This is a genomic window from Streptomyces sp. NBC_01497 (assembly GCF_036250695.1).
Lineage (GTDB): Bacteria > Actinomycetota > Actinomycetes > Streptomycetales > Streptomycetaceae > Streptomyces.
On sequence record NZ_CP109427.1, the window covers coordinates 6,677,303 to 6,733,671 of the forward strand.

At 72.9% G+C, this 56,369-nt stretch carries 52 protein-coding genes (2 of these 52 running past the window's edge); 39 read left to right on the forward strand and 13 right to left on the reverse strand.

Features of this window, described 5'->3' with window-relative positions; genetic code table 11:
- The 10 genes from OG310_RS28215 to OG310_RS28260 form a co-directional block, all read left to right on the forward strand.
- Positions 1–311 carry the 3' end of an FKBP-type peptidyl-prolyl cis-trans isomerase gene (locus OG310_RS28215; RefSeq protein ID WP_329458666.1) on the forward strand. Its footprint begins 703 nt before the window's first position, so 311 of the gene's 1,014 nt are visible here — the last part of the coding sequence; its start codon lies off the left edge, out of view; the stop codon is at positions 309–311.
- 51 nt (positions 312–362) lie between these two features.
- On the forward strand, positions 363–734 hold the full coding sequence (locus tag OG310_RS28220) for an FKBP-type peptidyl-prolyl cis-trans isomerase (protein ID WP_329458667.1): 372 nt from the start codon (positions 363–365) through the stop codon (positions 732–734).
- Positions 735–846: 112 nt separating this feature from the next.
- The gene (locus OG310_RS28225) at positions 847–1,803 is read left to right on the forward strand and encodes a helix-turn-helix transcriptional regulator (RefSeq protein ID WP_329458668.1); all 957 of its coding nucleotides are present in this window, start codon (positions 847–849) and stop codon (positions 1,801–1,803) included.
- Positions 1,804–1,816: 13 nt separating this feature from the next.
- Entirely contained in the window at positions 1,817–2,884 is a 1,068-nt protein-coding gene (locus OG310_RS28230) for a helix-turn-helix transcriptional regulator (RefSeq protein WP_329458669.1), read from the forward strand.
- A 43-nt stretch (positions 2,885–2,927) separates the two neighbouring features.
- Complete coding sequence (locus OG310_RS28235) at positions 2,928–3,248, forward strand: hypothetical protein (protein WP_329460430.1); 321 nt, start codon at positions 2,928–2,930, stop codon at positions 3,246–3,248.
- Positions 3,249–3,270: 22 nt separating this feature from the next.
- The gene (locus OG310_RS28240) at positions 3,271–3,468 is read left to right on the forward strand and encodes a hypothetical protein (protein WP_329458670.1); all 198 of its coding nucleotides are present in this window, start codon (positions 3,271–3,273) and stop codon (positions 3,466–3,468) included.
- A gap of 279 nt (positions 3,469–3,747) precedes the next feature.
- The gene (gene tatA / locus OG310_RS28245) at positions 3,748–4,026 is read left to right on the forward strand and encodes a Sec-independent protein translocase subunit TatA (RefSeq protein ID WP_329458671.1); all 279 of its coding nucleotides are present in this window, start codon (positions 3,748–3,750) and stop codon (positions 4,024–4,026) included.
- A gap of 72 nt (positions 4,027–4,098) precedes the next feature.
- Positions 4,099–5,043 (forward strand): twin-arginine translocase subunit TatC, encoded by a 945-nt coding sequence (gene tatC / locus OG310_RS28250; RefSeq protein ID WP_329458672.1) that lies wholly within the window; start codon positions 4,099–4,101, stop codon positions 5,041–5,043.
- Between the two features lie 314 nt (positions 5,044–5,357).
- Positions 5,358–6,275 carry a diacylglycerol kinase gene (locus tag OG310_RS28255; protein WP_329458673.1) on the forward strand — a complete coding sequence of 306 codons (918 nt, stop codon included), beginning with the start codon at positions 5,358–5,360 and terminating at the stop codon, positions 6,273–6,275.
- 126 nt (positions 6,276–6,401) lie between these two features.
- Positions 6,402–9,239, forward strand: a complete 2,838-nt coding sequence (locus OG310_RS28260; protein WP_329460431.1) for a DEAD/DEAH box helicase — start codon at positions 6,402–6,404, stop codon at positions 9,237–9,239.
- 328 nt (positions 9,240–9,567) lie between these two features.
- Here OG310_RS28260 and OG310_RS28265 read toward each other — a convergent pair whose 3' ends face one another.
- Complete coding sequence (locus OG310_RS28265; RefSeq protein ID WP_329458674.1) at positions 9,568–10,023, reverse strand: ArsI/CadI family heavy metal resistance metalloenzyme; 456 nt, start codon at positions 10,021–10,023, stop codon at positions 9,568–9,570.
- A gap of 79 nt (positions 10,024–10,102) precedes the next feature.
- On the opposite strand from OG310_RS28265, the gene OG310_RS28270 reads away from it, so the two are divergent.
- Genes OG310_RS28270 through OG310_RS28280 form a run of 3 tightly spaced genes read left to right on the forward strand, consistent with a single transcriptional unit; the run spans position 10,103 to position 12,013 of the window.
- On the forward strand, positions 10,103–10,513 hold the full coding sequence (locus tag OG310_RS28270) for an ArsR/SmtB family transcription factor (protein ID WP_329458675.1): 411 nt from the start codon (positions 10,103–10,105) through the stop codon (positions 10,511–10,513).
- Positions 10,510–11,607: an ACR3 family arsenite efflux transporter gene (gene arsB / locus OG310_RS28275; RefSeq protein ID WP_329458676.1), complete on the forward strand. Its 1,098-nt coding sequence runs from the start codon at positions 10,510–10,512 to the stop codon at positions 11,605–11,607. The genes OG310_RS28270 and arsB overlap by 4 nt, the downstream gene beginning before the upstream one ends.
- The gene (locus OG310_RS28280; protein ID WP_329458677.1) at positions 11,600–12,013 is read left to right on the forward strand and encodes an arsenate reductase ArsC; all 414 of its coding nucleotides are present in this window, start codon (positions 11,600–11,602) and stop codon (positions 12,011–12,013) included. Before arsB ends, OG310_RS28280 begins: the two co-directional genes overlap by 8 nt.
- Before the next feature lie 207 nt (positions 12,014–12,220).
- On the opposite strand, the gene OG310_RS28285 is transcribed toward OG310_RS28280, so the two are convergent.
- Positions 12,221–13,168, reverse strand: a complete 948-nt coding sequence (locus OG310_RS28285; protein ID WP_329458678.1) for an ADP-ribosylglycohydrolase family protein — start codon at positions 13,166–13,168, stop codon at positions 12,221–12,223.
- Between the two features lie 136 nt (positions 13,169–13,304).
- Positions 13,305–14,672 carry a cryptochrome/photolyase family protein gene (locus OG310_RS28290; RefSeq protein ID WP_329460432.1) on the reverse strand — a complete coding sequence of 456 codons (1,368 nt, stop codon included), beginning with the start codon at positions 14,670–14,672 and terminating at the stop codon, positions 13,305–13,307.
- 254 nt (positions 14,673–14,926) lie between these two features.
- Here OG310_RS28290 and OG310_RS28295 point away from each other — a divergent pair, with 254 nt between their 5' ends.
- From OG310_RS28295 to OG310_RS28305, 3 genes are all read left to right on the forward strand, one after another.
- On the forward strand, positions 14,927–15,655 hold the full coding sequence (locus OG310_RS28295) for a PadR family transcriptional regulator (RefSeq protein ID WP_329458679.1): 729 nt from the start codon (positions 14,927–14,929) through the stop codon (positions 15,653–15,655).
- Positions 15,656–16,021: 366 nt separating this feature from the next.
- Positions 16,022–17,095: an ATP-binding cassette domain-containing protein gene (locus OG310_RS28300; RefSeq protein WP_329458680.1), complete on the forward strand. Its 1,074-nt coding sequence runs from the start codon at positions 16,022–16,024 to the stop codon at positions 17,093–17,095.
- Complete coding sequence (locus tag OG310_RS28305; protein ID WP_329458681.1) at positions 17,092–17,871, forward strand: ABC transporter permease; 780 nt, start codon at positions 17,092–17,094, stop codon at positions 17,869–17,871. Before OG310_RS28300 ends, OG310_RS28305 begins: the two co-directional genes overlap by 4 nt.
- A 174-nt stretch (positions 17,872–18,045) precedes the next feature.
- Here OG310_RS28305 and OG310_RS28310 read toward each other — a convergent pair whose 3' ends face one another.
- Positions 18,046–18,894, reverse strand: coding sequence for a siderophore-interacting protein (locus tag OG310_RS28310; protein WP_329458682.1), 849 nt, complete (start codon positions 18,892–18,894; stop codon positions 18,046–18,048).
- A 49-nt stretch (positions 18,895–18,943) separates the two neighbouring features.
- Positions 18,944–19,849, reverse strand: a complete 906-nt coding sequence (locus OG310_RS28315; protein ID WP_329460433.1) for a 5'-3' exonuclease — start codon at positions 19,847–19,849, stop codon at positions 18,944–18,946.
- 311 nt (positions 19,850–20,160) lie between these two features.
- Here OG310_RS28315 and OG310_RS28320 point away from each other — a divergent pair, with 311 nt between their 5' ends.
- The 4 genes from OG310_RS28320 to OG310_RS28335 all read left to right on the forward strand — a co-directional run bounded on the left by OG310_RS28320 (position 20,161) and on the right by OG310_RS28335 (position 25,567).
- Positions 20,161–21,315, forward strand: coding sequence for a quaternary amine ABC transporter ATP-binding protein (locus tag OG310_RS28320; RefSeq protein WP_329458683.1), 1,155 nt, complete (start codon positions 20,161–20,163; stop codon positions 21,313–21,315).
- Positions 21,308–23,956 carry an ABC transporter permease/substrate binding protein gene (locus OG310_RS28325; protein ID WP_329458684.1) on the forward strand — a complete coding sequence of 883 codons (2,649 nt, stop codon included), beginning with the start codon at positions 21,308–21,310 and terminating at the stop codon, positions 23,954–23,956. The genes OG310_RS28320 and OG310_RS28325 overlap by 8 nt, the downstream gene beginning before the upstream one ends.
- A 269-nt stretch (positions 23,957–24,225) precedes the next feature.
- On the forward strand, positions 24,226–24,786 hold the full coding sequence (locus OG310_RS28330) for a helix-turn-helix domain-containing protein (protein ID WP_329458685.1): 561 nt from the start codon (positions 24,226–24,228) through the stop codon (positions 24,784–24,786).
- A 13-nt stretch (positions 24,787–24,799) separates the two neighbouring features.
- Positions 24,800–25,567 (forward strand): helical backbone metal receptor, encoded by a 768-nt coding sequence (locus OG310_RS28335; protein ID WP_329458686.1) that lies wholly within the window; start codon positions 24,800–24,802, stop codon positions 25,565–25,567.
- Between the two features lie 158 nt (positions 25,568–25,725).
- Here OG310_RS28335 and OG310_RS28340 read toward each other — a convergent pair whose 3' ends face one another.
- Together OG310_RS28340 and OG310_RS28345 are read right to left on the reverse strand one after the other, a co-directional pair.
- Complete coding sequence (locus OG310_RS28340) at positions 25,726–26,430, reverse strand: gamma-glutamyl-gamma-aminobutyrate hydrolase family protein (RefSeq protein ID WP_329458687.1); 705 nt, start codon at positions 26,428–26,430, stop codon at positions 25,726–25,728.
- A gap of 43 nt (positions 26,431–26,473) precedes the next feature.
- On the reverse strand, positions 26,474–27,229 hold the full coding sequence (locus OG310_RS28345; RefSeq protein ID WP_329460434.1) for a FadR/GntR family transcriptional regulator: 756 nt from the start codon (positions 27,227–27,229) through the stop codon (positions 26,474–26,476).
- Between the two features lie 253 nt (positions 27,230–27,482).
- Here OG310_RS28345 and OG310_RS28350 point away from each other — a divergent pair, with 253 nt between their 5' ends.
- The 3 genes from OG310_RS28350 (at position 27,483) to OG310_RS28360 (ending at position 31,148) form a co-directional block, all read left to right on the forward strand.
- Positions 27,483–28,847, forward strand: a complete 1,365-nt coding sequence (locus OG310_RS28350; RefSeq protein ID WP_329458688.1) for a glutamine synthetase family protein — start codon at positions 27,483–27,485, stop codon at positions 28,845–28,847.
- Positions 28,848–28,929: 82 nt separating this feature from the next.
- Positions 28,930–30,327: an aldehyde dehydrogenase family protein gene (locus OG310_RS28355; protein WP_329458689.1), complete on the forward strand. Its 1,398-nt coding sequence runs from the start codon at positions 28,930–28,932 to the stop codon at positions 30,325–30,327.
- A gap of 5 nt (positions 30,328–30,332) precedes the next feature.
- Positions 30,333–31,148: a 3-oxoacyl-ACP reductase gene (locus OG310_RS28360; protein ID WP_329458690.1), complete on the forward strand. Its 816-nt coding sequence runs from the start codon at positions 30,333–30,335 to the stop codon at positions 31,146–31,148.
- A gap of 73 nt (positions 31,149–31,221) precedes the next feature.
- Here the strand turns inward: OG310_RS28360 and OG310_RS28365 are convergent, their stop codons facing one another.
- Together OG310_RS28365 and OG310_RS28370 are read right to left on the reverse strand one after the other, a co-directional pair.
- Positions 31,222–32,010, reverse strand: a complete 789-nt coding sequence (locus OG310_RS28365; RefSeq protein ID WP_329458691.1) for an SAM-dependent methyltransferase — start codon at positions 32,008–32,010, stop codon at positions 31,222–31,224.
- Positions 32,011–32,190: 180 nt separating this feature from the next.
- The gene (locus OG310_RS28370) at positions 32,191–33,393 is read right to left on the reverse strand and encodes an amino acid deaminase/aldolase (RefSeq protein WP_329458692.1); all 1,203 of its coding nucleotides are present in this window, start codon (positions 33,391–33,393) and stop codon (positions 32,191–32,193) included.
- 376 nt (positions 33,394–33,769) lie between these two features.
- Here OG310_RS28370 and OG310_RS28375 point away from each other — a divergent pair, with 376 nt between their 5' ends.
- The 3 genes from OG310_RS28375 (at position 33,770) to OG310_RS28385 (ending at position 36,765) form a co-directional block, all read left to right on the forward strand.
- Entirely contained in the window at positions 33,770–34,690 is a 921-nt protein-coding gene (locus OG310_RS28375; protein ID WP_329458693.1) for a hypothetical protein, read from the forward strand.
- Positions 34,687–35,907, forward strand: coding sequence for a type VII secretion-associated serine protease mycosin (mycP, locus tag OG310_RS28380; RefSeq protein WP_329458694.1), 1,221 nt, complete (start codon positions 34,687–34,689; stop codon positions 35,905–35,907). Before OG310_RS28375 ends, mycP begins: the two co-directional genes overlap by 4 nt.
- Before the next feature lie 99 nt (positions 35,908–36,006).
- Entirely contained in the window at positions 36,007–36,765 is a 759-nt protein-coding gene (locus OG310_RS28385; RefSeq protein WP_329458695.1) for an SseB family protein, read from the forward strand.
- An 83-nt stretch (positions 36,766–36,848) separates the two neighbouring features.
- Here the strand turns inward: OG310_RS28385 and OG310_RS28390 are convergent, their stop codons facing one another.
- A complete protein-coding gene (locus OG310_RS28390; protein ID WP_329458696.1) occupies positions 36,849–37,226 on the reverse strand; it encodes a DUF1844 domain-containing protein in 378 nt (125 codons plus the stop codon).
- 325 nt (positions 37,227–37,551) lie between these two features.
- On the opposite strand from OG310_RS28390, the gene infC reads away from it, so the two are divergent.
- The 11 genes from infC to OG310_RS28445 all read left to right on the forward strand — a co-directional run bounded on the left by infC (position 37,552) and on the right by OG310_RS28445 (position 50,859).
- Positions 37,552–38,268: a translation initiation factor IF-3 gene (infC, locus tag OG310_RS28395; protein ID WP_329460435.1), complete on the forward strand. Its 717-nt coding sequence runs from the start codon at positions 37,552–37,554 to the stop codon at positions 38,266–38,268.
- A 128-nt stretch (positions 38,269–38,396) separates the two neighbouring features.
- Positions 38,397–38,591: a 50S ribosomal protein L35 gene (rpmI, locus tag OG310_RS28400; RefSeq protein WP_235798238.1), complete on the forward strand. Its 195-nt coding sequence runs from the start codon at positions 38,397–38,399 to the stop codon at positions 38,589–38,591.
- A 101-nt stretch (positions 38,592–38,692) separates the two neighbouring features.
- A complete protein-coding gene (gene rplT / locus OG310_RS28405; protein WP_329458697.1) occupies positions 38,693–39,079 on the forward strand; it encodes a 50S ribosomal protein L20 in 387 nt (128 codons plus the stop codon).
- Positions 39,080–39,206: 127 nt separating this feature from the next.
- Positions 39,207–40,037: a TrmH family RNA methyltransferase gene (locus OG310_RS28410; protein WP_329458698.1), complete on the forward strand. Its 831-nt coding sequence runs from the start codon at positions 39,207–39,209 to the stop codon at positions 40,035–40,037.
- Positions 40,038–40,353: 316 nt separating this feature from the next.
- Positions 40,354–41,478 carry a sensor histidine kinase gene (locus OG310_RS28415; protein WP_329458699.1) on the forward strand — a complete coding sequence of 375 codons (1,125 nt, stop codon included), beginning with the start codon at positions 40,354–40,356 and terminating at the stop codon, positions 41,476–41,478.
- A gap of 146 nt (positions 41,479–41,624) precedes the next feature.
- The gene (gene pheS, locus OG310_RS28420) at positions 41,625–42,773 is read left to right on the forward strand and encodes a phenylalanine--tRNA ligase subunit alpha (protein WP_329458700.1); all 1,149 of its coding nucleotides are present in this window, start codon (positions 41,625–41,627) and stop codon (positions 42,771–42,773) included.
- A complete protein-coding gene (gene pheT / locus OG310_RS28425; RefSeq protein ID WP_329458701.1) occupies positions 42,773–45,301 on the forward strand; it encodes a phenylalanine--tRNA ligase subunit beta in 2,529 nt (842 codons plus the stop codon). The genes pheS and pheT overlap by 1 nt, the downstream gene beginning before the upstream one ends.
- Before the next feature lie 354 nt (positions 45,302–45,655).
- Positions 45,656–46,999 carry a transcriptional regulator gene (locus OG310_RS28430; RefSeq protein ID WP_329458702.1) on the forward strand — a complete coding sequence of 448 codons (1,344 nt, stop codon included), beginning with the start codon at positions 45,656–45,658 and terminating at the stop codon, positions 46,997–46,999.
- Positions 47,000–47,066: 67 nt separating this feature from the next.
- Entirely contained in the window at positions 47,067–47,597 is a 531-nt protein-coding gene (locus tag OG310_RS28435) for an NUDIX hydrolase (RefSeq protein WP_329458703.1), read from the forward strand.
- A gap of 244 nt (positions 47,598–47,841) precedes the next feature.
- Positions 47,842–49,512 (forward strand): AbgT family transporter, encoded by a 1,671-nt coding sequence (locus OG310_RS28440; protein ID WP_329458704.1) that lies wholly within the window; start codon positions 47,842–47,844, stop codon positions 49,510–49,512.
- A 42-nt stretch (positions 49,513–49,554) separates the two neighbouring features.
- Positions 49,555–50,859: an amidohydrolase gene (locus OG310_RS28445; protein WP_329458705.1), complete on the forward strand. Its 1,305-nt coding sequence runs from the start codon at positions 49,555–49,557 to the stop codon at positions 50,857–50,859.
- A 111-nt stretch (positions 50,860–50,970) separates the two neighbouring features.
- On the opposite strand, the gene OG310_RS28450 is transcribed toward OG310_RS28445, so the two are convergent.
- Positions 50,971–51,669, reverse strand: coding sequence for a TetR/AcrR family transcriptional regulator (locus OG310_RS28450; protein ID WP_329458706.1), 699 nt, complete (start codon positions 51,667–51,669; stop codon positions 50,971–50,973).
- Between the two features lie 100 nt (positions 51,670–51,769).
- Between OG310_RS28450 and OG310_RS28455 the strand changes: the two genes are divergently transcribed.
- A complete protein-coding gene (locus OG310_RS28455) occupies positions 51,770–52,945 on the forward strand; it encodes an FAD-dependent oxidoreductase (RefSeq protein WP_443078748.1) in 1,176 nt (391 codons plus the stop codon).
- Positions 52,946–53,066: 121 nt separating this feature from the next.
- Here OG310_RS28455 and OG310_RS28460 read toward each other — a convergent pair whose 3' ends face one another.
- Entirely contained in the window at positions 53,067–53,939 is an 873-nt protein-coding gene (locus OG310_RS28460) for a 3-hydroxybutyryl-CoA dehydrogenase (protein ID WP_329458708.1), read from the reverse strand.
- Positions 53,940–54,074: 135 nt separating this feature from the next.
- Entirely contained in the window at positions 54,075–54,971 is an 897-nt protein-coding gene (locus OG310_RS28465; protein ID WP_329458709.1) for a DMT family transporter, read from the reverse strand.
- Here OG310_RS28465 and OG310_RS28470 point away from each other — a divergent pair.
- Positions 54,970–56,369, forward strand: partial view of an aminotransferase-like domain-containing protein gene (locus OG310_RS28470; protein ID WP_329458710.1) — the 5' portion only. 67 nt of this gene lie beyond the right edge of the window; 1,400 of the gene's 1,467 nt are visible here — the first part of the coding sequence; its start codon is at positions 54,970–54,972; its stop codon lies off the right edge, out of view. The genes OG310_RS28465 and OG310_RS28470 overlap by 2 nt on opposite strands.

Genomic DNA, 56,369 nt, shown 5'->3' on the forward strand with positions numbered 1-56,369 from the left:
AGGGCGCCACCATCAAGAGCGGCCAGACCGTCGTGATGCAGTACACCGGCGTGGCGTGGAAGCCCAATGAGGGCAAGTCGCCGGCGAAGGCCTTCGACAGCTCCTGGAACACCGGCGTCCCGCTCACCACGGCCATCGGCACCGGCGCCGTCATCAAGGGCTGGGACCAGGGCATCGTGGGCCAGAAGGTCGGCAGCCGCGTCATGCTCGTCATCCCGCCGAGCCTCGGCTACGGGAGCCAGTCGCCGAGCGCGGACCTGCCCGCCAACTCGACGCTGGTCTTCGTCGTCGACATCCTGGGCGCAATGTAAGACTTGGCCGGTTCAGCAGAGCAACACGTACAACGTGCGAGGAGCAGTTTCGTGAAGAACGAGAAGCCCGAGGTCGACTTCCCGGGTGGCGAGCCGCCCGCCGACCTGGAGATCAAGGACCTCTGGGAGGGCGACGGTGCCGAGGCGAAGGCGGGGGACACCGTCTCCGTCCACTACGTGGGCGTGGCGTTCTCCACCGGCGAGGAGTTCGACTCCTCCTGGAACCGCGGCACCCCGCTGAAGTTCCAGCTCGGCGTCGGCCAGGTCATCTCCGGCTGGGACAAGGGCGTGCAGGGCATGAAGGTCGGCGGACGCCGCCAGCTGGTCATCCCGGCGCACCTGGCCTACGGCGACCAGGGCGCGGGCGGCCGCATCGGCCCCGGCGAGACGCTGATCTTCGTCTGCGATCTGGTCGCGGTCTGATCATTTCCGAAGCCGGGAGGGCCCATGCCGGTCGGCATGGGCCCTCAGCTTTTCCCGGTCCGCCCGGTGGCGGTACCGTCGAGGCGCACAGGCACCACACGAAAGGGCGTCGATGGCCATTGCCAAGGCAGAGCGGCTGATGAACCTGGCGCTGTGTCTGCTCGGGACCCGACGCCCTCTCAGCAAGCGCGAGCTGCGCGGCTCGATCGAGGCGTACCTGGAAGCCGGTTCCGACGACAGCTTCAACCGCATGTTCGAACGGGACAAGGACGACCTGCGCGAACTCGGCCTGGTCATCGAGACGGTGGAGGGCCTCGAAGGCGACACCGGCTACCTGGCGCGCCGGGACAGCAACCGGCTCCCCGCGATCACCCTGGACGCCGAGGAGGCGGCCGCGCTCGGCGTCGCCGCCCGCGTCTGGCAGCAGGCCCGCCTCGCGGGCGCCGCGAACGGCGCCCTGCAAAAGCTCCGTGCCGCGGGCATGCCCGAGGCGGAGGACAGCTACGAGGCACACCACAGTGCGCTCGAACCGCGCATCCCCGTGCACGAGGCGGCCTTCGAGCCGCTGATGCTCGCCTGCCGGGACCGCCGTCCCGTCGTCTTCGACTACCGCAAGGCCAGCGCGGCCCGCCCGGAGCAGCGCCAGGTCGAGCCGTGGACGCTGGAGTGCTGGCGCGGCCACTGGTATCTGGCCGGGCACGACCGGGACCGGGGCGCCGAGCGCGTGTTCCGGCTCTCCCGCATCAGCGGCCGGGTGCGTTCCCGGTCCGGGTCGTTCACCGCGCCCGTGCCCGATGTCTCCACGGTCCGCGAGACCGTCGAGACCTGGGCCGGCGAGACCGCGACCCGGTCCGCGCTGATCCGGCTGCGGACCGGCTCCGGCTACCCGCTGCGCGCTAAGGCGCTCTCGTCGCGCGAGCTCGGCGACGGCTGGGACGAGCTGGAGATCCCGTACGGGCACGGCCTCGACGCGTGGCTCGTCGAGTTCGGGCCCGACGTGGTCGTACGGGAACCCGCCGATCTGAGGGCGGACGTCGTGGACCGGCTGCGCGCCGTGGCCAAGGGCTGAGGAGACGCGTCACATGGCAGGTACCAACGGCAACGCCATCGACCGCACCAGACGGATGCTGTCACTCGTCACCTACCTGCGCGAGCGTCCCGGCGCCCATGTGTCGGACGTCGCGAGGGCCTTCGGGATCACCGAGGACGAACTGATCGCGGACCTCGACGTGCTGCCGATGTGCGGCACCAGCTTCCGCGGCGGGGACCTCCTCGACATCGACACCGACGGCGACCGCATCTGGTGGCACAATCCCGACGACGTCGCCGAGCCGCTGCGCCTCGCGGCGGACGAGGCCACCGCGCTGCTTGTCGCGGCGCGCGCCGTGGCCACCCTGCCGGGGCTGCGGGAGGGCGACCGGAAGGCGCTGGTGCGCGCCACGGCCAAGCTGGAGGCCGCCGCGGGCGAGGTGGCCGGCGCCAGCTCCCGCCTCTCCGTGACCTTCGAGTCCGAGGGCGGTGTCTTCGCCGACGTCGACCGGGCCATCTCGGAGCGCCGCCGGCTGTGGCTGCGCTACTACTCACCCGCGCGGGACGAACTGACCGAGCGGGAGGTCGACCCGATCCGGCTGTTCGCCGTGGGCCACACCTACCTGGAGGGGTGGTGCCACCTCTCCGAGGCGCGCCGCACCTTCCGCCTCGACCGGGTCGCCGAGATCAAGCTCCTCGACGAGCCGGCCGCACCGCCCGAGATCGAACTCCGCGACCTGTCCGAAGGGCTCGTCCAGCCGTCCGCGGACGACCCCGAAGTAATGGTCGAGGTCGGCCCCGGCGGCCGCTGGGTCGCCGAGTACTACCCGCACGACAGCGCCGAGGAACTGCCCGACGGCGGACTGCGCATCACCCTGCGGACCCCGGCGCCGGCCTCGCTGCGCCGTCTCGCGCTGCGGCTCGGCGGCGAGGGCCGCATCGTCTCGCCGCCCGAGCTCGCGGACAGCGCCCGGCAGGCCGCGCGTGACGCGCTCGCGGCGTACGACGACCCTGACGCCTTCGCGATGCCCGCCGCCCCCCACGCGCAGGGCTCCGACGGCCGTACCGCCGCCGGCAGCGACGGCTCCGGCGCCCGCCCCGGCTTCGACGGCCGAGAGTAGAAGGAGACCGGGAACCATGCCCCCCACGCCCGACTCGTCCGACATGACCGGTCCGTCCGACGACGCGTCGGTGTACGGGCTCACCGCCGTGGCCCCCGTACGCTTCAAGGCCGCCTGCCCCGAGTGCCGCGCGCACTTCGAACTGCCCGCCGACGCGTTCCTGCTGGCGATCGGCGCGAGCCGGCGCACGACGACGTACTCCTTCGCCTGTCCCGCGTGCGAGACCTCCGTGCGCAAGCCGGCGGGGGAGCGGATCGTGGAACTGCTCGTCCAGGGCGGCGTCAGGACGCTGCGGCTGCACTCGGTCGGCGGCGGCGCGTCGGCCGCCGCATCCGCGCCGGGCTCCGCCGGCGCGGGCGGCTGACGCGAGGCACTAGGCTCTGCCCATGCTCTGGCCCATGCTCGCGATCGCCCTGGGGTTCTGCGGGATCGCCGTACTCGGCGTGCTCGCCGTGCGCGTCTTCCTCGAAACCCAGCGCCTCGGCCGCCAGGTGGCCCACACCACGGACCGCATCAGCCGGGCCGCCGAGGACCTCGAACGGGCTGCGGGGCGGCTGGCCTCCTCGGGCGAGGCCCTCCGCTAGCGGGCGGGCGCCGCCCACCACCGGCCCGGGGCCGTCAAGGGGGCCGCGGGGGAGAAGGGGCACATCCCCTCCGCCCCCTCCTGGAATGCACGTTCGGCGGGTACTCTGACGGACGTGGCCCAGCGAGCGAGGCATTGGGCCGCACGTGGAAGTACGCACAGGGATTGCCCGGGGTTCATCCACGGGCGTTACGATCCTTGCGTAGGACACCGGTCGGGCACCCGTCCGCCCTGTGTGACGCAGGCCCCCCATGCCGCCTCGGTGAGAAGGTAGACAGTTATGTTCGGAAGGCTCGGCGCCCCCGAGATCATTCTCATCCTCGTCGTGATCGTCCTGCTGTTCGGTGCGAAGAAGCTCCCGGACATGGCGCGTTCGCTCGGCAAGTCCGCGCGCATCCTCAAGAGCGAGGCCAAGGCGATGAAGTCGGACACGGGCACGACCGCGCCCGCCGACCCGCCGAACGACGTCCAGGACGTGCAGCGCACCATCAAGGCCGCGCCCGGTGACGTGACCACCGCCCGCCCGGTGACCGAGCCGACGGACTCCACCCAGCGCTGAGTCAAGCAGCACCAGGGCCCGGAGCGGCCGCGCCTGCCGGCGTGTGACCGCCGCACGAGATGAGGAACTGGGTTGGCCAGCTCTGCCTCCAAGCAGTTGAAGGATCCCGAGGGGCGGATGCCGCTCGTCGAGCATCTGCGAGAGCTGCGCAACAGGTTGGCGAAGGGCATCCTGGCGATCATCGTCGTCGCGTGCGTCGCCGGGTTCTTCTACAACGACATCATCAACTTCTTCACCCACCCGGTCCTCCAGTCGGTGGGCTGCAAGGGTGACTTCACGTCGCTGGCCCGCCAGAAGGGCGACCAGTGCGCGAACATCACGATGAACGGCCTGCTCGGCCCGTTCTCGCTCGCCCTGAAGGTCACCCTGATGGCCGGCGTCGTGTGTTCCTCGCCGATCTGGCTGTACCAGCTGTGGGCCTTCATCGCGCCCGGTCTGCACCGGCACGAGAAGAAGTACGCCGTCATCTTCGTCGCCAGCGGCGTGCCGCTGTTCTTCTTCGGCGCCTTCTTCGCCTACGAGGTGCTGCCGACCACGGCGAAGGTGCTCCTCGACTTCACGCCGGACGGCATCGCCAACCTGCTGCCCCTCGACGACCTGCTCGACCTCGTGACGCGTATGGTCCTCGTCTTCGGCCTCTCCTTCGAGATGCCGCTGCTGCTGGTGATGCTGAACTTCGTCGGCATCCTCACCGGCAAGCGCATGCTCGGCTGGTGGCGTCTGATGATCATGGGCATCACGGTGTTCGCCGCCGTCGCGACGCCCAGCACCGACCCGCTGTCGATGCTCGCGCTGGCCGCGCCGATCTGGATCCTGTACTTCGCCGCCTGCTTCGTCGCCTACATGAACGACCGGCGCAAGCGGCTGCGCGAAGAGGGCGGCCCGGCCGACGACGAGGCGTCCGATCTGGACCTCGCCCCGGAACACGTGGACGACGTGGAACCGGTGAGCGCGACGCCCGCGCTGCCCGAGCAGTCGAGCCCGCAGCGGGTCAACGGCTACGACGACGTGACCTGACGCGGCCCGGCCGCTCCCGGCCGGTGCGCTGCCCGGCCGTCGCCGGACGGCGCGGGAAGCGCCCGCGGGGCGCCGCGCACCTTTTCCGACGGCCGGGGCTCATCGAGCCCCGGCCGTCGCGCGTGCCCGGATGCCCGCGCGGCCCGGGTGCCGTGCGCGCGTGCCCCAGAGTGGTCCTTTCCTGTCCTTTCGCCCGGTCCCGTGCGTGCGGGCCCCGCGGCCGGCGGGGCGTACCTGCCCGGCAGGAGACGAACCGGCGAGGACGCTGCTCCCGGGGGCTCCTCGCGCGCCCCGAACGCCGCTATGGTCCGCTGGTGACCAGTGAGATCACGGCCGGGTCCAGCAGCGAGGTCACCCTGGTCGTCAACCCCACCGCCGGGCGCGGACGTGGCGCGCGGGCCGCCGCACCGGCCGCCGCCGCACTGCGCGAAGCGGGTTTCCTCGTCCGCGGGGTCGTCGGCTCCGACGCACCCGACGCGCTGCGCCGGACCAGGGAAGCCGTGGCCGGCGGCACCGGGGCGGTGGTGGCCGTCGGCGGCGACGGGATGGTCTCGCTCGCGCTCCAGGCCGTCGCGGGGACCGCGACCCCGCTGGGTGTCGTAGCCGCGGGCAGCGGAAACGACTACGCCCGGGCCCTCGGCCTGCCGCTCGGCGCCCCGGCCGCCGGGGCCCGGCTGGTGGCGGACGTCCTCAAGGGCCCGGGCCCCCGTCCCGTCGACCTCGGGCGGGTCGGCGGGAGGTGGTTCGCCACCGTCCTCGCGTCCGGTTTCGACTCGAAGGTCAACGATCGCGGCAACCGCATGCGGCGGACCATCGGTAGGTTCCGGTACGAGATCGCGATGCTCGCGGAGCTGGCCGCGCTCGCGCCCGTGCCCTACCGGCTGACGCTGGACGACGGCGTCGAGCGGGAGATCGAGGCGACGCTCGTGGCCGTCGGCAACACCTCGTCGTACGGCGGCGGTCTGCGGATCTGTCCCGGTGCCGGCTGCGAGGACGGGCTGTTCGATGTGACTGTCGTCGGCGCCTGCTCCCGCGCCACGCTGCTGCGTGTGTTCCCGCGTGTGTACCGGGGCACCCATGTCGGCCACCGGGTCGTCACCGTGCACCGGGCCTCCCGGGTCACCCTGGCGGCCGGCGCCACCGCCTACGCGGACGGCGAACCGCTCGGCGCGCTGCCGCTGACCGCACGGTGCGTGCCGGGCGCCCTGCGCCTGCTGGCGCCGGCGCCCTGAGCCGGCCCCGGCGTCGCGGGCAGTGCGGGGCCCCGGCTCGCCGGGGCGGGGCAGGGGCGGGCGGGCCCGGGGTCCGCCAAAAGATCGCGGTGAGTGTCGGAGGTGGCGGGTAGGCTCGTGAGCGAGATGACAGAGGACCTTTCTCCCGCAGAGCGCTATGCGGCCGCACGCATCCGCAACGCAGTGCGGGCCACCGCGCTCGGCCCCTTCCGTGAGATGTACGAGTTCGGCCTCGACCGCTTCCAGATCGAGGCGTGCGAGGCCCTGGAGGCCGGAAAGGGGGTGCTGGTCGCGGCGCCCACCGGCTCCGGAAAGACCATCGTCGGTGAGTTCGCGGTGCACCTGGCTCTTCGCGAGGGCCGCAAATGCTTCTACACCACACCCATCAAGGCACTGTCGAACCAGAAGTACGCGGATCTCGCGAAGCGGTACGGCGCCGACAAGGTGGGCCTGCTGACCGGTGACAACAGCGTCAACGCGGATGCCCCGGTCGTGGTCATGACCACCGAGGTCCTGCGCAACATGCTGTACGCGGGCTCCCAGGCGCTCGTCGGCCTCGGCTACGTGGTCATGGACGAGGTGCACTACCTCTCCGACCGGTTCCGGGGCGCCGTCTGGGAAGAGGTGATCATCCACCTTCCCGAGTCGGTGACGCTGGTCTCACTGTCGGCGACGGTCTCGAACGCCGAGGAGTTCGGCGACTGGCTGGACACCGTGCGCGGCGACACCGCCGTCATCGTCTCCGAGCACCGGCCCGTCCCGCTGTGGCAGCACGTCCTCGCCGGGCGGCGGATGTACGACCTCTTCGAGGAGGAGAGCGACCACGGCGGCCGGGGCGCCGGCAAGCGCGAGGTCAATCCCGACCTGGTCCGCATGGCCCGGATGGAGAACCAGCGCACGTACAACCCGCGCGAACGGCGGCGCGGCAAGATGGTGCGGGAGGCCGACCGCGAGCGCGAGCGAAGACAGCGCAGCCGGATCTGGACGCCGTCCCGCCCCGAGGTCATCGAGCGCCTCGGCGCCGAGGGGCTGCTGCCCGCGATCACGTTCATCTTCAGCAGGGCCGGCTGCGAGGCCGCCGTGCAGCAGTGCATGTACGCGGGGCTCCGGCTCAACGACGACGCGGCGCGGGCGACGGTCCGCCAGATCGTCGAGGAGCGCACGTCGTCGATCCCGACGGAGGACCTGCACGTCCTCGGGTACTACGAGTGGCTGGAAGGCCTGGAGCGCGGCGTCGCGGCCCACCACGCGGGCATGCTGCCGACGTTCAAGGAGGTCGTGGAGGAGCTGTTCGTCCGCGGCCTGGTCAAGGCGGTCTTCGCCACGGAGACCCTGGCGCTCGGCATCAACATGCCCGCGCGCACGGTGATCCTGGAGAAGCTCGTCAAGTGGAACGGCGAGCAGCACGCGGACATCACGCCGGGCGAGTACACGCAGCTCACCGGGCGTGCCGGACGGCGTGGCATCGATGTCGAGGGCCACGCGGTGGTGCTGTGGCAGCGCGGCATGGACCCGGGCGCCCTCGCCGGACTCGCCGGCACCCGTACGTACCCCTTGCGATCGAGCTTCCGTCCCTCCTACAACATGGCCGTGAACCTGGTGCAGCAGTTCGGCCGGCACCGCTCGCGCGAACTGCTGGAGACGTCGTTCGCTCAGTTCCAGGCCGACCGGTCGGTCGTCGGGATCTCACGGCAGGTCCAGCGCAACGAGGAGGGCCTCGACGGCTACCGCGAGGGCATGACCTGCCACCTCGGCGATTTCGAGGAGTACGCACGCCTGCGCCGCGAACTCAAGGACCGGGAGAACGAGCTGGCCAAGCAGGGCGCCACCCAGCGCCGGGCGGCCGCCGCGGCGTCGCTGGAGAAGCTCAAGCCGGGCGACGTGATCCACGTGCCGACGGGGAAGTTCGCGGGCCTCGCCCTGGTGCTGGACCCGGGGGTGCCCGCGGGCCGTTCGAACGGTCACCGCGGACACGCGGGCGTGGAGTACCACGAGGGGCCCCGGCCCCTGGTGCTCACCGCGGAGCGGCAGGTCAAGCGGCTCGGGGCGATCGACTTCCCGGTGCCCGTGGAGGCGCTGGAGCGGATGCGGATCCCCAAGACGTTCAACGCGCGCTCGCCGCAGTCCCGGCGTGACCTGGCGTCGGCGCTGCGCAGCAAGGCGGGGCACATCGCGCCCGAGCGGCACCACAAGCAGCGGGCCGCGGCGGCGGACGACCGGGAGATCGCCCGGCTCCGCACCGAGCTGCGGGCACACCCGTGCCACGGGTGCAGCGAGCGCGAGGACCATGCCCGCTGGGCCGAGCGCTACCACCGGCTCACCCGCGACACCCACCAGCTGGAGCGTCGCATCGAGGGGCGTACGAACACGATCGCGCGGACCTTCGACCGGATCGTCGCGCTCCTGACCGAGCTGGACTACCTGCGCGCCGACGAGGTGACCGAGCACGGCAAGCGCCTCGCCCGGCTCTACGGCGAGCTCGACCTGCTCGCCAGCGAGTGCCTGCGTGACGGAGTGTGGGAGGGCCTCGGCCCCGCGGAGCTGGCGGCGTGCGTGTCGGCGCTCGTCTTCGAGTCCCGGCAGAGCGAGGACGCCGTGGTGCCCAAGACACCGTCGGGGCCGGCGAAGGCCGCGCTCAACGACATGGTGCGGATCTGGGGCGGCCTCGACGCGCTGGAGGAGGACCTCGGGATCAACCAGGCGGAGGGTGTGGGCCAGCGGGAGCCGGACCTCGGCTTCGCCTGGGCGGCCTACATGTGGGCGTCGGGCCGGGGCCTTGACGAGGTGCTGCGCGAGGCGGAGATGCCCGCGGGCGACTTCGTCCGGTGGTGCAAGCAGGTCATCGACGTGCTCGGGCAGATCGCGTCGGCGCCGTCGTCCGAGGGCGGCACGGTCACGCGCAACGCGCGCCGGGCGATCGAGGGCATGCGGCGCGGAGTGGTGGCCTACAGCTCGGTGGGGTGAGGGGCAGGGCCCCGGCCGCCCCGGTCGTCCCTGGGCGGCCGGGGCCGAGGCGGGGCGGGTCCGGTGCTGCCCGACTGGTTCGGGCGGGGCCCGGCGCGTCCGGAGTCGGGTCCCGGCGCCCGGCGCCGGACGTGAGGGCGACCGGACGGACGGCGCTGCGACACCGGAACGGGCGGCGGACTGGCGCCGCACGGGCGCGGCGGAGCGCCGCCGCGTCCTCATGGCGCTCGGCCCTGCGGGCGGGCCGTCAGGGAGCACCGCCTCGCGGCGGGACGTCGAGCACGGCTGCGGCCCCGCGCCCCGTTTCGCCGGGCGCTCGCCGGATGCCTCACACCGGCTGCACCGCTGGGCCGCAGCAGGCGCCCGCCGGGCTCCAGCACGTCTCCGGGGCCTTCCCGGCGTCCTTGTCGAGGGCGCCGGCATCGGCCTTGACGACGTAGATCTCCCAGGGTTCCTGGCCGGGTCCGTGAACCCAGACCTTGTCCTGGAGGGCGTAGCAGCAGGACGTGTCGTTCTCCTCGAAGGTGGCAAGTCCCGCGCCGCTGAGGCGGTCGGTCGCCCTGGTGACCTGTTCAGTGGATGCGACTTCGACGCCGAGATGGTCGAGGCGGGTGTCCTGTCCGGGCTCGCCCTCGATGAGGACGAGTTTGAGCGGGGGCTCGCTGATGGCGAAGTTGGCGTAGCCCTCGCGTCGTTTGGCCGGTTCGGTGCCGAAGAACTTCGTGTAGAAGGCGATCGACGCTTCGAGGTCGCTGACGCGCAGGGCGAGCTGGGCGCGGGACATGGGACGGCTCCCATCGGTGTGGATTGACATCCTTCGATACAACCTTGTGTCGTGCATCGACAGATGTCAATATAGGCAGATGTCGAAAGAAGAGCTCGTGGTGCTGGGGCAGGACGACGGGGCGGACGCGTGCTGTCCGGGGCTGCTGCTGACCACTCCCGTGGACGAGGGCCGGGCCGCTGAGCTGGCGAAAGTCTTCAAGGCGCTGGGAGACCCGGTGCGCCTGCGGCTGCTGTCGATGATCGCCTCGCGGGCAGGCGGAGAGGTCTGCGTATGCGATCTGACCCCGGCCTTCGACCTCTCCCAGCCCACGGTCTCCCATCACCTCAAGCTGCTGCGCCAGGCCGGCCTCATCGACAGCGAACGCCGGGGCACCTGGGTCTACTACCGGCTCATCCCCGAGATGACCGACCGGCTGGCGGGCATCCTCACCCGTCCCACGGGCGGGTCGCCGGGGGGCCGGTCCGCAGCAGCCGGGGCCGCTTCGTGAGCACGCCCCCGCCCGCGGGCAACGTCGCGGGGCGGCTGTCGTTCCTCGACCGCTATCTCGCCGCGCGGATCCTCGCCGCCATGGCCGTGGGCCTGGGACTCGGCCGTGTCGTGCCGGGACTGGGGGACGCCCTGGCCAGGATCACGGTGACGGGGGTGTCACTGCCGATCGCGCTCGGCCTGCTGGTGATGATGTACCCGGTGCTGGCCAAGGTCCGTTACGACCGGTTCGACCGCGTCACCCGCGACCGTCGCCTCCTGCTGCCGTCGCTGCTCCTGAACTGGATCGTCGGTCCGGCCCTCATGTTCGCCCTGGCGTGGCTGCTCCTGCCGGACCTGCCCGCGTACCGCACCGGATTGATCATCGTCGGCCTGGCCCGCTGCATCGCCATGGTCCTGATCTGGAACGACCTGGCGTGCGGCGACCGCGAGGCCGCCGCCGTCCTCGTCGCGCTGAACTCCGTCTTCCAGGTGATCGCGTTCTCGCTGCTCTCCTGGTTCTACCTCTCCGTCCTGCCGGGCCTGCTGGGTCTGCGACAGGCCGGTCTGGACGCCTCCGTGTGGACGATCGCCCGCAGTGTGCTGATCTTCCTCGGCATCCCCCTCGTGGCCGGCTTCCTCACGCGCCGCATCGGCGAGAAGACCAAGGGACGGACCTGGTACGAAGCCCGGCTCATCCCGCGCATCGGCCCCTTCGCCCTGTACGGGCTGCTGTTCACGGTCGTCGTCCTGTTCGCCCTCCAGGGCCACGCCATCACCTCACGGCCCCTCGACGTCGCCCGCATCGCCCTGCCGCTGCTCGTCTACTTCGCGCTCATGTGGAGCGGATCGATGGCCTTCGGCCGTGCGGTCGGCCTGGATCACCCGCGTGCCACCACGCTCGCGTTCACCGCCGCCGGCAACAACTTCGAACTCGCCATCGCGGTCGCTGTCGCCACCTTCGGAGCCGGCTCCGGGCAGGCCCTCGCGGGTGTCGTCGGCCCCCTCATCGAGGTCCCCGCCCTCATCGGCCTGGTCCACGTCGCTCTCCACGCACGCCGCTACTTCGCTCCCACACCCGCCGTCGCTCCCCAGGAAGACCCCGCCCATGCCTGACCGCCGCGCACCCTGCGTGCTGTTCGTCTGCGTCCACAACGCCGGACGCTCGCAGATGGCCGCAGCCTTCCTCACCCACCTCGCGGGCGACCGGGTCCAGGTCCGCTCCGCGGGCTCCACACCCGCCGGCGCCGTGCACCCGGACGTGGTGGCGGCCATGGAGGAGAAGGGCATCGACCTCTCCGCCGAGGTCCCGAAGGTGCTCACCGCACAGGCGGTCCGCTCCTCCGACGTGGTGATCACCATGGGCTGCGGCGACACCTGCCCCGTCTTCCCCGGCAAGCGCTACCTCGACTGGGACCTTCCGGACCCCGCCGGCCGGGACGTGCGAGCGGTCCGGCCGATCCGCGACGAGATCGAGCGACGCGTGCGTGGACTGCTGGCGGAGCTCGGCGTCGGGACGTGATCATGAGAGCCACTCGGCGCTGCCGCCTGTCGTGACCCTCCGGTAGTCCGGTCCACGTGTGCCGTCGCCGGCCGGGTGGGGCCGGGAGGGGAGGGGTCCGGGACCGCGACGGGTGGTCCGGGGTCGTCGGGGCCGGCCGGAGACGGTGCTCTGCCCGGGCGCCTTCGGTTGCTCCCCCAGCTCCCCGCGCCCCGTGGACGGCACGGCTCAGTGCGCGTCCGCCAGCGATCCCGCCAGTGAGGTCAGCGCCCCGGCGTCGAGGGTCCGGCCGAAACCGGGCAGGGGCACGTGCAGCGGGGCCGTCCAGCGGGCCGGGATCGCCCCGGCGCCGTGCACCGCTCCGGCCAGTCCGCCGGTGACCGCCGCGACCGTGTCCGTGTCCCCGCCCAGGTCGATCGCGGCGCCGACGGCGTCCTCGAAGGAGCCCGTCGTGCGCAGCGCCCAGACCGCGGAGGCCAGGCAGGGCCAGACCGCCCCGTTGAACTCCGTGGCGAGGGACGGGTCCCAGGTGGGCGAGAGGACCGCCGCCCAGCGCTCGCGGTGCGCCTCGTGCACCCCGGCGAGGGTCGCCTCCAGGGCGTCCAGCGGGTTCTCGCCCGTGAGCGCGACCCGTACCAGCTCGTGGAAGACCGCCGTGCCCTCCCAGGCCGCGCGGTCGCCGTGGGTCAGGGCCGCGATGCGCCGTGCCGCGTCCATGGTGGCGTCGCGTCCGGCGGCGGCGAAGTACACCGCCGAGGTGGCGGCCCGCATCAGCGAGCCGTTGCCCGCCGCCCTGCGGGTCTGCTGGAAGTGCACGGACGCGGCCGTGTCCCAGGGCCTGCCGCTGGTGAGGACGACTTCCGTCTGGATGCCCATGTCCTTCGGCTCGGCGGCGGCCCACCGCTTGAACCGTTCGAAGATGTCCGGCAGGTCCAGCCCGTCGTGTTCCAGGAGGGACTCCCCGACGAGCACCGCCATCTGGGAGTCGTCGGTCGCCTCGCCCTTCTCCCAGCCGCCGCCCGCCCGCATCTGTCCCGGGCCGCCGTGGAACCGCTCGCTGTACGCGCCGGGCGGTCCGAATTCGAAGGGCGCGCCCAGCGCGTCGCCGACGGCGGACCCGAGGACGGCGCCCGCCGCCCGGTCTCCGTGGCCCGGAGGCGGCTCCAGATCGCTCATCCGACCAGCCTAGACGGCATCGCCTGACGGCCCACGGCGCCCTTTGGGGCCGGCCGCTTCTGGCCGGTCCACGGCGCGCGGGGAGCGGGACGGATGCGGGCGTGCGGTGGAGCCGCGGGGCATCCCGCCGCCGGTGTCAGGCGCCGCGTGCCCTCAGGAACCGGTCGCGGCCCGCGGCCAGATCCACCACCGGGTCGGGATAGTCCAGGGCGGCGCGCTCCCGCTCCGGCAGCCGCCACGGCTGGTGGACCGCGCCGCCGTCCACGTCCGCGAGCTCCGGCACCCAGCGGCGTACGTACGTCCCCCTGGGGTCGAACCGCTTCGCCTGGGTGAGCGGGTTCAGCACCCGGTTGGGGCGGGTGTCCGTGCCGGTGCCCGCGGCCCACTGCCAGTTCAGCTGGTTGTTCGCCATGTCGCCGTCCACCAGCAGCCCGAGGAAGTGCCGGGCCCCGGTGCGCCAGTCCGCGTACAGCGTCTTCGTCAGGAAGCTCGCGACGAGCAGCCTGCCCCGGTTGTGCATCCAGCCCTCGTGGCGCAGTTGCCGCATCGCCGCGTCCACGACCGGATAGCCCGTGCGTCCCAGGCGCCACGCCTCGACCGCGGCCTCGGCGTCCTCGCCGGTGGACCACGTGTCGCCGCGGTCCCGGTAGTCGCTCCAGGAGGCGGCGGGCCGGGCGGCGAGGACCTGGTGGTGGAAGTCCCGCCAGGCCAGCTGCCGTACGAACGCCCCGGCGCCCGCACCCCCCTTGCGGGCCGCGCGGTGCACCAGTTCGGCCGGGGACAGGCAGCCGAAGTGCAGGTACGGGGAGAGCTTCGAGGTGGCGTCCCCCGCGAGGTCGTCGTGGAGTTCCTCGTAGGACTCGATGCCGTCGCGCAGCCAGGCGGTGAGCCGCTTGCGCGCCACGTCCTCGCCGCCCTCGGCGACACCGGGAGAGACACCGGGGACATCGGTGCGCCGAGGCAGCGGCTCGCTGTCCACGGGCGGTACGTCGAGGGACCTGGGTGCGCCGAGCGTCTCGCGTACGCCGGCCTCCTGCCAGCGCCGGAAGTACGGCGTGAAGACCGCGAAGTGGTCGCCGGAGGAGGGTGTGACGCGGCCCGGCGGGAGCGCCGTGACCACGGCGTCGTGCACGTGCAGCGCACACCGCTCGGCGGACAGGGCGTCGCGCAGCCGCTCCTCGCGGTCCAGCGCGTACCGGCTGACCCCGGCGGCGACGTGCACCTCGCCGGCGCCGCTCTCGTGGACGACGCGGCACACCTGCTCGACGAGTTCGCCCGTACGGATGACCAGCCGGCCGCCCCGCTCGCGCAGCCCGGCGTCCAGCGAGGTGAGGCAGTCGGCGAGGAAGGCCCGCCGGTTGGCCGCGTCGAACCCGGCGCGCCGGACGCCCTCGTCCCGGACGAACAGCGGGACCACCCGGTCGGCGGCCCGGAGCGCGGCCCGCAGCACGGGCTGGTCGTGGACGCGCAGGTCGGAGGTGAAGAGAACCACGGCAACGGTCATGGCCCGCATCCTGCCGGTGCCGGGCCGGAAGTCACCGCGGCACACGCGCGGCAGCAGCTCGGGCCGCGTTGCGACGGCGAGCTTGAGCGAGCGCGACATGTTCGCGATATATCTCGTATCTTGACGGCCTCCGGAGAATCGAGATATGTTCGGCCACGAGTATTTGAGAAGGAGTATGAGGGAACGCGAACCCGCTGCCGGGAGAGCGTGCCTCCGGCGCACTCCTTCGGCGGCGTTCGGGAAGGGGGACCGCGATGAGCGGCGGCAAGCGGCGCAGGCTGACGAATCCGCTGGCCCTGGCGGTGATGGGGTTGCTCGGCGAGCGGCCCATGCATCCCTACGAGATCGCCAGGACGCTGCGGCAGCGCGGCAAGGGAGAGAGCGTGAAGATCAACTACGGCTCGCTCTACACCGTGGTGCAGAACCTGGAGAAACATGGCCTCGTGGAGGCGACCGAGGTGCAGAGGGAGGGCAACAGGCCCGAGCGCACGCTCTACGGTCTGACCGGCGCGGGCCGCGAGGAGGTCGTCGAGTGGCTCTCCGACCTGGTGGCCGTTCCCGCCGAGGAGTTCCCGCTCTTCGAGACGGCACTGTCGCTGATCGGCTACCTCCCACCGGACGAGGCCGTCTCCCGGCTCCGCGACCGCATCACCGAACTCGACGTGGGGGCCGCCGCGACGCGCGGTGTGCTCGGCAAGCTCTACGAGACGCTGCCTCGGATCTTCCTGGTGGAGATCGAGTACAAGCTGCACATGGCCGAGGCGCAGGCCGCCTGGGTCCGCGGCTTCGTGCGCGAGATCGAGGAGGGGACGCTGAGCGGCCTCGACGGCTGGCGCACGCTGCGCGAGAGCGGCGAGGTGCCCGCCGAGTGGGCGGCGCTCTCCCGGCACGGTCCGGAAGGAGCCGCGAAGGCCGCGGCGAGCACCGATCACGGGCCCGGTCACAAGGGCCCCCGGGAGCCGGGACCCCGGCGCACCGGCTGACGCGGCGGCACACTGCCGGCCGGACAGAGCCGGACGCAGAAGGACGCCGAAGGACACAGCCGGAAGCAGCCCGTGCGGGCACGAGGAGAGGCACGGGAGGCGCAGGAGGCGCAGCAGGAAGAACAAGCAGCAGGAAGAACACACGAGCCCCGTTGAGGGGCATCGGGAAGAGGACCCGGCGGGCGCTGTTGCAGCAGCTCCCGCCGGGACTCCAACCCCGAACCGGATCCGCCGTGAGGCGCACCGGGCGATCGAGGTGCGGCACACCCAGGGTAGCCCGGCGCTCTTCGCGCGGTCCGGCCCGATCCCGTCCACCACCACGGACGGGGTCCGACCGAGAAGCCGTTCCCACAGGAGAGCTCTGCCATGACCACCGGCACGCATACCGGTACGACTCCACCCGCGCCCCCCGCGGCGCCCCGTCCGCCCGCCGTCCAGGCGCGCGACCTCGTCAAGACCTATCCGGGCTCCGTGACGGCGCTGGCCGGCCTGGCCATCACCGTCGAGTCCGGCAGTGTGCTCGGGCTCCTCGGGCCCAACGGCGCCGGCAAGTCCACCACCGTCAAGATCCTCACCACCTTGGCACGGCCGGACAGCGGCACGGCCGTCGTCGCGGGGCACGACGTGCTGCGCCACCCGGAGCGGGTGCGCCGCGCCATCGGCGTCGTCGCCCAGCGTTCGGGTGCCGACCCGGCCGCCACCGGCCGGGAGAACCTGCTCCTCCAAGGGCGTCTGTACGGGCTGCGGGGCGCCGAACTCACCCGCAGGGCTGATGCGTTGCTGGCCCGCTTCGGCCTCGCGGAGGCGGCGAAGCGGCTGGTGAAGGGGTACTCCGGCGGCATGCAGCGCCGGCTCGACGTCGCGCTGGGGCTGATCCACCGGCCCCAGGTGCTGTTCCTGGACGAGCCGACGACCGGCCTCGACCCCGAGTCGCGGACCGCCATGTGGGACGAGATCTCCCGGCTGGCGGCGGACGAGGGCCTGACGATCCTGCTCACCACGCACTACCTGGAGGAGGCCGACCGGCTCGCCGGGCGGATCGCCATCGTGGACCGGGGGCGCGTCGTCGTCGAGGGCACGCCGGACGAGCTGAAGGGCGAACTGCGCGGCGACGCCGTCCACCTGGAGCTGCGCGAGAGTGCCGAGCCCGGTGTGCTGCGCGCGGCGGTGGCCGGGCTGCCCGGCCTGCACGACGTGGCGGCCGGGGGCCGCCGGCTCAGCGTCCGGGCGGACGACGGCGCGGCCGCCGTGCCCCTGCTGCTCGCGGCGCTGGAGCGGGCCGGTGCGGCGGTGGCCGCCGCGACCGTGGCGAGACCCTCGCTCGACGACGTGTATCTGCGGTACGCGGGACGCCGCTTCGAGGACGCGCAGGCAGGGGCGGACGGCCCCGGTCGCACGGCCGACGGCACGGTCCCGGCCGCCGCGGGGGGTGCCCGATGAGCGCGCGCGCCCTCACCGACACCTGGTTCATGACGCGGCGTCAGCTCACCGCCACGGCACGGCAGCCGGTCTTCCTGTTCATCTCCCTGGTGCAGCCGGTGATCTGGCTGTTCCTGTTCGGCAACCTCTTCAAGAAGGTCGTCGAGCTCGGTGGCTTCGGCACCACCTCGTACCTGGACTACCTGATCCCCGGCATCGTGGTGATGAGCGCCCTGTCCTCCAGCATGTGGGCGGGCATGGGGATGCTGGAGGAGATCGAGCGCGGCACGCTCAACCGTTTCCTGTCCACGCCGGTCAGCCGTGGCGCCGTGCTCCACGGCAACGTCGTGCACAACGCGATCAGTACGGCCGTGCAGTCCCTGCTGATCGTGCTGCTCGGCCTCGCGGGCGGTGCCCGCTACCCGGGCGGAGCCGGCGGGATCGCCGTGCTCGTCGTCGCATCGGTCCTGCTCGGCACGGTCTTCGGCGCGCTGTCCAACGCGGTCGGCATGCTGGTGCGGCAGCGTGAGTCCATCATCGGCATCAACACGTTCCTGCTGCTGCCGCTGACGTTTCTCACCTCGGCGTTCATGGTGCCCGGTCAGATGCCGTCCTGGATGGCCCGCATCGCGACCTTCAACCCCGTCAACTGGGCGATGATCGCCGGCCGTTCAGCGATGTCAGCCGATCCGCACTGGGGCGACGTGCTGGGCAGGGGAGGGGCGTTGGCCGTGCTGACAGCGGTGGCCGTGGGGCTCTCGACGCTGACGTTCCGCTCCTACCAGAAGTCGGTGTGACCCGCCGGCCAGGACCGTCCGTATGAACCGGCCGGCGGGAAACCGCCGGTACGAGCCGACCGGCGGGACATGACCGGCGTCAACCCAGCGGTGTGAGCGCACCGGTGTCCGCGCCGGTGCGCTCACACCGCCGTGTCCCGCGGCGGTGTGAGCCGCGCCGGGCGGGTGGTGGGGTCAGGCCGGGGCCGGGCCTTCCTGCTCCTGCTCGACCTGGGCGTTCCACTCGCGCTTGACCGCGCGCCAGGCCTCGTCGCTGTGGCCGTGCCGCCAGTAGCCCGAGACCGACAGCCGCTCGCGCGGCACCTGCCGCTCCTGGCGCAGGTGCCGACGCAGCTCCTTGACGACACCGGCCTCGCCGTGGACGAACGCGTGCACGTCGCCGGCCGGGAAGTCCAACTCCCGCACCGCCGCGACCAGGGCCTCGCCGACCGGGCGCCCACCGCGGTGCAGCCAGGTCACCTCGACACCGGCGGGGCACGCGATCTTCTGTTCCTCGGCCGGGTCCGCGACCTCGACGAAGGCGTGCACCGGCACGTCGGAGGGGACCCGCTCCAGGGCGGCGGCGATGGCGGGCAGGGCGCTCTCGTCACCGGCGAGCAGATGCCAGTCGGCGTCCGGGTCCGGCGCGTACAGCCCGCCGGGGCCGAGGAAGCGCACCGTCTCACCGGGAACGGCCCGCGCGGCCCAGGGGCCCGCCAGCCCCTCGTCGCCGTGGACGACGAAGTCGAGAGTCATCTCCAGCGCGTCCGGGTCGAAGGCGCGCACCGTGTACGTCCGCGTCGTGGGCCACTGCTCGCGGGGGAACTCCTCGCGGATGCGCTCCATGTCGAACGGCTCGGGGTACCGGACGCCCGGCGCGGCGAAGATCACCTTCACGTAGTGGTCGGTGAACTCCCCGCACTGCAGGGAGGCCAGCCCCTCGCCGCCGATCACGATCCGCACCATGTGCGGGGTGATGCGCTCGGTGCGCACGACGCGCGCCTCACGGGCCGTCGGTGCCTTACGGCGCGGTTCCTCCGCCACGGCGAAACTCCCTGGTCGATATCGGCTTAGGCTTACCTAAGCTAACACCTCATCGGGCGAGGGTGGACAGGAGTCGCGTCAGCGACCCGCCGAGTCCCCACCGCTCGGCCAGGGCGTCCAGCGCGGCCGGGTCGCGGGGTCGCACGGGCAGCGCGGTGTCGACGTCGGGCAGCGGCACGTCCAAGGCGACGCGTACGACCTGCGGCGCGACGGCGATGTAGGGCCTTGCCTCGGCGAGGCGCTTGCGCTGGGAGGGGGTGAGCCTGGCGTGCGGGTCGTCGACCGCCGCCATGATCCCGGCGAGGTCGCCGAACGCGTCGAGCAGTTTCGCCGCGGTCTTCTCCCCGATGCCGGGCACGCCGGGCAGTCCGTCGCTCGGGTCGCCGCGCAGCAGCGCCAGGTCCACGTAACCCGCCCCGGACACCCCGTACTTCTCGCGCAGCGCCGCCTCGTCGGTCAGCTGGAGAGTGCCGACGCCCTTGACGGGGTACAGCACGCGCACCCCGCGCGCGTCGTCCACCAGCTGGTAGAGGTCCCGGTCGCCGGTGACGATGTCGACGGGGCCGGAGGCGCGCGCCGTGAACGTGCCGATCACGTCGTCCGCCTCGTAGCGGTCGACGCCGACGCGGGCGATGCCCAGCGCGTCCAGGACGGCCTCGATCACCGGTACCTGCGGCGAGAGGGTGTCGGGGATCTCCTCGTCGTCCGCCCCCTCGGTGTGCTCCTCGGCGACCCGGTGCGCCTTGTACGAGGGGATCAGGTCGACCCGCCACTGCGGGCGCCAGTCGGCGTCCATGCACGCGACGAGGGAGTCGGGGTGGTGGTCCTGGACGAGCCGGGAGATGAAGTCGAGCAGGCCGCGTACGGCGTTGACCGGGGTGCCGTCCGGGGCCCGTACGGAGTCGGGCACGCCGAAGTACGCGCGGAAGTACAGGGAGGCGGTGTCGAGGAGCATCAGGCGTCGCGTCACGTGGCAGATGATGCCGTAACCCCGTCGCGGGCGCAGACAGCCGCCGGCACGCGGCGGGTGGCGCGTCCCACGCATCCGAGATGTCCCGCGTGCAGCACCGACACGCCGAATTGAAGTGATGTAGATCACATAATTGTTTGGTCTGTATAAGTGCGGGCAGGCGCCGATGCGGAGCGGACCGCCCCCCGGCTTCCCCATGCCGGATGCGGGCGGGCAAGCGGGCAGACCCCGTGCCGCTCCACGGCTCGCCCGGCGGGGGTGGCGAGCCGTTTTCCGGTTCGACTCGTGAGGTTTATGTGTCCAGGCTGCAAGCCGAACACCTGTACAAGGTGTTCGGCAGACGACCAGATGAAGCTGTGACGAAGCTCCAGAGCGGTGCCGACCGTGAGGAGCTCCGCGCCGACGGGACGACGGCCGCCGTCATCGACGCATCCTTCACGGTCGAGCCGGGGCAGATCTTCGTGGTGATGGGCTTGTCGGGTTCCGGCAAGTCCACCCTGCTGCGGATGCTCAACGGACTGCTGGAACCGACCGCCGGCCGCGTCCTCTTCGACGGGGAGGACCTGACGGCCCTGTCCAAGGAGGGGCTCCGCGCCGTCCGGTCCAGCAAGATCAGCATGGTGTTCCAGCACTTCGCGCTCTTCCCGCACCGCAGCGTGCTGGAGAACGCCGCATACGGCCTGGAGGTCCAGGGCATGCCGCGCAAGCAGCGCGAGCAGCACGCCCGTGAGGCCCTGGAGATGACCGGCCTCGGCGGCTGGGAGAACTCCTGGCCCGACGAGCTTTCCGGCGGCATGCAGCAGCGCGTGGGCCTCGCCCGCGCCCTCGCCACGGACGCGGACCTGCTCCTCATGGACGAGTCCTTCAGCGCGCTCGACCCGCTGATCAGGCGCGACATGCAGGACCAGCTGCTGACGCTGCAGAAGCGGCTCAAGAAGACGATCGTCTTCATCACGCACGACCTCAACGAGGCCATGCGCCTCGGCGACCGCATCGCCGTGATGAGGGACGGCAGGATCGTCCAGCAGGGTTCCGGGCAGGACATCCTCGTCACCCCCGCCAACGACTACGTGGCGTCCTTCACCCAGGACGTCGACCGGTCGCGCGTGCTCACGGCCGGCGCGATCATGGCCGAACCCGAGACCGCGTACGGCAGCCGGACGGACTCCGGCAAGGAGCTCCGCACGGCCGAGGACGTCCTCGGCGCGGCGCCCGCCACCGTCACCGAGGACACGCCGATCATCGAGCTGTTCACGCCCTGCTCCACCAGCGCGGTGCCCGTCGCCGTCACCGGCGAGAACGGCCGGCTCGTGGGTGTCGTCCCGAGGGCGCGGCTGCTCGCCGTGCTCGGCGAGCCCATGACCCCGTCGGACGCAGCACCGGGGCCGGCCGCCGAGGGCGCCGCCACGGACAGCGACGCCACCACGGGCAAGGCGGTGGCCAGTGCCTAGGCTTCCCTTGGGCGACTGGGTGGACAGTGCGGTCAACTGGCTCCAGAACAACCTCGCCTGGCTGTTCGACGCCGTCTCCTGGCTCGTCAACCACCTCTACGACTGGATCTTCGACGTCCTGTCGGCTCCCCAGCCGCTGCTGCTCGCGGGCATCCTCGCCGTCATCGCCTGGTGGCTGCGGAGCCTGTCCGCCGGTGTGCTCGCCTTCATCGGCTTCGCACTGATCGACTCCATCGAGTTGTGGGACCACTCGATGCAGACGCTCTCGCTGGTCCTGGTGGCCACGGTCCTGACCCTGGTGATCGGGGTGCCACTGGGCATCTGGGCCGCCCGGTCCAAGACCGTCAGCTCGGTCTTCCGGCCGGTCCTCGACTTCATGCAGACCATGCCCGCCATGGTCTACCTGATCCCCGGCGTCATCTTCTTCGGCGTCGGCGTCGTGCCCGGCATCATCGCGACCATCGTGTTCGCGCTGCCGCCCGGCGTCCGCATGACCGAGCTGGGCATCCGGCAGGTCGACGAAGAACTGGTGGAGGCGGCCGACGCGTTCGGTACGCCGCCGCGCCAGACGCTGCTCCGCGTCCAGCTCCCGCTCGCCATGCAGACGATCATGGCCGGTGTCACGCAGAACGTGATGCTCGGACTGTCCATGGTGGTCATCGCTGGCATGGTCGGCGGTGGCGGCCTCGGTGGCGACGTCTTCCAGGCCATCGGCAACGTGAACATCGGCCTCGGCTTCGAGGCCGGCATCTCGATCGTCATCCTCGCCATCTACCTGGACCGGATGACCGGCGCGCTGGGCCAGCAGGTCTCGCCGCTCGGCCGGCGCACCCTCGCCAAGGCCCGTGAGATGGCCAGCGGCGTCACCGGCATGAAGCTCTGGAACCACCGGCCGCAGCCCGTCGTGGCGCTCGTCGGCGTGGTGGTCCTGGCACTGGCGGCCGGCGGCCTCGGCCTGTTCGGCGGCTCCACGTCCGACTCCACGTCCACCACGGCGGGCTCCGCCGAGAACGTGGGACACGGCAAGTCGGTGAGCATCGGCTACATCCCGTGGGACGAGGGCATCGCGTCCACGTACCTGTGGCAGGAGATGCTCCAGGAGCGCGGCTACAAGGTCAACGTCAAGCAGTACGACGCGGGCGCCCTCTACCAGGGCGAGGCCAACGGCCAGATCGACCTGCAGACCGACTCCTGGCTGCCCACCACGCACGCCGCGTACTGGAAGAAGTACGGCAGCAAGCTCGACGACATGGGCAAGTGGTACGACCAGACGTCGCTGGAGGTCTCGGTCCCCAGTTACGTCAAGGGCGTCAAGACCATGGCGGACCTCAAGGGGAAGGCCTCGGAGTTCGGCGGCCGGATCATCGGCATCGAGCCCAGCGCCGGCGAGATGGGCCTGCTCAAGACCAAGGTGCTCAAGGCGTACGGGCTAGACAAGGAGTACCAGGTCACCGACGGCTCCACGCCGAGCATGCTGTCCGAGCTCAAGCGCGACTACGCGCAGAAGAAGCCGGTCGCGGTCGTCCTGTGGTCGCCGCACTGGGCCTACAGCACGTACAAGCTCACCAAGCTCGCCGACCCCAAGAACGCCTGGGGCAAGGGCGACAGCATCCACATGCTCACCCGTAAGGGCTTCGCCCAGGACAACCCGGCCGTCGGGAACTGGCTGAAGAACTTCAAGATGAGCGAGAGCCAGCTCGGCAGCCTTGAGGCGCAGATCCAGAAGTCCGGTACGGGCCACGAGCTCGAAGCGGTCAAGACGTGGCTCAAGGCCAATCCGGGCCTCGTCGACAAGTGGGCTCCCGTACCCAAGAAGGACAAGTCGGTCCAGGCGGCCGTCGCCAAGGAGGCCGCCCGCCCGATCAACGTCGCGTGGTTCCCGTGGGACGAGGACGTCGCCGCCACCTACCTGTGGAAAGAGGTCCTCGCCAAGCGCGGCTACACGATGAACCTCAAGCAGTTCGACGTGGGACCGATGTACACCGCCCTGGCCAGGGGGCAGCTGGACGTCCAGTTCGACGGCTGGCTGCCGTACACGCAGAAGCCGTACTGGGACAAGTACCACAACGATCTGACCAAGATCGGCTACTGGTACGGGCCGACCTCGCTGGAGGTCGCGGTGCCCAGCTACGTCAAGGGCGTCAAGAGCTACTCCGACCTCAAGGGCAAGGGCAAGGAGTTCGGCAACCGGATCATCGGGATCGAGCCGGGCACCGAGGAGATGAACCTTCTCAAGAACAAGGTCCTGCCGACGTACGGCGTCGACAAGGAGTACAAGGTCGTCGACGGTTCGACGCCCGGCATGCTGTCCGAGCTCAAGCGTGACTACGCGCAGAAGAAGCCGGTCGCGGTCGTCCTGTGGTCGCCGCACTGGGCCTACAGCACGTACAAGCTCACCAAGCTCGCCGACCCGCAGAAGGCGTTCGGGACCGGCGACCAGCTGACGACGGTGGCCAGCAAGAAGTTCCCCCGGCAGTACCCGCAGCTGACCAAGTGGCTGAAGGACTTCAAGATGTCCGAGTCCGAGCTCGGCAGCCTGGAGAGCCAGATCAAGAAGGCCGGCACGGGGCACGAGGAGGACGCCGTCAAGGCGTGGATGAACAAGAACCCCGGCATCGTGGACAAGATGGCCCCGATGTAGCGGGAGCGGCCGGACCGGCGGGTCCGGGCGCGCGGCAGTACGGATCCGGCGGACCCCTCGGGGCCGCCGGATCCGCCGTCTCCCAGGAGCCCCGCGAGGCGCGACGGCCCCGGCGCGTACGGGGCCCCGGGGAACGCAGCGTCGGGGCCTGAGCACGACCTGTGACGGGCGTCACCCTTCGTCCGGTTCCCTATCGGCTCCGGAGGGACAAGTCTTGTCAGGGCGTCACCTCTGAGAAGATGGCGGTCCGGCCGGGAGGGAGCCCAGACATGGACGACAAGGAAGCGCTCAGGGTGGGCGCCGCCGTCCGCAGGCGGCGCAGGTCCCTGGGGCTGACGCTGGCGGCGGTCGCCGCCCGCAGCGGGCTCTCCGTACCGTTCCTCAGCCAGATCGAGAACGAGCGCGCCCGCCCCAGCACGCGTTCCCTGGAGCGGGTCGCCGACGCGCTGGAGACGACGCCGGCCGCGCTGCGCGCCGCCGCGGACTCCGCGCGCACCGTCGACGTCGTGCGGGGCGACGGCGACGCGGGCCCTCCCGCGCCCGGCGCCCGCCGGGTCGTGCGCGGCGGGCACCAGCTCGGTGCCAAGGAGTACACCGGCGAGCAGGACACCGGCCGCGAGTACCAGCACCGCAACGACGAGATCATGTACATCGCGGACGGTGCCGCCGAGGTCGAGGCCGAGGGCCGGGCCTACCGGCTGGAGCGCGGGGACACGCTCTACCTGTCCGGCGGTGTACGGCACCGCTGGCGCACCACCGAACCCGGCACGCGCATCCTGGTCGTCGCCGTCGCCGAACACATCGACGCGACCTTCGACCGGGACCGCTGAGCGGCCGCCCGTGATGGCCGCCCGAACGCACGCGAACCCCGGGCCGCGCGCCGTACGCCCCCGCGTCGTCTCCCTCGTCCCCTCGCTGACCGAGGCGCTCGCGGTGAGCGGCGCCGGGCTGCTCGTGGGGGCGACCGACTGGTGCGTGCGCCCCGCGGGCCTCGACGTCGCCCGGATCGGCGGCACCAAGAACCCCGATGTCGCCGCCGTCCTCGCACTGCGCCCCGATCTGGTGGTCGCCAACGAGGAGGAGAACCGCGCCGCCGACCTCGACGCCCTGCGGGCGGGCGGTGCGGAGGTGCTGGTCACCGAGGTCAGGACGCTGGAGCAGGCGTTCGCCGAACTGGACCGCGTCCTGGTGGACGGCTGCGGGCTCGCGGCACCGCCGCCCTGGCTCGCCCGGGCCCGGGCCGCCTGGGACGCCGTCCCCCCGCCGGGCGTCCCCCGGCGCGCGGTCGTCCCGGTGTGGCGCAGGCCCTGGATGGTGCTCGGCCGCGACACCTTCGCCGGGGACCTGCTCGCCCGCCTGGGGGTGTCCAACGTCTACGGGGACCACACCGAGCGCTACCCGCGCGTGCCGCTGGACGACCTGGTGGCCGCGGGCGCGGATCTCGTCGTACTGCCGGACGAGCCGTACCGGTTCACGGCCGACGACGGACCCGAGGCGTTCCCGGGGCTGCCGTCCGCCCTGGTCGACGGGCGCATGCTGACCTGGTACGGGCCGTCGCTGGTGGTGGCGCCCGACGCGCTGCGGGCGGCGTTGGGGGCCGGGTGCGGCTGACCGCCGGCGCGCCGGGCGTCGCCAGGGGCTGGGCGCGCCGGTGGGCAGGGCGTCCCGAGGGGTGAGGGCGCGGCAGGACCTGTTTCGCGCTGTGTCCGCCGCATCCGGCCCCTCGGCCGTGCTGTGTCAGCCGCGCCCGGCCCTCGACCGGCGGTGCGTCAACCGACCGGGTGTGACGGGTGGTCCGCGGCCGCGCGGACGAAGTCGGCCATCACGCGCGTGTCGTCCGCCATCTCGGGATGCCACTGCACACCGAGGACCCAGCGCCTGCCCGCCAGTTCGACCGCCTCGACCGTGCCGTCGGCGGCCACCGCGCACACCGTGAGGCCGTCGCCGAGCCGTTCCACCGACTGGTGGTGCTGGCTCGGCACGCCGAACTCCTCGGGTACGAGCGCCGCGTAGCGCGTGCCCGGCAGCGGGGTGACCGGGTGCGCGCCGAACTGCCCCGCGACCGTGCCGACATGGCCCTCGACGTGCTGCACGAGCGTGCCGCCGAGCGCCACGTTCAGCAACTGCAGACCCCGGCAGATGCCGAGCAGCGGTGTGTCCGCCGCGAGCGCCGCGTCGATCAGTGCCAGCTCCCACGCGTCGCGCTCCGGCGCGGGCGGCCCGGTGCGCGGGTGCCTCCGCGCCCCGTACCGCCCGGGTTCGACGTCGGGCCCGCCCGCGATCACCACGCCGTCGAGCCGCGCGAGGACCGCCGGCGCGGTGGCCGGGTCGCCGGGCGGGAGCATCACGGCGAGGCCCCCGGACCGCTGGACGAGCCCGGGGTAGCCGAGCGGCAGCAGGGCGGCGGGCATCCGCCAGGGGCCCCAGGCGGCCGAGTCCTCCCGGTAGGTGCTGATGCCGATCAGCGGTGTCATCTTGTCTCCTCGCCGGCCGCCCCGCGGCCAAAGGTCGTCATGGCTACCAAGCGGGCCCGGACGGCCCGCCCGCCCGCGGCGTCCCCGCCAGGAAGCCGCGCAGCAGCGCCGCCGTTCCCGCGCAGTGCTCCCGGGCGATCTCCCGGGCTGCCTCCGCGTCCCCTTCGAGGACCGCGCCGACCAGCGCGGTGTGCTGGACCTGGGAGTGTTCCAGGTTGCGCACCAGCAGCGGGATGCAGTCGAGGAGGTCGTTGACGCGCGAGCGTACCGCCGCGTACTGCGCCGTCAGGGTCGGCGTCCCGGCGAGTCGGGCGAGGGTGAGATGCAGCAGCGTGTCCCGCCTGCGGTAGTCGGCGAGCGGGGCGTCGCGGGTCGCGTCGAGGGCGGCGCGCAGCCGGCCGGCGCGCTCGCCCGACAGGCCCTCGGCCGCGCACAGCCCGGCCGCGCCGCTCTCCAGCACCTCCCGGAACCGCAGGACGTCCTCCAGGTCGGTGTCCGCCATCCGCCGCCGCAGCTCGTCGGTGCCCGCGCCGGGCGCGCGGGTGTCCGGGGCCGGCCTGGGGCGGACGAACGTGCCACCGTACCGTCCCCGCCTGCTCTCCACGAGCCCCTGGTCGGTCAGTACCCTCAGCACCTCGCGCAGGGTGACCCGGCTGACGCCGAGCCGCTCCGCGAGCTCACGCTCGGCGGGGAGCCGGCCGCCCGGCGGGACGAGGCCGAGCCGGACGACCTGGAGGATCTGCTCCAGGGCCTCCTCGAAGCCGTTGCCTGCCCGCACGGGCCGCACTACCGGGGCCAGCCCGTCCGCGCCGGCGGCGAAGGACGTGCCGGCGGACCCGCCCGCGCCGTCGCGGGAAGCCGCGCCCGCCACCGCTCGCGTGCGGGCGTTCGCGCCGGCGTTCGTGCGCGCCTGCGCTTCTGCTTTCGCGCGCCCGCCCACGTCCGGTTCCGCGCCGGTGTCACCGCCCTCCGCCACGCTGGCTCCCCTCTTCACAATCAAAGGTTCGAACCTATACCTTAAGGCTTCGGCTGACCGAAGGAGGAAGCACCCCGTGGCAGACCGCACACCCCCGCTCCCCACCGGCGAACTCGCCAGGCTCATCGGCACGGGCGAGGTGGACACCGTCGTCCTCGCCTTTCCCGACATGCAGGGCAGACTCCAGGGCAAGCGGTTCGCCGCGCCGTTCTTCCTCTCCGACGTCCTCGACCACGGAGCCGAGGGCTGCAACTACCTGCTCGCCGTCGACACCGAGATGAACACCGTCGACGGCTACGCGATGTCCTCCTGGGACCACGGCTACGGGGACTTCGCCCTGCGGCCCGACCCCTCCAGCCTGCGCCGCGTGCCCTGGCATCCCGGCACGGCACTGCTCATGGCAGACCTCGCCTGGAGCGACGGCTCGGCCGTCGTCGCCGCGCCCCGGCAGATCCTGCGCCGCCAGCTCGACCGCCTCGCGGAGCGCGGACTGAGCGCCCACGTCGGCACGGAACTCGAATTCATCGTCTTCAAGGACACCTACGAACAGGCCTGGGACGCCCGCTACCGGGGCCTGACCCCGGCCAACCAGTACAACATCGACTACTCCGTGCTCGGCACCGGCCGCATCGAACCGCTGCTGCGCCGCATCCGCAACGAGATGGCGGGCGCCGGCCTCACCGTCGAGTCGGCGAAGGGCGAATGCAACCCGGGCCAGCACGAGATCGCGTTCAAGTACGACGAGGCGCTGACCACCTGCGACCACCACGCCGTCTACAAGACCGGCGCCAAGGAGATCGCGGCGCAGGAGGGCGTCTCGCTGACGTTCATGGCCAAGTACGACGAGCGCGAGGGCAATTCGTGCCACATCCACCTCTCCCTGCGGGACCGGGACGGGCATCCGGTCATGGCGGACGAGGCGTCCGGGGGGATGTCCGCGCTCATGCGGCACTTCCTCGCGGGACAGCTCGCCGCGCTGCGGGACTTCGCCCTGCTGTACGCGCCCAACATCAACTCCTACAAGCGCTACCAGCCCGGTTCCTTCGCGCCCACGGCCGTCGCCTGGGGGCACGACAACCGCAGCTGCGCGCTGCGGGTCGTCGGCCACGGCGCCTCGCTGCGGTTCGAGAACCGGGTGCCGGGCGGTGACGTCAACCCCTACCTCGCGGTGGCGGGGCTGGTGGCCGCCGGGCTGTACGGCGTCGAGCACGAGCTGGAACTCCCCGACGCCTGCGCGGGCAACGCCTACGAGGGCGACTACGCGCGGGTGCCCGCGACGCTGCGCGAGGCCGCCGAGCGCTGGAGCGCCAGCGATATCGCGCGTGCCGCGTTCGGGGAGGAGGTCGTCGCCCACTACGCCAACATGGCGCGCGTCGAACTCGCCGCGTTCGACGCGGCCGTCACCGACTGGGAGCTGCGCCGCTCCTTCGAACGCCTCTAGGCGGTGCCCGTAGCCGCCGCCGTACCCCCGCGGCCCGCTGCCCGGGTCCGCGGGCCCGTCACACAAGGAGGACACCGCGCCCATGTCCCGGCACCACCACACCACCGGCGCGCCGGACGCCGCAGGACACCGCGTCCTCGACCCGGCCACCGGTGAGGTCTTCGCCACCGTCCCCGCCACCGGTCCCGCCGAGGTCGACGCGGCGGTGCGGCGCGCCGCCGCCGCCCAGCGCGGCTGGGCCGCCGCCGCGCCCGCCGACCGCGCCCGGCTGCTGCGCCGCTTCGCCGTCCTCGTGGACGAGCACGTGGAGGAGCTCGCCCGCCTGGAGGTGCGTCAGGCGGGCCACACCATCGGCAACGCCCGCTGGGAGGCGGGCAACTTCCGCGACCTCCTCGACTACGCGGCCGGGGGAGTGGAGCGCCTGACCGGCAGCCAGATCCCGGTCCCCGGGGGCGTCGACATCACCTTCCTCGAACCGCTCGGCGTGGTCGGTGTGATCGCACCCTGGAACTTCCCCATGCCCATCGCCGGCTGGGGCAGCGTGCCCGCGCTCGCGGCCGGCAACGCGGTCCTCCTCAAGCCCGCCGAGACCACCCCGCTCACCGCACTGCGCCTGGCCGAACTGGGCCTGGCGGCAGGCCTGCCCGAGTACCTCTTCCAGGTGCTGCCCGGTGCGGGGCCGGTCACCGGCGACGCGCTGGTGACGCATCCGGGCGTCGCGAAGATCGTCTTCACCGGGTCCGCCGCCGTCGGCACCTCCGTGATGGCGAAGTGCGCCGCCGCCGTGAAGCGGGTCACCCTGGAGCTCGGCGGCAAGAGCCCCAACATCGTCTTCGCCGACGCCGACCTCGAACGGGCCGCCGCGAGCGCCCCCATGGCCTTCCTGGACAACGCCGGCCAGGACTGCTGCGCCCGTACCCGCATCCTCGTGCAGCGCGACGTGTACGACCGTTTCCTCGACCTGCTGGCGCCCGCGATCGCCGCCGTCAGGGTCGGCGACCCGGCGGACGAGGACACCGACATGGGCCCGCTGATCTCCGCCGGGCAGCTGGAGCGCGTGCGCTCCTACGTCCCGGACACGGCACCCGGCATACGGGGCAGCGCCCCGCAGGGGCCGGGTTTCTGGTTCCCGCCGACCGTCCTGACGGATCTCGCTCCCGACGCGCCGGCCGCCACCGAGGAGGTCTTCGGGCCGGTGGCCGCCGTCCTGCCCTTCACGGACGAGGACGACGCGGTACGGCTCGCCAATGCCACGCCGTACGGCCTGTCCGGGTCGCTGTGGACACGGGACGTGGGCCGGGCGCTGCGCGTGTCGAAGGCCGTCGCGGCCGGGAACCTCTCCGTCAACTCCCACAGCAGCGTGCGCTACTGGACCCCCTTCGGCGGCTACAAGCGCTCCGGCCTGGGCCGCGAACTGGGCCCCGGCGCGCTCGCGGCCTTCACCGAGACCAAGAACGTCTTCATCAGCTCGGAGGACTGAAACCCATGACGAACATCCCGACCCCCGCCCCGGACGCGGGCGGCGCCGTCTCCGTCTGCCGCCGTCTCGTGGGCCGCACGGCCGTCGTCACCGGCGCCGGCAGCGGCATCGGCCTCGCCACCGTGCGCCGGCTCGCCTCCGAGGGCGCCCGCGTGGTCTGCGCCGACATCGATGAGGAAACGGGCAGGGCCGCCGCGGCCGAGGTGGACGGCCTGTTCGTACGGGTCGACGTCACCGACGCCGAACAGGTCGAGGCGCTGTTCGAGGCCGCGTACGACACGTACGGCAGTGTCGACGTCGCCTTCAACAACGCGGGCATCTCGCCGCCCGACGACGACTCGATCCTCGACACCGGTCTCGACGCGTGGCGGCGCGTCCAGGAGGTCAACCTGACGTCCGTCTACCTGTGCTGCAAGGCCGCCATCCCGTACATGCGCCGCCAGGGCCGGGGCTCCATCATCAACACGGCCTCCTTCGTGGCCCGGATGGGCGCCGCGACCTCGCAGATCTCCTACACCGCGTCCAAGGGGGGCGTGCTCGCCATGTCGCGGGAACTCGGCGTCCAGTTCGCCCGCGAGGGCATCCGGGTCAACGCGCTGTGCCCGGGGCCGGTCGACACCCCGCTGCTGCGTGAGCTGTTCGCGAAGGACCCGGAGCGGGCGGCGCGCAGGCTGGTGCACATCCCCCTCGGCCGGTTCGCGGAGGCCACGGAGATCGCCGCCGCCGTCGCGTTCCTCGCCAGCGACGACGCGTCGTTCGTGAACGCCTGCGACTTCCTCGTCGACGGCGGTATCTCCGGTGCGTACGTGACGCCGCTGTAGCCGGCGGCGCCGCGGTCCTGGCGGTGTCTCACGGCGCACCCCGGCCCGGGGCGCGCCGTGAGGAAGCCGGGGATCAGCGGACGCGTCCCACCCCGGCGTACCCGGAGTCCGCGCCCGGCAGCCCGGCGTCCGCCGGCTGCGGGGTGTCCTTGTACCAGCAGGGCACCAGACCCGGCTCCACGAGGTCGAGCCCGTCGAAGAACCGCAGGATCTCGGCGTGCGTACGGGGCCGCAGGTCGATGCCGGCGGCCCGGTACTCGTCCGTCCGGTCCTGCTCGGCGGTCAGCCGGTCCAGGCTGAGGTGGGAGAGGATCAGGCAACTGCCGGGCACGAGCGGTTCGAGCAGTCTGCGCACGATGCCGTACGGGTCCCGGCCGTCGGGCACGAAGTGCAGCAGCGCGATCAGGGAGAGGGCGATCGGCCGGTCGAAGTCCAGCGTCCCGCAGGCGCGTTCGAGGATGGCGTCGGGGTCGAGGACGTCCGCCTGGACGTAGTCGGTGCGGCCCTCGGGGGAACTGACCAGCAGCGCCTCTGCGTGCCGCAGCACGATCGGGTCGTTGTCGACGTAGACGACCCGGCACGCCGGATCCACGTCCTGCGCTATCTGGTGGAGGTTCGGTTCGGTGGGAATGCCGGTGCCCACGTCCAGGAACTGCCGGATGCCGTCGGCGGCCGTCCAGGCGATCACCCGGCGCATGAACGCCCTGTTGGCCGCTGCGCCGTTGCGCGCCTCGACCGGCAGCCGCTCGGCGACGGCCTGGTCGACGGGGTAGTTGTCCTTCCCGCCGAGCAGGTAGTCGTAGATGCGCGCGGGATGCGGCCTGCTGGTGTCGATCACGGGCCGGGGCGTGCCTGCTGTCATGGGTGGACCTCCTGAATGTCCGGCCGTCACCACCTCGCCGTACGGCCGCCGTAGGCACGGACCCTGCCACACCCGACCCGGCCGCGGCACCCGCGGCCCCCGGAACCCGAACCTCCGTCACCTCGCCGGAACAGCAGGTGAGTTGGCGAGAGCCCGATGCCGGGGCGCGCCCGCGGGACACTAGAGGAAGGTGAGCCCCTCGCCCCGGTACGTCGGCACCGTCGCGCTCACCCGGTCGCCCTCGACCAGGTGCAGCGCGGCGAACCGCTCGCACATCTCGCCCGCCTTCGCGTGCCGGAACCACACCGTGTCGCCGATCAGCAGATCGTCCGCGGCCGAGCCCAGTAGCGGCGTCTGCACCTCACCGGGGCCCTCCTGCGCGTCGTAGCGCAGCCCCTCCGGCAGGTACGGCACCGGCAGCCGGTCCTGGCCCGCGACGCCGGACGCCGGATAGCCGCCGCCCAGCACCGTCACCACGCCGACCCCCGGCCTGCGCACGACGGGCTGCCCGAACAGCGCGGCCGGACGCCCGGAGAACGACGTGTAGTTGTCGAACAGGCGCGGCTGGTAGAGCCCCGACCCCGCGGCGATCTCCGTCACCGCGTCCTCCGCCGCCGTGTGCTGCACGCTGCCCGTGCCGCCGCCGTTGACGAACTCCAGCTCCGGGGCCACCGCCCGCACCGCGCGTACCGCCTCCGCGCGCCGCCCCGCCAGCTCCCTGCGCGCCGCCGCCTGCATCAGCCGGATCGCGCGCGAGCGCAGCGGCCGGCCCGCCACCGTGTCGCCGACACCCGCCACATGGCCCTCGTACCCCATCAGGCCGACCAGCCGGAACCCCGGCCTGCGCGCCACCGACCGCGCCAGGTCCGCAAGTTGAGCCGGTTCGCTCAGCGGTGAGCGCAGCGGGCCGATCCGTACCCGGCCGCCGAACATCCGCAGCGAGGTGTCGAGTTCCAGGCAGACCCGGATCTCCTCCCGGCCGCCGTCGCGCGCCGCGTCGATCAGGTCCAGTTGCGCCGGATCGTCGACCATGACGGTGACCGAGCCCGCGAGCTTCGGATCGGCCGCGAGCTCCCCGTACGCCGAGCGGTCCGCCGACGGGTAGGCGAGCAGCACGTCGTCGAAACCCGCCCGCGCGAGCCACAGCGACTCCGGCAGGGTGAACGACATCAGGCCCGCGAAACCGTCCCGCGCGAGGACCCGCTCCAGCAGGGCCCGGCAGCGAACCGACTTGCTGGCCAACCGGATCGGCTTGCCGCCCGCGCGCCGGACGAGATCGTCGGCGTTCGCGTCGAATGCCTCCAGGTCCACGACGGCCAGCGGCGCTTCGAGATGCGCGGTGGCCCGGTCGTACCGGGCCCGGTCGGAGGCGAAGGGAGTCATGGGCCGAGCTTGCCAGAGCCGATTACCTGACGGTAGACGTGCGCGTGCCGCGCGTCGGGACGGCACCCGCAGCGTTGCCCGCGCGGGGTCCCGGTACTCCCGCGAGCCCGTAGAGTTACGTCCGGACTCCGGGCGAACGGGCGTGTCCCGTACGGTGATCCGCAACGCGGCCCGACGCGCGCCCGGCCGGGCAGGCACGGACTTCAGGGACCCGGAGGGGCGGATGAGCATCGAGGCGCAGGGCTCCGCCGTACCGCCGCCGCCCACGGCTCCGCCACGGCAGGCCGCTCGGCCGTCGGTCCCGCCGCCGTCGGTCCCGCCGGGACCCGGGACGCCGCCGAGATCATCCGTACCTCCCGTACCGCCACTGCCTCCGGTGCCGTACCAGGCGTCGGCAGCGCGGACCCCGGGCGCGGGGCCCTGGGCCGGCCCCGCGCGGACGGTGCCTCCGCTCCCGCCCCTGCCACCGGGACACGTCGCGGCGCCGGCACCGCCCGGCGCGCCCACCGCGACCTCCACCGCGCTCCGGCCCGGGCCGGGCAGCCGGCTCCCGCGCACGGCGGCGGTCGTCGCACTGTTCGTCCTCGGCCTCGGGCTCGTCGGCGGCGCGCTCGCCGGGAACTGGCTGCTCGACGACGACCCGGACGCCCCCACCGCGGTCAGCCGCTTCGACGCCGCGCGCGACCTGTGGCACAGCACGCCCGTCGACACACTCTTCCCGCCCGTCCTCGACGGCGTGGGAGCGGGACCCGACGGCGCCCGGCGCACCTGGACGCGGCTCGGCGTGGCCCCCGACAGCGGCTGCGCCGGCGCGCTCGATCCGGCCCTCGCCACCGCTCTGCGCTCGGTGGGCTGCCTGCGGGTGATACGGGCGACCTACCGGGACGCGACCTCCAGCGACATCACCACCGTCGGCCTCGTCTTCACCAAGGCCGACCCGGTGGCCATGACCACTCTGCGCACCGGCTTCGCCGACCGGCACCTCGCGGCGGACACCGCCCTCGTGCCCACCGCCTACGCCGTACCCGGCACCATCGCCGCGTCCTTCGGGGACCGGCAGCGCGCCAGTTGGAGCATCGACATCCTCACCCAGGCCCCGGTCGTCGTCTACGCCGTGAGCGGCTTCGCCGACGGGCGCACGGTCACCGCGCCGGAACCTGCCGCGTCGGCCACGGCCGCACACGCCACGAGTCCCGCCGCGCAGGCCGGACTCGGTTTCGAGGCCAGGGGCCTCGCCGACAGCGTCGAGCGCGGCATACGGACCCTGACCGCCGCGCGGCCGGCGGCCCACCGATGAGGCGCCGCGCGCCGGGTCCCGCCCGTGCCGGACACCGTCTGCGGCGTACCGCTGCGGTCCTCACCGCCGCGTCGTTCCTGCTGCTCGTGCCCGCGTCGCCGGCGAGCGCCGACGCCATACGCGACCAGCAGTGGGCGCTCGACCAACTCCACGCCCAGCAGGCGTGGCGCAGCAGCAAGGGCCACGGGATCACCGTCGCCGTCCTCGACACGGGCGTCGACGACACCCACCCCGACCTCACCGGACAGGTGCTCACCGGCAAGGACTTCATCGGTTTCGGCGCCCGGCGCGGCGACCGGTCCTGGGCCCGGCACGGCACGGCGATGGCGAGCATCATCGCGGGCCACGGTCACGGCCCGGGCGACAGTGACGGCGTGCTCGGCCTCGCGCCCCAGGCGAGGATCCTGCCCGTGCGGGTCATCCTGGAGGGCACCGACCCGGCCCGCGACCGCGCGCGCACCAGCCGGGGCGACGCGCTCGCCCTCGGCATCCGCTGGGCCGTCGACCACGGCGCCGACGTCATCAACCTCTCCCTCGGCGACGACAGCGCCTCCGCGCACCCCGAGCGCTCGGAGGACGAGGCCGTGCAGTACGCGCTGGCCAAGGGCGTGCCCGTGGTCGCCTCCGCCGGCAACGGCGGACAGAAGGGCGACCACATCTCCTACCCGGCCGCCTACCCGGGTGTGATCGCCGTCGCGGCCGTCGACAAGTACGGCACGCCCGCGGACTTCTCCACCCGCCGCTGGTACGCCGATGTCAGCGCCCCCGGCGTCGACGTGGTGATAGCGGACCCGGACCGCCACTACTACGAGGGCTGGGGCACCAGCGCCGCCGCCGCCTTCGTCTCCGGCACCGTCGCCCTCGTACGCTCCGCCTACCCGCACCTCACGCCCGCGCAGATCAAGAAACTGCTGGAGGACACCGCGCGGGACGCCCCCAAGGGCGGCCGCGACGACGCCACCGGCTACGGACTCGTCGACCCGGCCGCAGCCCTCGCCGACGCCGCCCGGCTCTCCCGCGCCGACGTGCGCGGCACCTCCGCCGGATACACCCGGCGCTACTTCGGCCAGGGGCCCACCCCGCCGCACCATCCCGACGGGCCACCGGCCTGGCCGGCCCCCGTCGCGGGCGGTGCGGGCGGCGTCCTGCTGGTCGCGGCGGGCGTCCTGTGGGTGTCCGGCAGACGGCAGCGGCGTCGGCAGGACGCCGTGCTCTAGCCAGCGGGCCGGACCGGTTTCCGGGGGCCGCGGTTCCGGGGCGTTCCCCGGGCCGGGAGCGCCCGGCGTGCTCCGCCGGGCAGGCCCTAAGCTCGTCGCGTGGCTCTCAAGAACATCCCCGACTCCGGTTTCGCGCACGACGACGGCACCGCCGCCCCCGAGCTCGCCGCGGCGCTCGCCGCCTGGTCGAACGACAGGAGCGCCGAGCCCCGCGTGCTCGCCGCACTCCAGGAGGCGCGGCTGCTGGTCCCGGTGGTCGCCGTCCTCGGCGAGGTCGAGGAGCCGGACACCGCCGGCCACGGCGCGGGCGCCGGGCTGCGCCGTGAGAAGACCAGCGACATGGCCGTGCCCACGCTCACCGTCGGCGACCGGCGGGCACTGCCCGCCTTCACCTCCACGGCGGCGCTCGCCGCGTGGGACCCGGCGGCACGCCCCGTCGCCGTGCCGCTGCACCAGGCGCTGCGGGCGGCGGCGCACGAGGGAGCGGACACCCTGGTGCTCGACCTCGCGGGCCCGGTGACCTACCAGCTGACCGGCCCCGCGTTGCGGGCGCTCGCCGAGGGGCGCGGCGACGCCGACCCGTTGAAGGACCCGGCCGTCACCGGTGCCGTACGGGAGGTCGTGGCGGCCGAGCCGGCCGTGGTCCGCGCCTATCTGGGGCCGGGCAGCGCCGACGGCCTGCTGGCCCTGGTGCTGGACGGGGACGCGGGCGCCGCCGCCCGCACGGTCGCGGGGGCGCTCGCGGCCCACGAGACGCTCAGGGCCCGCCTGGTGCGGGGTCTGGACGTGGCGCTGCTGCCGGCCGGGGCGATGCCGCCGGGGGAGCCCCTGTACGTACGCGGAGTACGCGGAGGGTGAGCGCCGGCCTCTGGCGGGGACGCGGCGCGTGAGCGTCCAGCGCGGTCGGCACGGCTCGCGGGGTGAGAGGCGCGCGGCGCGTCTCAGCCGTAGATCGGGCCCGTGTACTTCTCGCCGGGGCCCTGGCCCGGCTGGTCCTTGACGACGGATGCCTCGCGGAACGCCAGCTGGAGCGACTTGAGCCCGTCCCGCAGCGGTGACGCGTGGAACGAGCTGATCTCCGTCGCGCTCGCGTCCATCAGCCCGGCGAGCGAGTGGATCAGCTTGCGCGCCTCGTCGAGGTCCTTGTGCTCCTCGCCCTCCTCGGTCAGGCCGAGTTTCACGGCTGCCGCGCTCATCAGGTTGACCGCCACCGTGACGATCACCTCGACGGCGGGCACCTCCGCGATGTCGCGGGTCAGGGCGTCGTAGTCGGGCTGCTCGGGGGCAGCCTGACCGGCTGCGGGCGTCGCGTCACTCATGCCCCTTACCCTAGGGCTTCCGGGAAGCACCCCCCGCCGCGCAGCCGGTTCGCCGCTGCCTTCGCGGGGTGTTAACCTTGTGTGATGACCGGTCGGGTGCGCATGTACCCGGCCCACAAGTGGAGGCTCCGATCTCCCACCTGGCCGCCTTTCGAGGTGGCGGGTCACCGGTCAGGTGGTGCCCATCGTTCCGTACGGACGATGGAGCCGCCCGATGCGCCCCGTGTGGAACACGGCGGTGCTCCGGTATTCCTTGGAGCTCCTGCCTGTGTCCGTTCGGGGCATTTTTGATGTTCCGCCACGGTTGGTCAGTACAGACATGGTGATGCGGCTGTCTGCCAGACAGCCGGTCAGTCCTAACCGAGGAGGATCCATCAGCGCCGAGCCCCGCATCAACGACCGGATTCGTGTTCCCGAAGTACGACTCGTCGGTCCCAGTGGCGAGCAGGTCGGCATCGTGCCGCTTGCCAAGGCCCTGGAACTCGCGCAGGAGTACGACCTTGACCTCGTCGAGGTCGCGGCGACCGCGCGTCCGCCCGTGTGCAAGCTCATGGATTACGGAAAGTTCAAGTACGAGTCGGCCATGAAGGCCCGTGAAGCGCGCAAGAACCAGGCGCACACGGTCATCAAGGAGATGAAGCTCCGGCCGAAGATCGACCCGCACGACTACGACACCAAAAAGGGTCACGTGGTGCGGTTCCTCAAGCAGGGCGACAAGGTCAAGATCACGATCATGTTCCGCGGTCGTGAGCAGTCCAGGCCCGAACTGGGCTTCCGGCTGCTGCAGCGCCTCGCTTCGGACGTGGAGGACCTCGGTTTCATCGAGTCCAACCCGAAGCAGGACGGCCGCAACATGATCATGGTGCTCGGCCCGCACAAGAAGAAGACCGAGGCCATGGCCGAGGCCCGGGAGGCCCAGGCCGCCCGTAAGGCCGAGCGCCAGGGTGGTGGGCAGCTCACGGCTGACGCCGACGAGCACGCCGAGACGGCTGACGAGTCCACCGAGGTGGCCGAGGTGGCCGAGGAGTCCGCCGAGGCGTGAACCGCGGGCGCTCCACAGGACTGCCTCCGGTCCCGGGCCCGTCCCGGAACCCCATACCGAAGAAATGACGCCTCCGCGCGCCGGCACCCCGCCGGCCTGGAAGCGCCACTGACGAGGAGACACGGCGCATGCCGAAGAACAAGACACACAAGGGTGCCAGCAAGCGCTTCAAGGTCACCGGCTCCGGCAAGGTGCTGCGCGAGCGGGCCGGCAAGCGCCACCTGATGGAGCACAAGTCGTCGCGCGTGACGCGTCGTCTGAGCGGCAACGCCGAAATGGCCCCCGGGGACACCAAGAAGATCAAGAAGCTTCTCGGCCTGTGAGGTCCGGTCCCCGCATGCGGGGACCGCGAGCTCTACCCAAGGGGACCCACCACTTTCGGGTCGTGTGCACGGACCACGACCCCGCTACAAGGAGTTGAGACGTGGCACGCGTCAAGCGGGCGGTCAATGCCCACAAGAAGCGCCGGGCGATTCTGGAGCAGGCCAGCGGTTACCGCGGCCAGCGCTCGCGCCTGTACCGCAAGGCGAAGGAGCAGGTCACCCACTCCCTCGTCTACAACTACAACGACCGCAAGAAGCGCAAGGGCGACTTCCGTCAGCTGTGGATCCAGCGCATCAACGCCGCTGCCCGCGCCAACGGCATGACGTACAACCGCTTCATCCAGGGTCTGAAGGCCGCCAACGTCGAGGTGGACCGCAAGATCCTCGCGGAGCTCGCCGTCAACGACGCGAACGCGTTCGCCACGCTCGTCGAGGTCGCGCACAAGGCGCTGCCGAGCGACGTCAACGCGCCGAAGGCCGCCGCCTGACACCAGGCCGAGCCGGCGTTTGAACGGCTCACCGTCATCGGACCCGCAGGCCGTGCGCCTGCGGGTCCGGTGCGTTCCGCCCCCTTCCCGCCCGACGCCCCGACCGAGAAGTGAGACGCCGCCGCCCATGGCCGCCACCCCCGAGCTGATCTCCCCGCGTTCCGCGCGCGTCACAGCCGCGCGGCGGCTCGCGAAGCGCTCCTTCCGGGGCAAGGAGCGCAAGTTCCTCGCCGAGGGGCCCCAGGCCGTACGGGAGGCCGTCGCCCACCGCGCCGACGGGCGGCCCACGCTGCTGGAGCTGTTCCTCACCGCGGAGGCCGCCGAGCGCCACGGGGACCTGGTGGCCGCCGCCCTCGCGGGCGGCGCGCTCGTCCACCACGCGTCGGAGGAGGTCGTCGCCGATCTCGCGGACACCGTCACGCCGCAGGGGCTGCTCGGCGTGTGCCGGTTCCTCGACACGCCCTTCGAGGACGTCGTCGCCGCCCGGCCGCGCCTGGTCGCCGTACTGGCGCATGTACGCGACCCCGGCAACGCGGGCACGGTCCTGCGCTGCGCGGATGCCGCGGGCGCCGACGCCGTCGTGCTGACCGACGCGTCCGTCGACCCGTACAACCCCAAGGCGGTACGGGCCTCCGCCGGGTCCCTCTTCCACCTGCCCGTATCCGTCGGCGTCCCCGTCGAACGGGCCGTCGCCGAGCTGAGGGCCGCGGGCGTGCGGGTGCTGGCCGCCGACGGCGCGGGCGACGCCGACCTGGACGGGGAACTGGACGCGGGCACCATGGGCGTCCCCACCGCCTGGGTCTTCGGCAACGAGGCCTGGGGCCTGCCCGAGGAGACGCGCGCCCTCGCGGACGCCGTCGTGCGCGTGCCGATCCACGGCCGGGCGGAGAGCCTGAACCTCGCGACCGCCGCCGCGGTCTGCCTCTACTCCTCGGCGCGGGCCCAGCGGCGCGCGTAGACCCACCGGGGGCGGGCGCGCCGTTCCCGTGCGGGAGCGCGGCGGGGGAGCGGCGGGCGTATGCGGAGCGGCCGGGCCGGCCGCCGCGTGCGTGGAGCGCACCGTTCGTGGAGCGCACCGGTCCCGTCGCCGGATCACGGCGGTTCGCCACGAGGAGGGCCCCCGACCGGCCTGCCCGCCCGGGGAGCCGCGCCCTTACGCCCTCGGACACGCTCCGTGCAAGCACCTGCCGGAACCGCTTCGGCGCACGTCGGGCCCTAGTACTCTTGCGCCCTCAGCGCCCACGCGCTCAGCCGGGAGAAGGGGCTTTACGGGGATGACTGCCGGGACGCGCGGGGTGGACCCCGACGACCTGCCCGACGGACTGGTCGTCGCCGACGAGGACGGCCGGGTGGTGCGGTTCAACGCGGCCGCCGCACGCATCACCGGGCTGCCCGCCGACACCGCGCTCGGCCGGCCGCTCGACCAGGCACTGCCGCTGGAGGACCTCAAGGGCCGCCGCTGGTGGGCCCTGACCGACCCGTACGGCGGCCTCGCCATCCGGGGCGGCCAGCCCGAGCGCAACCTGCTGCTGCCGTGCGGCGACGAGGTGCTCGTGTCCGCCCGCTACGTCCGTACGCGGCCCACCGGGCCCGTCAGCCGCGTCGTCATCTGCATCCGGGGTACCGAGGCCCGGCGCCGCACCGAACTGAGCCACGCGGAGCTGATCGCGACCGTCGCGCACGAACTGCGCTCGCCGCTGACCTCCGTCAAAGGGTTCACGGCGACCCTGCTCGCGAAGTGGGAGCGGTTCACCGACGACCAGAAGCGGCTGATGCTGGAGACCGTCGACGCGGACGCCGACCGGGTCACCCGGCTGATCGCGGAACTCCTCGACATCTCCCGGATCGACTCGGGCCGGCTGGAGGTGCGCCGCCAGCCCGTCGACATCGCGGCGGCCGTGGGGCGCCACGTCCAGGCGTACACGGCGGCCGGGCAGCCGCCGGACCGTTTCCTCGTCCGGATACAGCAGCCGCTGCCCGGTCTGTGGGCCGATCCCGACAAGATCGACCAGGTACTCGGCAACCTGCTCGAAAACGCGGTGCGCCACGGCGAGGGAACTGTCACGATCGAGGTGGCGCCCGCCGAGATCCGCTCCGGCGGTGACGGAGGCGGCGCCCCGGGCGCCCCGGGCGGGGGCGCCACCGACGGCACGAGCACCGAGAAGGGGACGGCGGTCACCGTGTGCGACGAGGGCCCCGGCATCCCCGAGGAGTCGATGAGCCGCGTCTTCACCCGTTTCTGGCGGGGCAGCAAACGCGGCGGCACCGGGCTCGGGCTCTACATCGTCAAGGGCATCGTCGAGGCCCACGGCGGGACGATCACCGTCGGAAGAGGGCCCGGCGGCGGCGCCGAGTTCCGATTTATCCTGCCCGTGGGGACGCCGGCCTTCATGGCCTGAGCGGCCCACGGGCTCCCTCACCTTCACCGGACCTTTAGACTCGACCTTTGGCGCCTTCGCGCCGTCTGCGATCGGGAGCGATCGAGCGGTCGGCAGGGTCGTTCGGGCATGGTCGTTTCGCCAGCCAATCGGAAGTACGGGAAGAGATGTCGGCACCCAACAAGTCCTACGACCCAGTCGAGGTCGAGGCACTGAAACCGCAAGAGATCGAGCGCATGCGGGACGAGGCGCTGGCCGCCTTCGCCGCCGCGGGCGACCTCGACGCGCTCACCCACGCGAAGAGCGCCCACACCTCGGGCACCTCGCCGCTCGCCCTCGCCAACCGCGAGATCGGCGCGCTCCCCCCGCAGGCCAAGGCCGAGGCGGGCAAGCGGGTCGGGCAGGCGCGCGGCGCCGTCAACAAGGCGCTCGCCGCCCGCCAGGTGGAGCTGGAGGCCGAGCGTGACGCGCGCGTCCTGGTCGAGGAGGCGGTGGACGTCACCCTCCCCTACGACCGGGTGCCCGCGGGTGCCCGCCACCCGCTGACCACCTTCATGGAGCGGGTCGCGGACGTCTTCGTCGCGATGGGTTACGAGGTCGCGGAGGGCCCCGAGGTCGAGGCCGAGTGGTTCAACTTCGACGCCCTGAACTTCCTGCCCGACCACCCCGCGCGCCAGATGCAGGACACGTTCTTCGTCCGGAGCAGCCAGGACGCCACGGGCCCGGTGGACAGCGCCGTCGAGGGCGAGTCCGGTGTGGTGCTGCGCACCCACACCTCCCCGGTCCAGGCCCGGACGCTGCTGGAGCGCAAGCCGCCCGTGTACGTGGTCTGCCCGGGCCGCGTCTACCGCACGGACGAGCTCGACGCCACGCACACCCCGGTCTTCCACCAGATCGAGCTGCTCGCCGTGGACGAGGGCCTGACCATGGCGGACCTCAAGGGCACCCTCGACCACATGGTCCAGGCGCTGTTCGGGGCGGACCTCAGGACCCGGCTGCGGCCGAACTACTTCCCGTTCACCGAGCCGTCCGCCGAGATGGACATGGTCTGCTACGTCTGCCGCGGCGCGTCCGTCGGCAACCCCGACCGGCCCTGCCGCACCTGCGGCAGCGAGGGCTGGATCGAGCTCGGCGGCTGCGGCATGGTCAACCCGCACGTGCTGACCGCCTGCGGTGTGGACCCGCGCAAGTACAGCGGGTTCGCCTTCGGCTTCGGCATCGAGCGGATGCTCATGTTCCGCCACAACATCGAAGACATGCGAGACATGGTCGAGGGTGACGTCCGGTTCACCCGGCCCTTCGGGATGGAGATCTGATGCGGGTCCCGCTTTCCTGGCTGCGGGAGTACGTCGAGCTCCCCGCCACCGAGACCGGCCGTGACGTGCAGGCGAGACTGGTGTCCGCGGGCCTTGAGGTCGAGACCGTCGAACAGCTCGGCGCGGGCCTCAAGGGACCCCTCGTCGTCGGCCAGGTCCGCACCATCGAGGAGCTGGAGGGCTTCAAGAAGCCCATCCGCTTCTGCACCGTCGACGTCGGGACCGCCAACGGCACCGGCGAGCTCCAGGAGATCGTCTGCGGCGCCCGCAACTTCGCGGTGGGCGACAAGGTCGTCGTGGTGCTCCCCGGCGCCGTGCTGCCCGGCGGCTTCGAGATCGCCGCGCGCACGACGTACGGCAAGGTCTCCCACGGCATGATCTGCTCCTCCGACGAGCTCGGCATGGGCGACGACAGCACGCACGGCGTCATCGTGCTGCCGCCGGAGTACGAGGCCGGCACCGACGCGATCGCGCTGCTCGAACTCGTCGACGAGGTCCTCGACATCGCCGTCACGCCCGACCGCGGTTACTGCCTGTCGATGCGCGGCATCGCGCGCGAGATGGCCATCTCCTACGGGCTCGCGCTGCGCGACCCCGCGCTGATCGACGTACCCGCGCCCAACTCGTACGGCTACCCGGCCAAGGTCGCCGACCCGATCGGCTGCGATCGGCTCACCCTGCGCACGGTCACCGGGCTGCAGCCCGAGGCGCGCTCGCCGATCTGGCTCCAGCGCCGGCTGCAGAAGGCCGGCATGCGGTCGATCTCGCTGGCCGTGGACGTGACCAACTACGTGATGCTGGAGCTCGGGCAGCCCCTGCACGCGTACGACCGCACCCGGCTCGAAGGCCCCGTCGGGGTGCGTCGCGCCGAGCCGGGCGAGAAGCTCACCACCCTCGACGACGTGGAGCGCGTCCTCGACGCGCAGGACCTCGTCATCACCGACGACCGGGGGCCCATCGGCCTCGCCGGCGTCATGGGCGGCGCGCACACCGAGATCGCCGACACCGTCACCGACGCGGGGACCGGCGAGAGCACCGGCACCACCGAGGTCGTCATCGAGGCCGCGCACTTCGACCCGATCTCCATCGCCCGCACCGCCCGGCGCCACCGGCTGCCCTCCGAGGCGTCCCGGCGCTTCGAGCGCGGCGTCGACCCGCTGGCGGGCCCGGCCGCGGCCCAGCGCACCGTCGACCTGCTGGTGCTGCTCGCGGGCGGCTCGGCGGAGGCCGGTGTCACGGAGATCATCGCGCCGTCGGCGCCGCACTCCATCGCCATGCCGGCCGACCACTGCGACCGCGTCGCGGGCGTCGCGTACGGCCGGGAGACGGTCGTGCGGCGGCTCCAGCAGATCGGCTGCGACGTGTACGGCCAGGACGAGCTGATCGTCACCGTGCCGTCCTGGCGCCCCGACCTGCGCGAACCCAACGACCTCGCCGAAGAGGTCATCCGGCTGGAGGGCTACGAGAACCTGCCCTCCACACTGCCCACACCGCCCTCGGGCCGCGGCCTGACCGAGCGGCAGCGGCTGCACCGCCGGGTGGGCCGCGCGCTGGCCGGCGCCGGATACGTCGAGGTGCTCAACTACCCGTTCCTCGGGCAGGCCGTCCTCGACCAGCTGGGCATCCCCGCGGGCGACGCCCGCCGCCGTACGGTCACCCTCGTCAACCCGCTGTCCGACGAGGAGCCGTCGCTGCGCACCACGCTGCTGCCGGGCCTCCTGGGCGCGCTGCGCCGCAACCACGGGCGCGGCTCGCACGACCTGGCGCTGTTCGAGACGGGCCTGGTGTTCCTGCCCACCGGTGAGGAGCACGTACCGCCTCGGCTGCCCGTCGACCACCGGCCGACCGAGGAGCAGATCGCCTCGCTCGACGCGGCACTGCCGCACCAGCCGCGCCGCGCGGCGGTCGTCCTCGCGGGCGCCCGCGAGCAGGCCGGCTGGTGGGGCGAGGGCCGTCCCTCCTCCTGGGCCGACGCGGTCGAGGCGGCACGCGGTGTCGCCGGTGAGGCGGGGGTCGAACTCGTCGTGCGGGCCGGCCAGTACGAGCCGTGGCACCCGGGCCGGTGCGCGGCGCTGTTCGCGACCGTCGACGGCACCGAGACCCTGGTCGGCCACGCGGGCGAGCTGCACCCGCGCGCCGTCAAGGCGCTCGGCCTGCCCGAGCGCACCTGCGCGGCCGAGGTCGACCTCGACCTGATCGAGCGGGCCGGTGAGGGGGGCCTCACGGCGCCTCGCATCTCGACGTTCCCCGTCGCCACCCAGGACGTCGCGCTCGTCGTCGCCGCGGGTGTGCCCGCGGCGGACGTGGAGCTGGCGCTGCGTGAGGGTGCGGGCGGACTGCTCGAATCCGTGCGGCTGTTCGACGTCTTCGAAGGCGATCAGGTCGGCGCCGGCCACAAGTCGCTCGCGTACGCGCTGCGTTTTCGCGCGGGTGACCGCACGCTGACGGTCGAGGAGGCGACGGCGGCGCGCGACGCGGCCGTGGCGCTCGCCGCCGAGCGCACGGGAGCGGTGCTGCGAGGCGCGTGACCCGTGGCCCGGACAACGGGCCGAACCCGCCCGAGGGGCGCATCCGGAGCGATCCGGCTGCGCCCCTCGGGCGTTCGCGCGCGCGGAGCCCGGTGGAAGGGGTGCTGGGCCGGCCGACGTCGTCCGCCCCGCCGAGGAGTGTCGGGCAGGACGGCAGGGCGAACGACGCGGGATCGGGCCGCCCACTGTTGAGGGGGGAGCCGGCGGCCCGGCCGCCTCTTGCGAGGGGACACCAGTCAACCGCGGCGCTCGCCGGCCGGGCAGAGCGCACACCTTTCGATTGGGGACTTTCCGTTCACACCCCGTGCGCGCGGCTGTTCACTAGGCTGAACGGGCCGAGCCACCGGAGGGGATATGCAGCCCAACACTCTGCTGGACGCGCTGCTGGAGGAGGCGGGGATCTCCCACGCGGGCTTCGCCGTGCGGGTCAACCACGCGGGCCGGGCCAGGGGCGTCACCCTGCGGTACGACCACACGGCCGTCTCCCGCTGGCTGCGCGGCCAGCGGCCGCGCGGCCAGGTGCCCGACCTGATGTGCGGCATCCTCACCGACCGGCTGCGACGCCAGGTGACCCTCGACGACATCGGCTTCGGCGCCGGGGGCGGCCAGAGCGCGACGGGCACCACGACGTCGCTCGCCGGGTTCGTGGAGCGGGCCACCGCGCTGTGGCGCGGCGACGAGCAGCGCAAGCCGGCCGCCGTGGACGCGCCGGCCGTGACGGGGACACCGGCCGTGATGCCCGTATGGGAGTGGGAGAACCCACCGGACGACGCGGATGTGTCCCGGGAGGGGCCGGCGCGGGTGCTGCCCGCGGACATCGAGACGCTGCGCTCCGCGAGGGCACACTACGAACTGATGTACCGCAAGGCGGGCGGCGTCGCCACGCACGCCCGGATCGTCCGCTTCCTCAACGCGCAGACCGCGCCGCTGCTGCGCGGGAGTTACGGGGACACGCTCGGCCGGGGGCTGCACCGGGCGACCGGCGGACTCGTGGCCGTCGCCGGCATCTGCGCCTACGACTCGAACGCGCAGGGCCTCGCCCAGCGCTACTTCCATCAGGCGCTTCGGCTCGCGAAGGCGAGCGGCGACCGCGCGCTGGGCGGGTACGTGATCGCGCTGCTCGTCAACCAGTCGCTGTACCTGGGCGAGTCACGGCAGGCGGTCGCCTTCGCGGAGGCGGCGCTGCGCACGGCCGGCGCCACTATCAGCCCGGCGCTCGCCACGGACCTGTACGCGATGCAGGCCAAGGCGTACGCGCAACTCGGCGACAGCGTGAGCGCGCGGGACCGGATCCGCTGCGCGGAACGCGCCGCCGAGCGCATCAGACCCGGTCAGGAGCCCGACGAGACCGGCTATGTGCAGCCGGGTCTGCTCAACGTCCAGGTCGCGGAGGCCCTGTTGCGTCTCGGGGACCTGCCCGGCGCGCGGATGCACGCGGCGGCGGCCGTGAGTTCCCCGGCGCACGACCGGGGCCGCGTGCACCGGCTCGCGATCCTCAGCACGGTCGAACTGAGCCAGGGTGAGCCCGACCGGGCGGCGCGCACCGCGGCCGAGATGGCGGAGCGGGCGCGGGGGATGGAGTCGCAGCGGCTGCGGGACCGGCTGCGGGCGGTGCGCGACGACCTCGCCGCGAGTGGTTCGATGGACGCGGCGGTCGCGGCGGGCCTGATCGACGGCGCGCTCCGCGTGCCCCTCTAGATGCGCCTGTGACAGGGGTCGTCCCAGCGGGATAGTGCCACCGGATCGAACGAAGGGTGGCAGCAACGTGCAGTGGACGAAGCTGAGCGAAAAGAATGTGTACGGAAATCGCTGGTTCCAGGTCAATCTCGCCGATGTCGAACTGCCGGACGGCCGGCGGCTCGACCACTTCCTGATCCGCCAGCGCCCGGTCTCGGTGGCGACGGCCGTCAACGCCGACGACGAGGTGCTGATGATCTGGCGGCACCGCTTCATCACCGACAGCTGGGGCTGGGAACTGCCCGCGGGCGTCGTCGAGGACGGCGAGAGCCCGGAGGCGGCGGCCGCCCGGGAGATGGAGGAGGAGACCGGCTGGCGGCCCGGCCCGCTGCGGCACCTGCTCACGGTCGAACCCTCCAACGGCCTCTCGGACGCGCGGCACCACCTCTACTGGTCGCGTGAGGCGACCTGGATCGGCCATCCCGAGGACGACTTCGAATCGACGCGCCGGTCCTGGGTGCCGCTCGCGCGGGTGCCCGCGCTGATCGCGGAGGGGCGGGTCCCGGCGGCCAACATGGCGGCGGGCCTGCTGATGCTGCACCACTTACGGCGGGGGTGAGGCCCGGTCACGGCGGGGAGGGGACCCGGTGCGGGCGCGGCGAGGGCGCGGTGCGGGCGGGGCGAGGCCGCGGTTCCGGCGGGCCGGCCACGGGTTCTGCCGGGTGTGTGAGGGGCGTGCGCGTCATCCATAAGTCTCCCTTGGAGACAGTGAAAGGGACTTGACTGGTCGATCATCGGTTGATGTGCTCGGCATCGCACATCCGGCCCCTGGGCGGGACCGACTCCGAGGGCGAGGACGCACCATGCCGACCGCGCAGCCAGACCAGCGGGCCACCGGCCGCGAAGAACCTCCCGGAGCCGGCCGCCTCGGGAGGTTCTTCACCGTCGTGGACCGGATCGGCCGCCGGATACCGCACCCGTTCCTCCTCTTCCTGTACCTGCTGATCGCGCTCGCCGTCGCCTCCGCGATCCTCGCCTCCCTGCACGCCACGGCGCAGGTGCCCGGCACCGGCAAGGCCGAACCGGTGCGCAGCGTCCTGTCGGTGGCGGGCCTGACGAACCTGCTGGACACGCTCGTCCCCAACTTCATCGGGTTCCCGCCGCTCGGGGTCGTCCTCGCGGTGCTGCTGGGCGTGGGCGTCGCGGAGCGCGCCGGATTCCTGACCACGGTGGTCTCGGTGGTCCTGACGAAGGTGCCGCGCGGCGTCATGCCGTACGCCGTCACGTACATCGCCGCGCAGGGGCATGTGATGGGCGACGCGTCGATGGTGATCCTGCCGCCGCTCGCCGCGCTCGCCTTTCGCGCCGTGGGGCGCCATCCCATCGCGGGCATGATCGGCTGCTTCGCGTCCACCTCCGTCGGCTACGCGTCGGGTGTGCTGATCGGCGCGCTCGACGCGAACCTGTCCACGATCACCGCGTCCGTGGTACCGCACGGTCTCGACGTCAGCACGTCGGTCGTCATGAACTACTTCTTCCAGGCGGCGGCCGGCCTGGTGCTTCCGCTGCTGACCGGGTTCATCCTGGCCCGCTGGGTCGAACCCACGCTCCCGGAACTCCCCGGGGCCGAGGCCGCTGTTCCGGCGGCGCGAACGGCCGGCGCGCGTGGCCCTGCCGGGGCGGCGGGCACAGCCGGAGGTTCGGTCACCGGACACGCGCCCGGCCTCGCGCACGCGGCGGCCACCGGAGGCCCGTCGGACCCGGTGCCCGCCGCGACGCCCGAGGAGCGGCGCGGACTCGGCGTGGCCGTCATCGCGCTGGCCGTGTTCCTGGCGCTCACCTTCTGCTGCTGGCTGATCCCCGGCGGGCCGCTCCAGGGCCCTGGCGGAGCGCTGGTCAAGTCACCGTTCTTCGACGGCGTCGTGCCGCTCGTCATGCTCTCGTTCCTGGTCTGCGGCATCGCGTACGGCATCCCCGCCGGGACGATCCGGCGGCCGGCCGACGTACCGAGGATGATGGGCGAGGCCCTCCAGTCCATGCTCGGCTACATCGTCATCGCCTTCACGGCCGGACAGTTCATCGCGATGTTCGACTGGAGCCACCTCGGCGACTACCTCGCGGTGCGGGGCGCGGACGGCCTGCGCTCGGCCCATGTGACGGGATTCTGGGCGCTGTTGCTGATGATGGTGTTCAGCGGCCTGCTCTCGCTCGTCATCTTCTCGGGCGCCTCGCTGTGGACGGTGCTCGCGCCGGTCCTCGTACCGATCTTCGTGGGGCTCGGCTTCCATCCCGGCGTCGCGCAGGCCGCGTACCGGGTGGGGGACTCGGTGACGCATCCCGTCTCGCCGCTCAACCCCTACGTGTACATGCTGGAACTCTCGGCCCGGAAGTACGACCCGGGCTTCACGCTGGGCAGCCTCTTCGCGCGGCTCAGCCTGTTCGTCGTCCCGGTCGCCGTGCTGTGGGCGGGCATCTTCGCGGTGTTCTACTTCGCGGGCATCCCGTTCGGACCCGGCACACCGACCCGCCTGTAGGCACCCCCTCCCGGCCACCGACCCGCTGCGAAAGGCACGACCATGCACGACGACCACGACGCGAAGGCCCCGCGACCGCTCACGAGCACGGCCGTGCGCTGGCGGCGCGACCTGCACCGCCACCCCGAGGTCGGCTTCACGGAGTTCCGCACGGCGAGCCGCGTCGCGGGCGCGCTCGCCGACCTCGGCTGGGAGATACGCACGGGCACCGACGCCCTCTCGCCCGGCGACCGGCTCGGCGTACCGGCGGACGCGGAAGTGGACGCCGCCTACCGGCGGGCCGCCGCCTCGGGCGGCGACCAGCGGTTCCTGCCGGCCATGGAGGGCGGGAACACCGCCGTCGTCGCGACCTGGCGGGCGGCCGCGCCCGGCCCCGCGCTCGGGCTGCGCGCCGACCTGGACGCCCTGCCCATCAGGGAGTCGGCAGACGAGGGACACCGCCCCGCGCGCGAGGGGTTCAGGTCCGTGTACGAGGGCGTGATGCACGCGTGCGGCCACGACGGGCACATCGCCATGGCCGTCGAACTCGCCGAGCGGCTGGCGGCCGACCCCCCGCCGGCGGGCTCCGTGACGCTGCTCCTGCAGCCCGCCGAGGAAGGCGGCCGGGGGGCGCGCGCCATGGTGCCCGCGGGCGTCGCCGACGACATCGACGTGCTGATCGCGCCGCACCTCGGCCTCAACCTGCCCACCGGCACCATCGCGTCATCCCTCGACGGGCTGCTCGCCAACTCCAAACTGCGCGCCGTCTTCCACGGCGTGGCCTCGCACGCCTCGCTCGCCCCGCACGAGGGCCGCAGCGCCCTGCTCGGCGCCGCGGCCGCCACCCTCGCCGTGCACGGCATGCCCCGCTTCCCGGGCCACGAGACACGCGTGGCGGTCGGCCGGATCAGCGGCGGCACCTCAAGCAACATCGTGCCGGACCGCGCCGAGATGCTCCTGGAGACGCGGGCAGACGAGGGCGCCGTCAACGAGGACCTTCAGGCCCGGGTCCGCACGGCACTGCGCGGAGCCGCCGAGACGTACGGGCTGGCGGTGGACATCGAGCTGATCGGCGGCGTCACCACGGCCCGCGCCGACCGCCCCGCCGTCGCCCTGGTCGAGGCGGCCGCGGCGGCCGAGGGGCTGCGCGTGGTGCGGGCCCGCGCGGAGGACGGCGTGGCGAGCGACGACGCGACCGCGTTCATGCGCCGCGTCCAGGAACGCGGCGGCGTCGCCTCGTACATCGGCATCGGCTCGACCCTCGCCGCCCCACACCACACCCCGTCCTTCGACCTCGACGAGGCGGCGCTGCCGCTCGGTGTCGCCCTGCTGGAATCCCTGGTACGGCGGACGCTGGCAGGGGAGTAGAACCGGGGCCGGGCTTTCGTACGAGGCGTCGGACTCCACAGCTCACTGTTCGCCGCCACGCGGCGGAGCGGACGACCGGGCGATCGGCTCCGCAGCGTCCGGAGCGCGATGTCACGCGGGCGGTGGCGGGTCCGCGGTCGTGCTCAGGCCGCCCAGGAGCATGTCGAGGCCGGTGATGAACTGGTCGCGGTCGTCGTGGTCGCGCAGGTCCTTGGCCGCGCGCACCAGGAAGGGGTGGTCGGCGGGGTCGAGTTCTGACCAGCGCTCGGCGGTGTGCAGGAGAAAGGCGTCGCGGCTGGTGGCCGCGTCGAGGTCGGTGTGCGGGGCGACGATCTGGGCGCTGACGCCGGTGACGTAGTAGGAGATCGCGGTGGAGACCGCGAAATGCCGTTCGGGGGGCACCCGGGTCCCCACGACCAGCGTGCCGATGCGGTCGAGCAGGCGCAGCGCGTTCTCCAGCGTCGCCGGCGCGTTGACGTGGGACGCGGCCCACGGGTGCCGGACAAGGGCGTCGAAGACGGCGACGGCGAGCGCGCGCAGTCCGGGGACCGCGCCGTCCTGAGGGCGCGGGTCCGCGGCGAGAGCGTCGCCGAGCACCTGATCGGCGGCAAGTGCGACGAGTTCGTCCTTGTTCGACACGTACCAGTACAGCGCGCCGGGGCCGGTGTTCAGCGCCTTGGCCAGCAGCCGGAAGGTGAGTCCCCGCTCGCCGTGCTCGTCCAGCAGTTCGACGGCCGCGCCGACGATCATCTCTCGCGACAGCGCGCCGGCGCGCCCCCCGGTGGGCGCTCTTCCTCGGGTCCGTGGCATGGCCTCATTTTGACACGTCCGTCTGGTCCGGTGTTCCATATCGAATATGGAACGCCGGACCAGTCGGCTCGGGCCGACGCCGGAGCCGCGCCCGCAGGGAATGAGGAAGCCCGTGACCACCCTTCACCGCCCCATCGCCATCGTCGGCGCGGGACTCGGGGGCCTGACCCTGGCCCGGGTCCTCCACGTCCACGGCATCCGGGCAACGGTCTACGAGGCCGACGCCTACGACGGGTCCCGCACCCAAGGCGGCCAGCTCGACATCCACGAGGGCGACGGGCAGCGGGCCCTCGCCGACGCCGGCCTGCTCGACGCGTTCCACGCGATCATCCACGAAGGCGCCGAGGCGTCGCGCCTGCTCGACCAGCACGGCACGCTGCTCTTCGACGCCCCCGACGACGGCACCGCGCAGCGTCCCGAAGTGCTCCGCGGAGACCTGCGCCGGATCCTGCTCGACTCCCTGCCCGAGCGGACGGTCCAGTGGGGACACAAGGTCACCGGTGTCCACTCCCTCGGCGACGGCCGGCACCAACTGACCTTCGCCGACGGCTCGGCCGTGACCTGCGGTCTTCTCGTCGGCGCCGACGGAGCCTGGTCGAAGGTCCGCCCGGTGCTCTCCGACGCCGTGCCCGCGTACACCGGCACCACGGTCATCGACACCTACCTGTACGACGCCGACGAGCGGCGCCCGGAGACGGCCGCGGCGGTCGGCGCCGGCGCGATGTACGCGCTGACACCGGGCAAGGCGCTCATCGCGCACCGCGAGGCGGGGAACGTCCTGCACACCTACGTCGAGCTGAACCGCTCCGCCGGGTGGATGGCCGCCATCGACTTCACCGACGCCGCCGCCGCGACCGCCCGGATCGCGGCCGAGTTCGAGGGGTGGGCCCCGGAGCTCACCGCGCTGATCACCGACGGCGAGAGCGCTCCGGTCGCCCGCATGCTCCACACGCTCCCGGAAGGGCACCGATGGGAGCGTGTGCCCGGAGTGACGCTCCTCGGCGACGCCGCTCACCTGATGCCGCCTTCGGGTGACGGCGCGAACCTGGCGATGTTCGACGGCGCCGAACTCGGTAAGGCCCTCGCCGCGCACCCCGACGACTTCGAGGCGGCCCTCACCGCCTACGAGGCGGCGCTGTTCCCGCGTACCGAACCCCTCTACGCCGAGGCGCGCGAGATGCTGGACCTCTGTCTCGGCGAGGGCGCACCCCACGGATTCATCGGCCTCTTCACCGGTGGCCCCCAGGGTCAGGACGCGGCACCCGCGCAGTCCTGACCCGCACCGCCGACGGGCCCCGTGCCCTCGGCGGGCCGCGCGCACCGGGTGGCGACCCCGGCCGGGCCGTGGGAGCCCGGCCGCAGCGCCGGGCCGCGAGGACCCCTCGGCGTCGGGACGTTCAGGAGTACGGGTAGAAGCCGTGGTTCGTCTTGCGGCCGAGACGGCCCGCGTCGACCATGCGCTGGAGCAGCGGGGGAGCGGCGTACAGCGGCTCCTTGAACTCGGTGTACATCGAGTCCGCCACCGAGGCGACCGTGTCCAGACCGATGAGGTCGGCGAGCTTCAGCGGGCCCATCGGGTGGGCGCAGCCGAGTTCCATGCCGTTGTCGATGTCCTCGCGGCTCGCGATGCCGGACTCGAACATGCGGATCGCGGCGAGCAGGTACGGGATCAGCAGGGCGTTCACCACGAAGCCCGAGCGGTCCTGGGCGCGGATCGCGTGCTTGCCCAGTATGTCGGTCACCACCCCCTCCGCGCGCTTGAGGGTCTCGTCGGACGTGGTCAGCGCGGGGATCAGCTCGACCAGCCGCTGCACCGGGGCCGGGTTGAAGAAGTGGATGCCGATGACCTGGTCGGGACGCGAGGTGGCGACGGCGAGCCGTACGAGCGGGATGGACGACGTGTTCGACGCGAGGATCGCGTCCTTGCGCGTCACCACCTGGTCAAGTACGCGGAAGATCTCCGTCTTGACCTGCTCGTTCTCGACGACGGCCTCGATCACGAGGTCACGGTCGGCGAACTCGCCGAGGTCGGTCGTGTACGTGAGGCGGTCGAGCGCCTCGTCCCGCTGCACCTCGGTGATCTTGCCGCGCCCGGCGGCCTTCGTCAGGGACGAGACGATACGGGTCCGACCGATCTCCAGCGCCTCGCCGGTGGTCTCGGCGACCATCACCTGCAGGCCGCTGCGCGCGGCCACCTCGGCGATGCCCGCGCCCATCTGGCCGCAGCCCACCACTCCGACGCGGGTGATATCGGTACTGGTGTCGGTCACGTCGACCCCTCACTGATCGGTGTTTTCCGCCGGTCCCCGGGGTGATGCCGAGGGACTTCACGCCAAGACGTTACTCTGCGCTCCGGCGTGCGGCGGCTCAGGGAGGGGCGCGTGTACCCGCGTACGCGCCGGTCGTCAGGTGCGGGCCCGCTGAGTGACAGTGATGCAGACCAGCACCACCGCCGCGCACAGCACCGCCACGGCGCTCAGCCGCTCTCCCAGCAGCAGGACCGACCAGACAAGGGTCAGCAGCGGTTGCGCCAATTGGAGCTGGCTGGCCCGGGCGACTCCGATCGCGGCCATACCCCGGTACCAGACGTAGAGCCCGCAGAAGGTCGAGCCGGCCGCCACCCACACCAGGCCCACCACGCCGTGAGCGGTAAGGCGCACCGGTTCGTACGCGAGTGCCACAGCGCCCCCCGCCACCGCGAGCGGCGCACACGCGACCAGCGCCCATCCAACGACCTGCCAGCCGGGCATCTCGCGGGCGAGCCGGCCGCCCTCCGCGTAGCCCGCCGCGCATACCAGCAGCGCGCCGAACAGGTACAGGTCGGCCGTCGAGAGGGCGCCGCCGCTCTGCTCCACCGCGAACGCGATCACCACGGCCGCTCCCGCCAGCGCCCCGTACCAGAACGTCCGGGACGGGGAGCGGTGCCCGCGCACCGCCCCGTACACGGCCGTGGTCAACGGAAGCAGGCCCACCACCACGGCCGCGTGCGACGTGCTGGACGTGCCGAGCGCCAGCGTCGTCAGCAGCGGGAACCCGATGACGGTGCCGCCCGCGACGGCGGCGAGCGGTCCCCAGTGCCGCCGCGCCGGTACGGGCACCCGGCGCGAGAGGAGGAACGCCAGCGCGATCAGCGCCGCGAGGACCGTCCGCAGGGCGACGAACGCCCAGGGGCCGAAGCTCTGAAGGCCCCAGGCCGTGGAGGGGAACGTGAGGGAGAAGGCCGCCACACCGGCGGCGGCGAGGAGGGTGCCGCCGCGGACCGATATCGGCGAGAGGGCGGTAGCGCTATTCTCTACTGTCATGTACGAGCGTAGCAGTGAGACCGGCGGTGACCGCAGCAGCGTGGAACAACTGGCTGATGTGGTGAGGTCGACTCTCGACCGCTATCCGGCAGGGGGAAAGCTGCCGTCGAGCCGGGAACTCGTGGACCGGTACCGCGTCTCCCCCGTCACGGTCTCCCGCGCCCTGGCGCGGCTCGTCGCCGAGGGGCTCGTCACCACCCGGCCGGGCGCCGGCGCCTTCCGGGCCGCCGCACGCCCCCCGCTCACCCGCCCCGCCGACACGTCCTGGCAGGAGGTCTCCCTCAGCGCGGACGCCGCGGCGGACGGCGCCCCGCGCTCGGTGGACGCCTCGGGGGTGCTGGCCACACTCGCCGCGCCCCCGCCGGGCGTCATCGAGTTCAACAGCGGATACCTGCACCCCTCGCTCCAGCCAGAGCACGCGATGGCGGCGGCGCTCGCGCGCGCCGGCCGCAGACCCGGAGCCTGGGGCAGGCCGCCGATGGACGGGCTGCCGGAGTTGCGGGAATGGTTCGCCCGGGGCATCGGCGACACCTGGACGGCCGCCGACATCCTCGTCACCGCGGGCGGCCAGGCCGCTCTGACGACCGCGCTGCGCGCCCTGGCGCCGCCCGGCGCGCCGGTGCTCGTGGAATCACCCACGTACCCCGGCCTGCTGGCCGTCGCCCGGGCCGCGGGGCTGCGGCCGGTCCCGGTGCCGGTCGACGCGGACGGGATGCGGACCGATCTGCTGGCCGACGCGTTCCGCGCCAGCGGCGCCCGGGTGGTGGTCTGCCAGCCACTGTTCCAGAACCCGACCGGCGCGGTGCTGACGGCCGGCCGGCGCGCGGAGGCGGTCCGTGTCGCGCGCGAGTACGGGGCGTTCGTCGTCGAGGACGACTTCGCCCGCCGCCTCGCCCACCAGGACGCGGGCCCGCTCCCGCGCCCCCTCGCCGCGGACGATCCCGACGGCGTCGTCGTGCACGTCAGCTCCCTGACGAAGGCCACCTCGCCGAGCCTGCGGGTGGGGGTGCTCGCCGCGCGCGGCCCCGCGCTCGAACGGCTCCGTGCCATCCACGTGGTCGACACGTTCTTCGTACCGCGGCCCCTCCAGGAGGCGGCCCTCGAACTCGTCGGCTCCGCCGCCTGGCACCGCCACCTGGTGAGTGTCGCCGGGGAACTGCGGCGGCGCCGTGAAGCGCTCACGGCCGCCCTGCGCAGCGAACTGCCCGACCTCGCCCTCCCGCACATCCCGTCCGGCGGCTACCACCTCTGGCCGGCGCTGCCGGACGGCGTGGACGACGGGACCCTGACCGCGGCGGCGCTGCGCGCCGGGGTCGCCATCGCTCCGGGCCGCCCCTATTTCGGTACGGAACCCCCGGCGCCGCACGTCCGGCTCAGCTTCGCCGGGGTGGCCGGCAC

What these genes read in the sequence shown, in the direction of transcription:
- rpmI (WP_235798238.1), top strand. Translation starts at nt 38,397, where the DNA reads ATGCCGAAGAACAAGACACACAAGGGTGCCAGCAAGCGCTTCAAGGTC.
- OG310_RS28430 (WP_329458702.1), top strand. Translation starts at nt 45,656, where the DNA reads ATGCAGCCCAACACTCTGCTGGACGCGCTGCTGGAGGAGGCGGGGATC.
- OG310_RS28270 (WP_329458675.1), top strand. Translation starts at nt 10,103, where the DNA reads ATGTCGAAAGAAGAGCTCGTGGTGCTGGGGCAGGACGACGGGGCGGAC.
- OG310_RS28230 (WP_329458669.1), top strand. Translation starts at nt 1,817, where the DNA reads ATGGCAGGTACCAACGGCAACGCCATCGACCGCACCAGACGGATGCTG.
- OG310_RS28340 (WP_329458687.1), bottom strand. Translation starts at nt 26,430, where the DNA reads ATGACACCGCTGATCGGCATCAGCACCTACCGGGAGGACTCGGCCGCC.
- OG310_RS28225 (WP_329458668.1), top strand. Translation starts at nt 847, where the DNA reads ATGGCCATTGCCAAGGCAGAGCGGCTGATGAACCTGGCGCTGTGTCTG.
- infC (WP_329460435.1), top strand. Translation starts at nt 37,552, where the DNA reads ATGCGGCTGTCTGCCAGACAGCCGGTCAGTCCTAACCGAGGAGGATCC.
- OG310_RS28390 (WP_329458696.1), bottom strand. Translation starts at nt 37,226, where the DNA reads ATGAGTGACGCGACGCCCGCAGCCGGTCAGGCTGCCCCCGAGCAGCCC.
- OG310_RS28295 (WP_329458679.1), top strand. Translation starts at nt 14,927, where the DNA reads ATGAGCGGCGGCAAGCGGCGCAGGCTGACGAATCCGCTGGCCCTGGCG.
- OG310_RS28365 (WP_329458691.1), bottom strand. Translation starts at nt 32,010, where the DNA reads ATGACAGCAGGCACGCCCCGGCCCGTGATCGACACCAGCAGGCCGCAT.
- OG310_RS28235 (WP_329460430.1), top strand. Translation starts at nt 2,928, where the DNA reads ATGACCGGTCCGTCCGACGACGCGTCGGTGTACGGGCTCACCGCCGTG.
- OG310_RS28280 (WP_329458677.1), top strand. Translation starts at nt 11,600, where the DNA reads ATGCCTGACCGCCGCGCACCCTGCGTGCTGTTCGTCTGCGTCCACAAC.
- OG310_RS28260 (WP_329460431.1), top strand. Translation starts at nt 6,402, where the DNA reads ATGACAGAGGACCTTTCTCCCGCAGAGCGCTATGCGGCCGCACGCATC.
- OG310_RS28415 (WP_329458699.1), top strand. Translation starts at nt 40,354, where the DNA reads ATGACTGCCGGGACGCGCGGGGTGGACCCCGACGACCTGCCCGACGGA.
- OG310_RS28450 (WP_329458706.1), bottom strand. Translation starts at nt 51,669, where the DNA reads ATGCCACGGACCCGAGGAAGAGCGCCCACCGGGGGGCGCGCCGGCGCG.
- tatA (WP_329458671.1), top strand. Translation starts at nt 3,748, where the DNA reads ATGTTCGGAAGGCTCGGCGCCCCCGAGATCATTCTCATCCTCGTCGTG.
- OG310_RS28355 (WP_329458689.1), top strand. Translation starts at nt 28,930, where the DNA reads ATGTCCCGGCACCACCACACCACCGGCGCGCCGGACGCCGCAGGACAC.
- OG310_RS28445 (WP_329458705.1), top strand. Translation starts at nt 49,555, where the DNA reads ATGCACGACGACCACGACGCGAAGGCCCCGCGACCGCTCACGAGCACG.
- OG310_RS28305 (WP_329458681.1), top strand. Translation starts at nt 17,092, where the DNA reads ATGAGCGCGCGCGCCCTCACCGACACCTGGTTCATGACGCGGCGTCAG.
- pheT (WP_329458701.1), top strand. Translation starts at nt 42,773, where the DNA reads ATGCGGGTCCCGCTTTCCTGGCTGCGGGAGTACGTCGAGCTCCCCGCC.
- OG310_RS28240 (WP_329458670.1), top strand. Translation starts at nt 3,271, where the DNA reads ATGCTCTGGCCCATGCTCGCGATCGCCCTGGGGTTCTGCGGGATCGCC.
- pheS (WP_329458700.1), top strand. Translation starts at nt 41,625, where the DNA reads ATGTCGGCACCCAACAAGTCCTACGACCCAGTCGAGGTCGAGGCACTG.
- mycP (WP_329458694.1), top strand. Translation starts at nt 34,687, where the DNA reads ATGAGGCGCCGCGCGCCGGGTCCCGCCCGTGCCGGACACCGTCTGCGG.
- OG310_RS28440 (WP_329458704.1), top strand. Translation starts at nt 47,842, where the DNA reads ATGCCGACCGCGCAGCCAGACCAGCGGGCCACCGGCCGCGAAGAACCT.
- OG310_RS28360 (WP_329458690.1), top strand. Translation starts at nt 30,333, where the DNA reads ATGACGAACATCCCGACCCCCGCCCCGGACGCGGGCGGCGCCGTCTCC.
- OG310_RS28290 (WP_329460432.1), bottom strand. Translation starts at nt 14,672, where the DNA reads ATGACCGTTGCCGTGGTTCTCTTCACCTCCGACCTGCGCGTCCACGAC.
- OG310_RS28455 (WP_443078748.1), top strand. Translation starts at nt 51,770, where the DNA reads ATGAGGAAGCCCGTGACCACCCTTCACCGCCCCATCGCCATCGTCGGC.
- OG310_RS28285 (WP_329458678.1), bottom strand. Translation starts at nt 13,168, where the DNA reads ATGAGCGATCTGGAGCCGCCTCCGGGCCACGGAGACCGGGCGGCGGGC.
- OG310_RS28410 (WP_329458698.1), top strand. Translation starts at nt 39,207, where the DNA reads ATGGCCGCCACCCCCGAGCTGATCTCCCCGCGTTCCGCGCGCGTCACA.
- OG310_RS28465 (WP_329458709.1), bottom strand. Translation starts at nt 54,971, where the DNA reads ATGACAGTAGAGAATAGCGCTACCGCCCTCTCGCCGATATCGGTCCGC.
- OG310_RS28265 (WP_329458674.1), bottom strand. Translation starts at nt 10,023, where the DNA reads ATGTCCCGCGCCCAGCTCGCCCTGCGCGTCAGCGACCTCGAAGCGTCG.
- OG310_RS28335 (WP_329458686.1), top strand. Translation starts at nt 24,800, where the DNA reads ATGGCCGCCCGAACGCACGCGAACCCCGGGCCGCGCGCCGTACGCCCC.
- OG310_RS28370 (WP_329458692.1), bottom strand. Translation starts at nt 33,393, where the DNA reads ATGACTCCCTTCGCCTCCGACCGGGCCCGGTACGACCGGGCCACCGCG.
- OG310_RS28315 (WP_329460433.1), bottom strand. Translation starts at nt 19,849, where the DNA reads ATGCTCCTCGACACCGCCTCCCTGTACTTCCGCGCGTACTTCGGCGTG.
- OG310_RS28330 (WP_329458685.1), top strand. Translation starts at nt 24,226, where the DNA reads ATGGACGACAAGGAAGCGCTCAGGGTGGGCGCCGCCGTCCGCAGGCGG.
- OG310_RS28300 (WP_329458680.1), top strand. Translation starts at nt 16,022, where the DNA reads ATGACCACCGGCACGCATACCGGTACGACTCCACCCGCGCCCCCCGCG.